This is a genomic window from Streptomyces sp. NPDC102514, from assembly GCF_055584525.1.
Genome location: NZ_JBVJLW010000038.1, coordinates 1 through 40,502, shown reverse-complemented (window position 1 = coordinate 40,502; position 40,502 = coordinate 1). Strand labels below are relative to the sequence as shown.

Annotated in this window: 41 protein-coding genes; 7 read left to right on the top strand and 34 right to left on the bottom strand. The window is 67.2% G+C overall.

All coding sequences use genetic code 11. From position 1 onward, the window contains the following. Positions 1 to 80: 80 nt before the first annotated feature. The 16 genes from ACZ60E_RS44660 to ACZ60E_RS44585 form a co-directional block, all read right to left on the bottom strand. On the bottom strand, positions 81 to 494 hold the full coding sequence (locus tag ACZ60E_RS44660; RefSeq protein WP_469448092.1) for an NUDIX domain-containing protein: 414 nt from the start codon (positions 492 to 494) through the stop codon (positions 81 to 83). A 370-nt stretch (positions 495 to 864) separates the two neighbouring features. Then, positions 865 to 2,805 (bottom strand): ATP-binding cassette domain-containing protein, encoded by a 1,941-nt coding sequence (locus ACZ60E_RS44655; RefSeq protein ID WP_469448091.1) that lies wholly within the window; start codon positions 2,803 to 2,805, stop codon positions 865 to 867. Positions 2,806 to 3,038: 233 nt separating this feature from the next. After that, on the bottom strand, positions 3,039 to 4,151 hold the full coding sequence (locus ACZ60E_RS44650) for a hypothetical protein (RefSeq protein ID WP_469448090.1): 1,113 nt from the start codon (positions 4,149 to 4,151) through the stop codon (positions 3,039 to 3,041). 4 nt (positions 4,152 to 4,155) lie between these two features. After that, positions 4,156 to 6,198: a methyltransferase, FxLD system gene (gene fxlM / locus ACZ60E_RS44645; RefSeq protein ID WP_469448089.1), complete on the bottom strand. Its 2,043-nt coding sequence runs from the start codon at positions 6,196 to 6,198 to the stop codon at positions 4,156 to 4,158. A gap of 36 nt (positions 6,199 to 6,234) precedes the next feature. Then, a complete protein-coding gene (locus tag ACZ60E_RS44640; RefSeq protein ID WP_469448088.1) occupies positions 6,235 to 7,299 on the bottom strand; it encodes a lanthionine synthetase LanC family protein in 1,065 nt (354 codons plus the stop codon). After that, positions 7,296 to 9,290: a lantibiotic dehydratase family protein gene (locus ACZ60E_RS44635; protein ID WP_469448087.1), complete on the bottom strand. Its 1,995-nt coding sequence runs from the start codon at positions 9,288 to 9,290 to the stop codon at positions 7,296 to 7,298. The genes ACZ60E_RS44640 and ACZ60E_RS44635 overlap by 4 nt, the downstream gene beginning before the upstream one ends. Positions 9,291 to 9,415: 125 nt before the next feature. Beyond that, positions 9,416 to 9,940, bottom strand: a complete 525-nt coding sequence (locus ACZ60E_RS44630) for an FxLD family lanthipeptide (protein WP_213089735.1) — start codon at positions 9,938 to 9,940, stop codon at positions 9,416 to 9,418. Positions 9,941 to 9,987: 47 nt separating this feature from the next. Then, positions 9,988 to 10,275, bottom strand: a complete 288-nt coding sequence (locus tag ACZ60E_RS44625) for a hypothetical protein (RefSeq protein WP_469448086.1) — start codon at positions 10,273 to 10,275, stop codon at positions 9,988 to 9,990. A 539-nt stretch (positions 10,276 to 10,814) separates the two neighbouring features. Further along, on the bottom strand, positions 10,815 to 11,135 hold the full coding sequence (locus ACZ60E_RS44620) for a hypothetical protein (protein WP_189774674.1): 321 nt from the start codon (positions 11,133 to 11,135) through the stop codon (positions 10,815 to 10,817). A gap of 257 nt (positions 11,136 to 11,392) precedes the next feature. Further along, on the bottom strand, positions 11,393 to 11,929 hold the full coding sequence (locus ACZ60E_RS44615; RefSeq protein ID WP_469448085.1) for a GntR family transcriptional regulator: 537 nt from the start codon (positions 11,927 to 11,929) through the stop codon (positions 11,393 to 11,395). Positions 11,930 to 11,964: 35 nt separating this feature from the next. Next, positions 11,965 to 12,873, bottom strand: coding sequence for an endonuclease/exonuclease/phosphatase family protein (locus ACZ60E_RS44610; protein ID WP_469448084.1), 909 nt, complete (start codon positions 12,871 to 12,873; stop codon positions 11,965 to 11,967). After that, a complete protein-coding gene (locus ACZ60E_RS44605) occupies positions 12,866 to 14,269 on the bottom strand; it encodes a glutamine synthetase family protein (RefSeq protein WP_469448083.1) in 1,404 nt (467 codons plus the stop codon). Before ACZ60E_RS44605 ends, ACZ60E_RS44610 begins: the two co-directional genes overlap by 8 nt. Beyond that, positions 14,269 to 15,783, bottom strand: a complete 1,515-nt coding sequence (locus ACZ60E_RS44600; RefSeq protein WP_469448082.1) for an amino acid permease — start codon at positions 15,781 to 15,783, stop codon at positions 14,269 to 14,271. Before ACZ60E_RS44600 ends, ACZ60E_RS44605 begins: the two co-directional genes overlap by 1 nt. A 141-nt stretch (positions 15,784 to 15,924) precedes the next feature. Then, the gene (locus ACZ60E_RS44595; protein WP_469448081.1) at positions 15,925 to 16,914 is read right to left on the bottom strand and encodes a hypothetical protein; all 990 of its coding nucleotides are present in this window, start codon (positions 16,912 to 16,914) and stop codon (positions 15,925 to 15,927) included. A 186-nt stretch (positions 16,915 to 17,100) separates the two neighbouring features. Further along, the gene (locus ACZ60E_RS44590) at positions 17,101 to 17,649 is read right to left on the bottom strand and encodes a DUF6624 domain-containing protein (protein ID WP_469448080.1); all 549 of its coding nucleotides are present in this window, start codon (positions 17,647 to 17,649) and stop codon (positions 17,101 to 17,103) included. A gap of 105 nt (positions 17,650 to 17,754) precedes the next feature. Further along, a complete protein-coding gene (locus tag ACZ60E_RS44585; protein WP_469448079.1) occupies positions 17,755 to 18,225 on the bottom strand; it encodes an ATP-binding protein in 471 nt (156 codons plus the stop codon). 381 nt (positions 18,226 to 18,606) lie between these two features. Between ACZ60E_RS44585 and ACZ60E_RS44580 the strand changes: the two genes are divergently transcribed. Genes ACZ60E_RS44580 through ACZ60E_RS44565 form a run of 4 tightly spaced genes read left to right on the top strand, consistent with a single transcriptional unit; the run spans position 18,607 to position 20,587 of the window. Then, a complete protein-coding gene (locus tag ACZ60E_RS44580) occupies positions 18,607 to 19,026 on the top strand; it encodes a hypothetical protein (protein ID WP_189774690.1) in 420 nt (139 codons plus the stop codon). Continuing rightward, positions 18,986 to 19,510 (top strand): DUF6879 family protein, encoded by a 525-nt coding sequence (locus tag ACZ60E_RS44575; protein WP_469448078.1) that lies wholly within the window; start codon positions 18,986 to 18,988, stop codon positions 19,508 to 19,510. Before ACZ60E_RS44580 ends, ACZ60E_RS44575 begins: the two co-directional genes overlap by 41 nt. Positions 19,511 to 19,517: 7 nt before the next feature. Next, the gene (locus tag ACZ60E_RS44570; RefSeq protein ID WP_189774694.1) at positions 19,518 to 20,372 is read left to right on the top strand and encodes a helix-turn-helix domain-containing protein; all 855 of its coding nucleotides are present in this window, start codon (positions 19,518 to 19,520) and stop codon (positions 20,370 to 20,372) included. 11 nt (positions 20,373 to 20,383) lie between these two features. Next, a complete protein-coding gene (locus ACZ60E_RS44565; protein WP_469448077.1) occupies positions 20,384 to 20,587 on the top strand; it encodes a DUF397 domain-containing protein in 204 nt (67 codons plus the stop codon). 42 nt (positions 20,588 to 20,629) lie between these two features. Here the strand turns inward: ACZ60E_RS44565 and ACZ60E_RS44560 are convergent, their stop codons facing one another. From ACZ60E_RS44560 to ACZ60E_RS44540, 5 genes are all read right to left on the bottom strand, one after another. Continuing rightward, positions 20,630 to 21,163, bottom strand: coding sequence for an NUDIX hydrolase (locus tag ACZ60E_RS44560; RefSeq protein WP_469448076.1), 534 nt, complete (start codon positions 21,161 to 21,163; stop codon positions 20,630 to 20,632). A gap of 62 nt (positions 21,164 to 21,225) precedes the next feature. After that, on the bottom strand, positions 21,226 to 22,965 hold the full coding sequence (locus tag ACZ60E_RS44555; RefSeq protein ID WP_469448075.1) for a relaxase/mobilization nuclease domain-containing protein: 1,740 nt from the start codon (positions 22,963 to 22,965) through the stop codon (positions 21,226 to 21,228). After that, the gene (gene mobC / locus ACZ60E_RS44550) at positions 22,962 to 23,306 is read right to left on the bottom strand and encodes a plasmid mobilization relaxosome protein MobC (protein ID WP_469448074.1); all 345 of its coding nucleotides are present in this window, start codon (positions 23,304 to 23,306) and stop codon (positions 22,962 to 22,964) included. The genes ACZ60E_RS44555 and mobC overlap by 4 nt, the downstream gene beginning before the upstream one ends. Positions 23,307 to 24,235: 929 nt before the next feature. Continuing rightward, positions 24,236 to 24,895, bottom strand: coding sequence for an ATP-binding protein (locus tag ACZ60E_RS44545; RefSeq protein ID WP_469448073.1), 660 nt, complete (start codon positions 24,893 to 24,895; stop codon positions 24,236 to 24,238). 47 nt (positions 24,896 to 24,942) lie between these two features. Next, the gene (locus ACZ60E_RS44540; protein WP_469448093.1) at positions 24,943 to 25,842 is read right to left on the bottom strand and encodes a hypothetical protein; all 900 of its coding nucleotides are present in this window, start codon (positions 25,840 to 25,842) and stop codon (positions 24,943 to 24,945) included. A 259-nt stretch (positions 25,843 to 26,101) separates the two neighbouring features. Between ACZ60E_RS44540 and ACZ60E_RS44535 the strand changes: the two genes are divergently transcribed. From ACZ60E_RS44535 to ACZ60E_RS44525, 3 genes are all read left to right on the top strand, one after another. After that, positions 26,102 to 26,383 (top strand): helix-turn-helix domain-containing protein, encoded by a 282-nt coding sequence (locus tag ACZ60E_RS44535; protein WP_469448072.1) that lies wholly within the window; start codon positions 26,102 to 26,104, stop codon positions 26,381 to 26,383. A gap of 473 nt (positions 26,384 to 26,856) precedes the next feature. Next, positions 26,857 to 27,063 carry a helix-turn-helix domain-containing protein gene (locus ACZ60E_RS44530; protein ID WP_469448071.1) on the top strand — a complete coding sequence of 69 codons (207 nt, stop codon included), beginning with the start codon at positions 26,857 to 26,859 and terminating at the stop codon, positions 27,061 to 27,063. Positions 27,064 to 27,129: 66 nt separating this feature from the next. Beyond that, on the top strand, positions 27,130 to 28,218 hold the full coding sequence (locus ACZ60E_RS44525) for a tyrosine-type recombinase/integrase (RefSeq protein ID WP_469448070.1): 1,089 nt from the start codon (positions 27,130 to 27,132) through the stop codon (positions 28,216 to 28,218). A 183-nt stretch (positions 28,219 to 28,401) separates the two neighbouring features. On the opposite strand, the gene ACZ60E_RS44520 is transcribed toward ACZ60E_RS44525, so the two are convergent. The 13 genes from ACZ60E_RS44520 to ACZ60E_RS44460 form a co-directional block, all read right to left on the bottom strand. Then, positions 28,402 to 28,944 carry a sugar nucleotide-binding protein gene (locus ACZ60E_RS44520; protein WP_469448069.1) on the bottom strand — a complete coding sequence of 181 codons (543 nt, stop codon included), beginning with the start codon at positions 28,942 to 28,944 and terminating at the stop codon, positions 28,402 to 28,404. Positions 28,945 to 29,982: 1,038 nt separating this feature from the next. Next, entirely contained in the window at positions 29,983 to 31,515 is a 1,533-nt protein-coding gene (locus ACZ60E_RS44515; RefSeq protein ID WP_469448068.1) for a hypothetical protein, read from the bottom strand. Next, positions 31,512 to 32,696: a caspase family protein gene (locus ACZ60E_RS44510; RefSeq protein WP_189774711.1), complete on the bottom strand. Its 1,185-nt coding sequence runs from the start codon at positions 32,694 to 32,696 to the stop codon at positions 31,512 to 31,514. The genes ACZ60E_RS44515 and ACZ60E_RS44510 overlap by 4 nt, the downstream gene beginning before the upstream one ends. Next, positions 32,693 to 33,937, bottom strand: coding sequence for a lipase family protein (locus ACZ60E_RS44505; protein WP_469448067.1), 1,245 nt, complete (start codon positions 33,935 to 33,937; stop codon positions 32,693 to 32,695). Before ACZ60E_RS44505 ends, ACZ60E_RS44510 begins: the two co-directional genes overlap by 4 nt. 382 nt (positions 33,938 to 34,319) lie before the next feature. Continuing rightward, the gene (locus ACZ60E_RS44500; RefSeq protein WP_469448066.1) at positions 34,320 to 34,706 is read right to left on the bottom strand and encodes a hypothetical protein; all 387 of its coding nucleotides are present in this window, start codon (positions 34,704 to 34,706) and stop codon (positions 34,320 to 34,322) included. Positions 34,707 to 34,977: 271 nt separating this feature from the next. Continuing rightward, entirely contained in the window at positions 34,978 to 35,904 is a 927-nt protein-coding gene (locus ACZ60E_RS44495) for a hypothetical protein (protein ID WP_469448065.1), read from the bottom strand. A gap of 114 nt (positions 35,905 to 36,018) precedes the next feature. After that, positions 36,019 to 36,390, bottom strand: a complete 372-nt coding sequence (locus ACZ60E_RS44490) for a hypothetical protein (RefSeq protein WP_469448064.1) — start codon at positions 36,388 to 36,390, stop codon at positions 36,019 to 36,021. Positions 36,391 to 36,444: 54 nt separating this feature from the next. Further along, positions 36,445 to 36,738, bottom strand: coding sequence for a hypothetical protein (locus ACZ60E_RS44485; RefSeq protein WP_469448063.1), 294 nt, complete (start codon positions 36,736 to 36,738; stop codon positions 36,445 to 36,447). Positions 36,739 to 36,811: 73 nt separating this feature from the next. Next, a complete protein-coding gene (locus tag ACZ60E_RS44480) occupies positions 36,812 to 37,375 on the bottom strand; it encodes a recombinase family protein (RefSeq protein WP_469448062.1) in 564 nt (187 codons plus the stop codon). Between the two features lie 38 nt (positions 37,376 to 37,413). Then, on the bottom strand, positions 37,414 to 38,073 hold the full coding sequence (locus ACZ60E_RS44475; RefSeq protein WP_469448061.1) for a nucleoside/nucleotide kinase family protein: 660 nt from the start codon (positions 38,071 to 38,073) through the stop codon (positions 37,414 to 37,416). After that, positions 38,048 to 38,695 (bottom strand): histidine phosphatase family protein, encoded by a 648-nt coding sequence (locus ACZ60E_RS44470; RefSeq protein ID WP_469448060.1) that lies wholly within the window; start codon positions 38,693 to 38,695, stop codon positions 38,048 to 38,050. The genes ACZ60E_RS44475 and ACZ60E_RS44470 overlap by 26 nt, the downstream gene beginning before the upstream one ends. 55 nt (positions 38,696 to 38,750) lie before the next feature. Further along, positions 38,751 to 39,710, bottom strand: a complete 960-nt coding sequence (locus tag ACZ60E_RS44465) for a hypothetical protein (RefSeq protein ID WP_469448059.1) — start codon at positions 39,708 to 39,710, stop codon at positions 38,751 to 38,753. Further along, positions 39,707 to 40,111: a hypothetical protein gene (locus tag ACZ60E_RS44460; RefSeq protein ID WP_469448058.1), complete on the bottom strand. Its 405-nt coding sequence runs from the start codon at positions 40,109 to 40,111 to the stop codon at positions 39,707 to 39,709. Before ACZ60E_RS44460 ends, ACZ60E_RS44465 begins: the two co-directional genes overlap by 4 nt. Positions 40,112 to 40,502: the final 391 nt, after the last annotated feature.

Below are 40,502 nucleotides of genomic sequence, written 5' to 3'. Positions count from 1 at the left end.
GGCGAGTTGATTGCGGACCTCGCTCGGTATGCGCATACCACACCAACGACGCAGAGACCGTGAAGCAACGTGTTGATTCTTTACGAGCCCTTAGGTTCGCCCTTACCCGGGCGGGCGTCGATGTTGTGGATGTCGATGTCCAGCGGCACAGTCTCGTAGCCGGGCCACGGCGTGACGGCCCGGGGCGGGATGCCGGTCTCCTCGGCCAGCTCCCGCAGCGCCGCCGCTGCCAAGGAGTCGTCGGTGGGCTCGGTGTGGCCGCCGGGGGCGAGTCTCTTCCCGCTGGCCAGGTGCAGCACGTGCAGGACGCGGCCGAGCTGGTCGACGACGATCGCACTGCAGGTGACGTGGCCGGTGAAGGTCGAGCGGCTGGCGATGTCCTCGCCGGTGCGGTCGAGGGCGTCCAGGAGGACGCCGAGTTGTTCGCGCTCGTGAGGGTGGCGAGCGAGGTAGGCATCGACGGTGGCGTGGATGTGGTGGTGCGACAACGACATGGGGACTACCTCTGAGGGGCGTGTAGCGGGAGGAAGCGAGACGGGGGTGGGTTCGGGGCAGCTCAATCGCATCCCCTCCGCAGGGATCTCCTTGATAGCGGCGAGGGTTGCGGCGGGTATGCCCCACCGCTCTCGTGCCGTGTGCACGGCGAGTTGGGCTTGCCGTGCTCCGGGCGGGCCCCAGCCCAGCAGGGCGGCTGTCTGGGCAGGGCGGGATGCAGGCGGGCGAAGGAGTGTCCGATGGCCGATGAGGTCGTTACGGCATTCCTTCCGGTGTTCGTCGGACGGTTGAAGCATGGGGAGCAGGGAGGATCTGCAGCGGGCCGGTCCACTTGCCTGGCATAGCGGTGGCTTGGCGCGGGCGAGGCGGTCAGGGGGTGTCGCCGCTCATCCGGCGCTGTAGTTTCCACAGAGTTCGGAACAGTCCCGGGTGCTGGGTGAGCTGGGCGTAGGTGCCCTCCTGGACGATTCGTCCCTCGTCCAGCACCACGATCCGGTCGGCGACGGCCACATTGGTGAGCCGGTGCGTGATCAGCAGAATGGATCGGTCCTTGGCCAGTTCGCGCAGGCCGGAGAAGATCCGGTGTTCCGCACGGGCGTCGAGGGCGGCCGTGGGTTCATCCATCACCAGCAGTGCTGCCTGCCTGTGGAAGGCGCGGGTGAGAACGAGGCGCTGCCACTGCCCGCCGGAGAGCTGTTGCCCGCCGAACCATTCGCTGGTCAGGAGGGTGTTCAGGCCGGAGCGGAGGCCCGGCAGTATCTCTGCGGCGCCGGATGCCTCGCACGCGGCGAGCAGCGCTGCATCGCTGGTGTCGCCCTGCCCGAGCGTGATGTTGTCGCGCATCGTCAGCGGCAGGTACGTGAACTTCTGCGGCACCAGCGCGACATGCTCCCACGACCTCCATGGATCGAGGTCCGCCGTGGAGACGTGGTCCCAGGCCACCTCACCCTCGGTGGGCAGCAACAGACCGCATAGCAGGCGGGAGAGGGTGGACTTGCCGGAGCCGTTCTCCCCGACCAGCGCCACGATCTCACCGCGTTTCACGTGAAGGGAGACCTCGCTCAAGCTGTCCTTGGGGGCGCCGTCGTAGCGGTAGGTGACGTTGCGGACCTCGAAGCGCTGCGGGGCGGCAGCCACCGTCTCGGTGCCACGGGAGTCGGCCATGGCCTGCCCATGGGCGTTGTCGAGAAAGCCTTGCCAGTCCTGCACGTACCATCCGGTGCGCACCAGGCGGGCCCCGCCGTTGATGATGCCTCGCACTGAGCCGGTGGCGGTCTGGAGGGCGAAGACGGCGCCGCCGCCCGCCGCCAGGCCCATCCGTCCCGACGCCAGGAGCCACAGGAGCGCCGCCCACACCGCGAGCGAGGCAACCCCGCCGGCCACGGCTCCGGCCAGACCCATCCAAGCCCCGGTGTTCGCGGCCTGGCGTTCGGCCGCGTTGACGGAGGCGGCCAGCTTTCGGTACCGGCCGATCAGGAAGGGACCGGCCAAACAGGCCCGCATCTCCTCGCTGGACTCCATGTAGGCCATGTGCCAGCGCAGCTTGCCGAGCATCCGGCGCCGCCCGGAGGTTTCCAGGCCGGCGAGGTAGATCACGCGGGCGGAGCGGACGTAGGCGGCGGCCTGCGGCAGGCACGCGAGGAAGAGAAGGGGAAGGAGCAGCGGATGCAGGACGGTCAGCACGGTGGCGCCGGCCGCGAGTGTCGCGGTGGCTGCGAGGACGTCCTGCGCTTCCTCGACCAGGTCCGGGGTGACCTGGGCGCCGCGGTCGGCGATGTCGTAGGCGTCGTTGTAGCCGGGCTTGTTGTTGGCGGCCAGTTCCGCGCCGAGCGCGGCCTCGACCATCGTCACTTCCGCGGCCCGACCGAGCACTGGGCGCAGTCGGCCGGTGAGCCAGACGACCGCGATCCCCAGCATCGCGCGCAGACCGGTGGCAGCGGCGATCACGGCCAGCTGCGGGGCGGCATCCCACAGCCTCTCGGTGATGTCGCCCGCGGAGATCAGCGCGGTGATCGTGCCCGTGACCGCCAGGAGGCCAAGAGCTGCGAGGACGCCTGTCCCGATCTGACACACCAGCAGCCCGATGGTCGCGCCGCGGTCCACATGCCAGGCCATCTGTACCGAGCGCCGCACGAGCGAGGGCAGGCGGCGCGCCATGGTGCGGGAGGTCAGCTGGGAGCCGGCCTGGAGGCGTGACTCGTCGCGGTAGAGGTATTCCTCCTCTCGAACAGTGGCCTCCTGCGGTTCGTCGTCCGGCGCGGTCCCTTTCGGTGGTCGCGGCGGCTGGTCCTGTGTAACGGCCGAGGTCATCGTTCTCCCGGGGACGGTCACTGTGGCAGAGTCGTGAGGTCTAACGACACGGCTGCGATATCGAACACACGTCATTCGGTCGTGCTGGAAAGCCCGCTATTGCCTGCGTCAGGGAACCCTGCAGGCGCGGGATCCCTGACGGGGCTTGGAGCAGCTCCGGGCGGGGAATGGCCGAAACGCCGACACCGCCGCGCGGCGTGGGCAATCCGGCAGCTTTTCCTGGTCGTCCGCTCCTAACGGGGTTCCGGTTCGGTGTTCAGCAGCCTTTCCAGTTCTGCGGAGGCGTGGATGACCGCGCCCTTCAGCGCCTGGTGGTGGTGGGCGGGCAGGACGCCGGATTCCAGTCCGGCTGCGGCGATCACCGCGTGGAGCGCGTGGGCCGAGCCGGTGTCCAGGGTGGACGCGGCGATGGGATGGTCCAGTACGTCGCGGGCGGCGTAGGCGTCGAGCCGGGCCACCTCGGTGATGGTTTTAGGCAGCGTGTCCGCGCACTGCCCGTCGGGGTCCAGTTCGAGGGCGGTCAGGCCCGCCCGGGTCTGGAACACGGCGGTCGACGGATCGGGAGGGGCGCAGAGCAGTGCGGCTTTGTTCAGGGTGTGTTCGATGTCGGCCCGCGCAACCGGTACGCCGACGGGACGGCAGTGGGCGCGCAGGAGCAGGCCGATGGCGGTCTCCCAGGGTTCCGTGGGCTGGGTGGTGTCGATCAGGTCGAGGGCCTGCTGGCTTCGTCCTTGTTCCATCAGGGCCATGATTTTGATCTGCCGGCCGTCGAGGAGCCGGTTGCCGATGCCGCGGTGCTGGGCCATGGCTACGGCCGCTTCGGTCCACCGGCCGATGCGTGCGAGGGCGCGGGCGCCGTCGACGAGCAGGGTGACCCACAGCTCCTGGCACACCTGCCGGTGATCGGCCTCGGTGCTGGTCAGCGAGGACAGGTCGACGGTGCGGCCGTCTATCTCGGTCTTTCTGCGTTGACGGGCGGCGTGGTTGAGGCGGGTGAGGAGGTCATAGGCCGCCTCGCCTTGGCCGTCGCGTGTCAGTAGCCGGGAGAGGTTGACCAGCGGCATCAGCGACATGACGCCGATCGGCCCGCTCATAGGTCCGGCGTCGGCGAAGACCTGGTGCTGGCGCCAGCACAGGTCGGTGGCCAGGTCGGGCATGCCGACGTCGGAGGCGATGAGTGCGGCGTAGTTGAGGATGCTGCAGGTGCGGGCCACCAGGTCGTGGTGGCTCGCACCTGCGCGTGCGACGGTCAGCCCGGTGAGGTGGTTGATGCGCTCTTCCAAGGGGAGCGCGGGCGCCTTGGTGCGGCGGACCAGGGGGATGCGGCTGGCTATCGCGGGGATCATCGGCTCAGCCCTTGCGCGCCCAGTCGACGGCGAGTCGGCTGTAGGGCTTGTCGACGACGAAGCGCGCCTCGTCGACCGGCAGCCGGTCACGGGAGTCGGCGACGGCCATCCGGAAGCCCGGCTCGGGAGCGTCGTTGCCGCCGCTGGCGTCCCAGGCGCGGATCTCGGTCACGACGCGCTCGGCGAGGTCGCCTCCGGCCTTGCCGTGGCCGATCACTCCGACCTCCCAGTACCGGCCCTTCTCGTCCTCGCCCTCGCGGATGGTCAGGTAGGCCAGCGACCCGCCGTCGAGGGCGGCCATGGAGCCCCATCCGAAGTGCGGAGTGAAACCGGGGCGTTGGCCCGGCAGCCGGGACAGACCGTTGGGCAGTGCGCAGGCCAGGTACAGGTACAGCCACTCCCACGCCGAGCCCTGCCGGAACTTCACCCCGGTGTAGAGCTTGGTGTGCTCCTCGTCGAGAACCGTACGCAGCGCCTCGCGGTCGACGTTCTGCTCGCTGAACGTCTCCAGGCGGACGTTGCCCTCGCCTGCCATGGGGATGAGGGTGTACACGTCGTCGCAGACGCCCTTGCGGAGCGGGACGAAGGTGGCCATCTCGCAGGAGACGGTCTTCCACGTGTCCCCGTCGCGTTCGAACGCGAAGGAGCGGGAGATGCTGCCGCGGATGCGCATCGGCAGGACCAGGCGCCCGCCGGGCGCGAGCTGGTCGAGGATCTTGACCGGGACGTCTCCCGCGCCGACCGTGAACTGGATGCGGTCGTAGGGGGCGTGCTCGGGCAGCCCGGCCGCCCCGTCGGCCATCACCGCGGTGGCGTTCTGCACGCCGGCTTCGGCAAGGTTCTTGTTCGCGCCGGCAATGAGGTCCTCGTCGACGTCGAGGGTCCACACCTGCCCGCCGGGCGAGACGATCTGGCCGAGGAGGGCGGCGTTGTATCCGGTGGCGGCTCCGGCTTCCAGGACCTTGTGACCGGGCTGGGCGCCGATCTGTTCGAGTTGGGTGGCGACGACGGACGGCGCGGAGATGCAGGAGATCATCTCCCCGTGCTCGTCGTGCTTGATCGGGACCGCGTCCTCCTTGTACGCGCTCTCCAGGTCGACGCCGGGCAGGAAGGCGTGCCGGTCAGTGGTGCGGAACGCGTCGATGGTCGCCTGGCTGCGCAGGTGGCCGCTGTCGACGAGGCGCTGGGCGAGGGCTGCGCGCAGTTGGTCGGGGTCGTTCACGGGTGTCACGGTGGTCTCCATTCGAGGGAGGCTAGGGTCCGCCGGGGCGGACTTGCGGGTAGTCACGTCGCCGTCTCCGGTGGAGAAGGCGACGTGACGGCCGAGCCACGCGGTGGCGGCCTGCGCGTCAACGGGTACGCCCGCGCGGTTGAACGCGAAGATGGCGTGATGGGCGAGGACGCCCCGGATTCCGCGTATCAGTCGGCCGTCGGCGGCGAGCCGACGCAGGCGGCGGCCGGCGTCCTCGAACGCGGCGACGCGCTCGCCCCAGCCCACTTCCGGCTGCGGGCGCAGGGCGGCGTCCGCGTTCATCAGCCGCCGCATCGCGGAGATGGCCTTCTCCCGCGCGGCCCCCTGGGGCGGGTTGACGGGGGGCCGCGAAGAGGCCCACTGGGCGTACACGTCTCCGGCTTCGAACGGGTCCAGCCCGGCCTCGCGGATCATGGCGGACAGCAGCATCACGCTGCGCTCGCGGGCGCCGGGGGTACCGGTCTCGGCGAGCGCGGCCGGGCTGTCGGCGCAGAACACGTCGTGCGCGACTTCCATGCCTTCGGGGCCGCCGAAAGCATGGGTCTCCGGCTCGTAGATCCCGCCTGTCCAGCCGGTGATCACACGGTCGGCGACGAGCTGGTCCAGCAGAGTGGTGGCGGGCTGTTCGGTGCGCAGGCGTACGCCGGCGTCCTTGCGTAGGAAGTGGAAACGGCGTCCGGAGAGCGCGGTGGCCAGGGCCCGTGTGGCCGTGTGGTGCGGGTCGGGGAAGGCCACGGAGGCGTGCCACCAGGAGGTGTTCGGTGGGATGGGCAGGTTCTCGTCGTCGAAGGTCATGGGCAGCGAACTCCTTGCGGGGCGGCAGGGTGGGGGTCAGGTGAGCAGGAGGGCACGGGTCCAGCCGGCGTTGCCGGTGTCGTGCAAGGCGAGTTGGGCTCCGGCGCGGCCTTCCAGGAAGCCAGGTTTGGGCAGGTGCTCCCAGTCAGCGGCCAGCTGGCGGTGCAGGTCTTGGACGATCGGCGTGAAGCGGGCGGGCGCGGGGCTGTCGGCGGCGACCGCGCGGGTGAGGGTCAGCAGCCCGGCCCAGCCGTGGCAGAGGGTCGAGTCGGTGATGCGGACGAGCTGCTGTGGGTCGGTCAGAATGGTCTCGACGGTGTCCTCGGCCGCTTGACGCCGGGCGGGGTCGCCGAGGGCGAGCGCGGCGAGCTGTTGCGCGCGGGCGATGCCGGCTTGGCCGTAGCACCAGGACTGCCGGGCCGGTTGCGCCTCGGGTGGTTGGTCGACGCCCAGGTGGGCTGCGGTGAACCAGTAGTGGGTGCCGTGCCGGTCGAGCCAGATCGCGAACGTGCCGATGGCCTCCTCCTGGCCGGGGACGCTGACTCCGTCGCGCAGGGCGAGAGAGAGCACGGCCAGGGGCCCCGCGATCCCGTGGGCTATGCCGTTGTTGCCGTGCCCACCGGTCATCTCCGTCCCATCGGGGCCGGCCGCCGACCACCACCCCGGCAGCATTCGGCCGTCACCGCGGACAGGGCGGGCGAGTGCGACGAGGCAGGAGAGCACGTCGGGCAGCCGGGGCGCGATGGGGCGGGACAGCAGCAGCGCGGCGAGCCCGGTCAGACCGCGGATGAGGTCCCATTCGGCGAGATGGGGCAGCGCGCCGGCGGCCTGACGGCGGTGGACGGCGGCGAGCCGGGCGTCCACGACGCGGTCGACCGCCGCGCGGATGTCGTCACCGGCCCCGTGCGCGCGGGCCAGGACGAACTCCAGGGCGGGTGCGCCGTGGAAGAGGCTGGCGTTGCTGCCGGTGCTCACGCCCCGGGCGGTGGCCTGGGCGAGGTGTCGGCGGGCCGAGGCCAGGTCCCGGCGCTCGATGTCGAGCAAGGCCATCCCCAGGGCACCTTCGGACAGGTCCTGCGTACGGGGCACGGTCGTCGTCATGAGCGCCTGGCCAGAGGAACGACGATGCTGTGGGCCCGGCCGCCGATCCACCCGTCGGCGTCCGGCGGGGGCGCCTCGTGCAGGGTGGCGACACCGACGGGACTGGCATCCAGGTGCGCGCGCAGCAGGTCCAGGTCGACGTCGCGGGTGAGGTCAAGGGCGAGGTGTTGGTCATCCTCCGCCAGGAGCACCTGCTCCGGCACCCGGAACCGGGCCCGCCAGGCGTGGAGTTGATCCGCCCACTCCTGCAGCGGCGCGGTGCGGACAGGCAGTATGCGACTGCGGATCTTCCACCGGGCGGTGGCGAGGATGCTGCGCCGGTAGGTGAGGGCCGGGGTGAAGGGCAGGGCCCAGGCCGCACCCCAGTCGAACCAGGTCACCTGCGGGGACACGGCCCGGCTGATCTCGCCGAGGAAACGGGCCATCGGCGGGGTGTAGTTGTTCCACAGGAAGTTGATCGCGGTGGGTGCCAGCAGCTCCAGCGACTTGCCCGTCGCGGTCTCCACCAGCTGGGGACGGCCGTCGGTGACGGTGACCGACAGGTCGGCGGGGAAGAGAACGTTCGGGTCGGGGCGCCGGAATTCGCCGACGCTGACAACGCGGGGCAGGGCCTGCGGCGCGCGGGTGAGCAGGTCGGCCGGTACCCGACCGGCGTGGAAGGAGAGCTGCGCGAGTTCCGCATTCGGATCGACGGTGGGCAGGCTTGCGTACGCCGCCTCCGTGCCCGGCATCAGATGCCAGAACCGGCCGGTCATCGATCCTGCCGAGCGGGAGACAGTCAGCACGCGCAGCCGAAAGTCCCCACGGTTCAGAGCCGGGATGGAGAAGGCGTGGACCTGTGCAGCAAGTTCGAAGTGGGGTGCCAGGTCGTGTGGTTTGTCGCCGGCCGCGGCTTCCAGTTCCTCGATCACCGCCCCGCTCAGCGCGACAGTGCGGCTGCCTTCGGCGGCAGCGGTGCCAGCCAGCTCCAGCAGCAGTCGATCGCGCCGGGACATCGGCCGGGGCGGTTCGCTCGCCATGAGGAAGCCGGTCGGGAAGCCCACGCCCAGGTCAGGATCCGTGGCCACGTCCACCGGCACCATGGAGTTCTCGCCGTAGAGCTCGGTGAATCGCTCGATCCATCGCTGCCATGTCGGTGTTCCGGCCGGGTGGGTGACCAGGCGGGCCAGGACGGTCGCCGCGGTTTCTACTTCAGTCAGCACCTGCTCGGGCAGCCGCACGTCGGCGTCCAGCCGAAGGTCGCACGCTGTCCGCAGGCCAGCTGCCTGAACGCACGCCGCGGACGGCAAGACATCCCTGGGGTCGGCGACGGTGGCGGGCGCACGTAGCGACGAGCGCAGCAACCGCACCCGCAGCAGTTCACCGAGCAATTGGTCGCGCGCGGTGTCACTCACGGAGGGGAACTCCGCGGCCAGCTCGTCGGACAACTGGCCGTACCCGATCGGCGATCGGGCCAAATCAAGGACGAGACGCAGCGCGGGGCTCAGAGCGATGCGGAACTCGGCATCGCCCTCGGAGGGCACGTGGATGTGCTGGTCGCGCTGCTGGATCAGGGTGTTGACGCAGACCTCCGCGTTGGCCATGCGCGCAGTGTCGCTCTCCCAGTCGCTGAGCATCTTCTCGAGTCCGGCCGGCTCTGGGCGGGCCACGGCTTGGTGCTCGTCGCCGACGCGAACGGATGTGGTCTGGGCGAAGCCGAGCGGGGCAACACCGGCGAACAGACCGTAGGGGGTGGAGCGACGTGCGTAGCGGATCGCATAACGGGCGGTGGACAGCGCCGCCCGGCGCATCCGGCGCACCTTCGGCGTGCGGCCATCGGTGATGGCCTGTACCTGGTCCGCCAGATGAGGGCTCGCTTGCGACACGGTGTGGCAGAAACCGGTGTCGGACCACACCCTGCTCAGCCACGCGCGCCACTCCTCCACGGATGCCGTGCGCATCGGCCAATACGGCATGGCAGGTTCGGCCGTGTGGACCGCAGCGCGCAGCATGGCCTGCCCTGCGGCCTCGTACAGGCTGAGCCGTTGACGTGTCATCAGAATTTTCCTCATCTGCTGGGCGGGACGGGCCGGACGGGGAGAGCCCCGTCCGGCCCGCGCAGCCGGGATGAACCGGCTTACGAGGTGGTGCAGGCACTGGGGCAGGAGCTGCCGCAGTTGTCGCCGGTGCCGCACATCAGGACCGTCTCGTTCGCCGGCGTTCCCTCGATGAAGGTGATGTCGAGCCCGAACGGGTCTTCGTCGGCTTTCACGAGGTCGGCCTGCGCGGGAGCGGTCGGCTTTTCGGTCTGGGTGGCGGTCATGCATGCCTCCTGTAAGGGGCGGATGGTGCGGGGTACCGAGACCCGGTCGGGCCCCGGGGTCTGATGCCAGACGAGCAGGCCGGCGAAGTCGCCTGGCCTATGGCGTCCGGGGTCGGGGTGCGGTGCTGTCAGGCTGCTGCGGGCTGCGCCAGCGGGGGTGTTCTCGGCGGCGTGGTCCAGTACCTGGGTGAAGTGCTCGGCCCGTTCGTCGCCCTCGGCCTCTTGGGCTCGGGTGAGTACCGACAGGCCGCGCATGGTGAGCCAGCGCTGACGGTCCTGGACGAGCGCGGCGGCCTCATCTCGCTCGGCGTCCGTACGTAGAGTCCGCATCTCGTACACGGCTGTTAACTTTGGTGTGCGCTGGTGCGGCGGTGCGGAAGACGCGTTCACTGGTTCGCTCCACTCTCCACCGTGCCGGTCCTGGCACCCAGTAGGCGCCAGGCTTGGGCGAGGACGACGAGTTGGGTGACGTCGGCGGCGCCCGTCTCATCGAGCAGTTCGTCGAGTGCGGACCGGAGATCGGCGGGGGCGATTTTGGCGGCGAGGGCGATGCCGTGGGGAGTGCTGTACTCAGCAACTGCCTTCAGCAGCTGCAACTGCTTCGAGTTGAGCTCAGGCGCTGGCCGCTCCAGGGTGGGCGGAACGACCTGCTCGGCGGCCAATAGGAGATGCACGAGTACCTGCGGCTTGCAGCGAGGCGGGCAATGGACGCTCACCCGGATGTCGCGGACATACTGACGGACCGTGTGGGGCGACAGTCCGGTCCTCGTGGCGATGTCCTGGGCAGTGCGACCGTCCACAAGGTGCTGGGCGACGCGCCGGTGGGTCGGCTTCAACGGTGTGATCGGCGCGCTGGTCGTCGTGGACGGAGTCACGGGTGTCTCTTTCTCGGCTGGGCGGACGGTTTCCGGAAGGGGTGCCGCCGCTCCCCGCGGGGGTCGGCGGCACGGGCCCGTGCGCGGCGGTCAGAACGCCACGGCGGAGACTTCAGGCACGGTCGAATCCCCGCAGCAACTCGACGTCGGTGACCTGGCCGGCGAGTGCGCTGACCTCGAGCTCACCAGCGTGGACGTAGTGGTCCATTACGAAGTGCCGCGCACCCTGGACGAAGCGCTCACCGACTTCGCAGCCACCTCCATCCCGTCGACGGCATTCGGCCCCACGTGCACGGCGTGGGCCAGATCGCGGGCGGCGTCGCCGAGTTGGCCCGACATCATCCCGGCGGCTTCGTCGAGGACGCCCGGGTTGTTGAGGGTGTCGGCGCGCTTTCGATCGCAAGGTGGCGGAAGAGGACAACGAGGTAGCTGAAGCTGAACCCGGTCAGCGCGCAGAAGACGACTGTCAGCAGAGCGGTGCGCCAGGAGCGCAGCCGTTGCTTTGCGGTGGCGGGAAATCCGTTGTCCAGTACGACACCGTGGGCGCGGCAGACTTCCAGGGCCAGCCAGGCGACCGTGCATCCGAACAGGGGGTGCCCCAGGTCCGGCCGGGGGAAGCCAGGAACAGCCGCATACACGGTAGAGGCACCCAGGATCACCGCCGCAGTTCCTGCACGGACTGACGACCGCCCCTACCAGCCATATGAGCCAGGCCGCCGCGATGACGGAGGTGATGAACGCGGTGCCGTTGATCCATTCAAGGTCGCGTGGTCCCCATCGGATGCCGTACATGCGCGACACGTGCACCGCGCCCACGGCCAGCGTGCACAGGCACGCGAGGGTCAGTACCGCGGCCAGGTGCCCGAGCAGACGGCGCGACCGCGTATCGGCCGCCGGGAGCGTTACGGTGGAGACGTCAGGCACAGTCAAGCTCCCGTTCCGCCTCCGGATTGGTGCCGTGGTGTCCTGCCATGGCCTGGTCGCTCTCGCCGGCCTCGGAGGGGAGACCCTTCACGACCAGGGTGCGGCCGCCGGAAGTCGAGAGGATGCCCTCGTCTCGGAGAGCGTGCAGGCTCATATGGATGGTGGCTCTCGATACGCCGAACTCTGTGCCTAGGGTGGTCAGGGTCGGCATGAATACTCCGACGGGGTAGGTGCCGTCACCGATGCGCCTGCGGACGGTTGTCTGGATGTCGGTCCTGCCGGGGCCGTTCCACTGTGGCGGCATGGTGCCGTGTGGTGCGATCCCGCCTCGGCCGCCGTTGCAGGTGTCGACGATGCCGCTGTCGCGGAGCAGCCTGACGGCCATGTTGGCGTAGTACCGCGTGGTGGCGAAGTGCTCGGCTATCGTGCTGAGGCTGCGGACGGTTCCCGCTTCCCAGGTACCGTCGGTGATTTCCTTGCGCAGGAGGTCAGCGATGGCCCGGGGGTCGGAGGCGATGTCGTCAGGCATGGTTATCCCGCTCGTGATCGGAGGGCCTGAGGAGTTCACGGCCCCTCCAGGAGTGATGGTGCGTCGGCCGGGCGGGGCTCTGTGTACAGGTCGGCCACGACGGGGAGATGGTCCGATGCCCTCCGCGCGCGGGGCGTGTCGAGCACGGTGTAGGACCCCATGTGCCAGGAGAGATTCCGCGAGGGCAGGATGTAGTCGGACCGGTGATCACGGCCGTCCTTGCCCCAGTGACCGGCGGTTCTGGCGAACTCCAGCTCCAGTTCGGCGGCGGGGTCCACGTAGCCGGCGGCCAGGAGTGCACTCATCGCGCGCTTGTCGAGGCTTCCGTAGCTGCCGTCCGGATGCTGGATCCGGTTGCCCGAATACTGCGTCGGCGGAAGCCAGTCCCAGGTGTCGGGCTCGGGATCGCCGGGAGCCTCGGAGTTGAGATCGCCGACGAGGAGGGTGTCATCCCGGTCGCCGTACTGCGTGAGCCATCTGGCCTCGGCCAGCCGGTCGGCCGGGTCGAAGGGGTCGAGATGGGTGTGCAGGACGCGCAGCGGCGCGTCCACCCCGTCCACCTGGAGGTCGGCGCGCGAGACCGTGTGGTGGAAGTTCGCCTCGGCGACGTCCGGGTAGAAGCGCAGAAAGCGGATTCCCGGCGGTCGGACCAGCGTGACCAGGTGGCATCCATGGCTGGCTGACAGAGCGAGGCGGGCCTCTATCTTCAGCGCCGCAGCGATCATGTTGATCCATTGGCCGCCGTTCCTCTCCCACCGTTTGGCCTCTTGCAGACACACCACGTGTGGGTCGAGTTCTTGGAGCAGTTCGATCTGGTCGGCCAGGCGCTGATATGAGCCGTCACTGTTACGGCCGCCGTTGAGCGTGTTGTAGCTGACGAGCCGGAGATGCGAGTGCGCCGCACCAGCGAGCGCGCGAGGGCCGGAGGGGATGCTGTCAGGCACGGTCGAACCCCCTCTTCAGCTCCACGTCCGTGACCTGGTCTTTGACCGCCGCGAGTTCGATCTCGCCGGCCCGGGTGTAGTGCTCCACCACGCGAGAGCCGAAAGCCTCCTGCGCGAGCTGGCTGTTCGCGAAGTCAGTGAGCGCTTCGTCCAGGGTCTGCGGTACGGGGAGCGGTTCGGTGGCGTGGTAGGCGTCGCCCGTGCAGGGTTCGGGGAGTTTCGGCTCGGTGCGGATACCGTGGGCGATCGAGGCGAGCGTCGCCGCAAGGGCGAGGTAGGGATTGGCGTCGGCGCCCGGTACGCGGTTTTCCAGGTGCGGGTGTGTCCTGTGGCCGGTCACGCGCACGGTACAGGTGCGGTTGTCGTGCCCCCAGGAGAAGTTCGTGGGGGCGAATGAGTGCGGCCTGAAACGCCGGTAGGAGTTGAGGGTGGGCGCGTACAGCGGCCCCATGTAGGGCAGGTTTTCGATCAGTCCGGCGATGGAGTACTGCAGGCGTGCGGGCAGTTCGCTCGGCCGCAGGGTGTGGAACACCGGCTCGTCGCCGTGCCACAGGGACACGTGCAGGTGCATGCCGCTGCCCACGCCGGTCTGCGGGGCGGCCATGAACGTCGCAACCATGCCGTGCCGCTCCGCGATCTGGCGTACGGCGTGCTGATGAATGGTGTAGGCGTCGCAGGCGCGCATGGGGTCCCCGTACGGATCCTCGTACGGCCACGTCACCTCGATCTGTCCGGCCGCCCCTTCCGTCTTGATCGCCTCGACCGGGGCGCCCGCCGCGCGCAGGGTTTCCTGAAGGTCGTCGAAGAAAGCGCTCAGCGCTGGCGGATGGTCCAGGGCGTAGTCGAGGTTGTGCGGGCAGACGGGCGTCAGACCCTGGTATCCGCGGCGCCGTGCCTGCGCCGCGGTATGCCGGTAGAGCATGAACTCGCTCTCGATGCCCACCTTCGCTTTCAGCCCGAGCGCTGCAAGCCTTTCGATCTGCCGTCTGAGGATCTGCCGGGGCGCGACCTCGACTGGGCTGCCATCACGGTGGACAGCGTCGCCGTGCACCAGAACAGTGCGTGGCAGGTAGGCCAGGCGGCGGATGGTGCCCCGGTCGGGGACGACGCGCAGATCGCCGAACCCGTCGTGCCAGCCCGTGAGGTCGTAGCCAGGCTGCGGGTTCATGTCCAGATCCGTGGCGAGCACGTACTGGCACATCTCCGGCCCGTCCGGGAGCCGGTCCAGGAAGGTCTGGCCGTCGAGGCGTTTGCCCTTGAGGCGGCCCTGCATGTCGGGGATGGCGACCATCACCGTGGTGATCTCGCCGTCCCGCACCAAGTCGTCTAGTTGCGCCGGTGCCAGGAACGGGCGAGGTACGACGTAGAAGGGTTCGTGGCTGGTCTGGTCGGTCATCACACCACGTCCTCGGACAGTGCCATGGTCTCGGCGTCGGTGCCGAGCGGCGGGATCTTGTAGGAGCGTCGGCCCTTGGTGATCCACGTGATCCATGCGATGAGCAGGACTACGGCGAGGGCGATGCCCGCGTAGTTGAAGGACTGCACGGTGATCGGTGAGGCCTGGGGCAGGCAGAAGACGACGGTCAGCACGCTCACGTATCCGACCGAGATCCAGCCGAGCGGTTTGCTCCAGGCGCCGAGGTGCCAGGGGCCCGGTTCGAAGCGGTCACTGGCGCGCAGCCGCAGGTAGACCGGGATCACGTAGGCGGGCGTGATGCCGATGACGTTGATCGCGGTGACGGCGGCGTAGGCGGTCGGCGAGTACAGGCTGGGCAGCGCCAGGAGCAGCGCGATCCCCACCGACAGCCACACCGCGGGGACGGGGGTCTTGGTGCGGCTGCTGACGCGGCGCCAGGTCGCGGAGCCGTAGAGGGCTCCGTCGCGTGAGAACGCGTAGACCATGCGGGAGGCGGCGGCCGTCTCCGCGTTTCCGCAGAACAGCTGGGCGACGATCACGACGAGGAGCAGCCCCTTGGCAACACCGGTGCCCAGGACGTCGATGAAGATCTGCGCGGGCGGCACCCCGGTGCTCGTGCCCAGGGTGCCCGCGTAGTCCTCGATCGCGAACAGCAGCCCGGCCAGCAGAATGAACCCGGCCGCCCAGGACCAGGCGATGGCGCGCACGATGCCCTTGGGCGCGGCTATCTGTGCGCCTTTGGTCTCCTCCGACAGGTGGGAGGAGGCGTCGTAGCCGCAGAACGTGTACGCGGCCAGCAGGCAGCCGAGTGCGGCCACGTACACGGGGTTGTCGAAGCCGGTGCCGTTGTTGAAATGGGTGAAGACGAAGCCGGCGCTCTGGCGTTCGCCCGGGGCGAGGGTGAGCGCGCCGACGATCAGCGCGACGCCGGCGAGCTGCCACCACACCGAGATCGAGTTCAGCACGGTGACCAGGCGCACTCCGAGCGTGTTGAGGGTGCCGTGCAGTAGCAGGATGCCGGCGAATATCAGCATCGTCGTCTCGGGCGTGGGCTCAAGTCCCCACTGCAGGTTGGCGAACGCGCCGACGAACAGCGCGCACCCGTAGTCGATGCCGGCGATCGCGCCGAGCAGGCCCAACAGGTTGAGCCAGCCGGTGACCCATGCCCAGCGCGGGCCGCCGAGGCGGTGGGCCATGTAGTACAGGCCGCCCGAGGTGGGATAGGCGGAGGTGACCTCGGCCAGACACGCCCCGAGGATCAGGGTCACGGCGCCGATACCGACCCAGCCCCACAGCATGACGGCCGGGCCGCCGGTATTGAGGCCGTAGCCGAACAGGGTCATGCCACCGGCCAGGATGCAGATCACGCTGAAGCTGATCGCGAAGTTCCCGAAGCCGCCCATGCCGCGCTTGAGCTCGGGCGTGTAGCCGTGCCCGCGCAGCGCCGCGTCGTCGTCCAGCGGACGGCGGCTAGTTGATCGTCTGTGCGGCATCAGGCACCTCGGGGGAGAAGGGGGGGAGGGGAGAGACGGCGTAATGCGGGTGGTAAGTGCAACGGAAATGTCCTTTGGACGACTTTGAGGAGGAAGGGCGAGCACAAGGGGCCGCGGTCGCGGAGGGTGGGCCTCGGATGGTCATCGGTGGCTCCTGGATTTCAGGGCGGGGCGGCGGAACTTGAGGAATTCCTCCTGCCACTCCTGCGGCTCGTGGGCGACCTGGGCCCACGGCGCGGTGGTCACGTGCGGGCCGATCGCCTCGAACACCGGGCCGGCATGGCCTACGCCGGTGGCCGTCAGAGCGTGCGCCAGATGGTTCAGGTCCAGCAGGGAGCGGGTGTCGGGCTGCCCCGGCGCGGGCTGTGTCGGCTCGAACCACTCCTGCAGTGCCTTGCGGGCGTAGTGGGCCTTGTCCTCGGTGACCCAGTACGCGAGCACACTGGCGGTCTGCCGTGTCGCCCACTGCTTGCGGTACTGATCGACGAACGCGTACAGCGGCAGAACCTTCAGCGGGGACCCCACGGGAGCTCTGGATGCCACCCACTGCGCGAAGGTGATCAGCTCGTCGCCGCGGGCACGGAAGACGGCGAGTATCCGGTGGAAAGCTTCACGGTTGTGCGCATCGCGCTGGTGCACCGCGTCCAGCAGCCGCCAGGGCCCCGGAGGCAGCAGGTCCTCACGCGCGATCCAGTTGAGTGGGTTGTGCGGCCGCCTGGGGTCGTCGTCGACCTGTGCGAGCGTCATAAAGCACAGAGGCGGCACCGGATCGGCCGTCCACTCCGCAGCCGCATTGCACGCGTAACGGGCCTTGAGAATGGCCTGCATCAGCTGTGGCCGGGAGACGCCGTTGCGATGGGCGAGGACCACGCGTTCGCTCAGCACGCGAGCCCGCATCATCCAGGCGTTCCAGTCCTCAGGCTCCTCCGCGGCCCACATCTCGATCGCCTCGGTGTCCACCGCCGCGCGGCCCAGAACCTGACTTCGGCTACACCGCACTGCCCAGGAGTCCGTCCTGGCGAGCAACTCCTTCGTGGACAACCACCGATTCAGCCGCAGATCCTCCAGGGCGACGCGCAGATCGGCATCCCGACCTGCGGGATGCGGGAGTGTCAGGCGCATGTCAGCCAAGGGCATCAGTGGGCCCCCAGTGTGAGAAAGCTGGGAGGGTGACGGCGGCGCACTGGCCTGGCGCGAGTAAGGAATGCATGGGGTGAGTCCTCAGAGCAGGGGGGGGCGTCGGGCCGCAGCCCACGTGATCCGCCAGCCATAGGGGGAGCCGGGACTGCTGACTGCGGCCCGAAGGGGCTTGTTGGGTCAGTCGGCGGCGCTGGCTGCAAGCTCGGTCGGCAGGGACTGCGCCTGGAGCCGGTTCGCCCACTCGGCGTGCGGTTCCAGACCCAGGGCGTAGCGCCGGTCATCGAGCCGTTCCGGCTCTACGACACGGTAGAGCCGGAGGAAGCCGACGTGCGTTGGGACGTAGAGCGTTCCGAAGCGCTGCGGCTGTCCGAGGTTGAAACAGATCCGATCGGCCAGTAGTGCGTAGTGCAATGGGTTGGCGTCGCCTTGGTGCACGGCCTTACCCAGCAGCTCCAGCGCACGGGCCTGCAGTGCACCGTCGGTGCAGTACGTCGCGATCCGCCAGGCGCATAGCGAGGCACGCTGGCCGACGAGCTGGTAGCCAGGCCAGCCGTGCTCGCCCAGGATGCGTTGTAGGAGGTCTGTCTCCGCGGCGAACAGGTCAACAAGGGCTTTGGCCGCCGCTGCGTCCGCTCCGGGCATGCTTGCTTCGAGCCCTTCCGCGCGCCACAGGCAACGCAGGAGATCGATGCCGAAGTTGGGCGGGGCCGGTTTCGTCGTGGTCATGGGGGCATCAACTCGGAAGGTCAGTCGTCGGCGGACATCGGGAATTCCCTCGATGCAGTTCAGGCGCAGATGGCTATCGGGTAGGGCCTGGAGTGGTTTGTGCAATCAGGGGGCGTCGTGGAGGTAGAGGGCGCACCAGGTGATGAAGCCGTCGTTGCTGATGCCCCAGTCGTCGGCGATGGCCTCGACGAGGAAGAGTCCACGGCCGCTCTCGTCCAAGGAACTCGCTGCCTGTGGTTTGGGAACCTCGGGCGAGCCGTCGCGGACCTCAATCCGCAGGTGACCGTTGACAAAGGACAAACGCACTCCGACATCACCGCGGCCGTGTCTGAGCGCGTTGGTGACCAGCTCGGTGACGAGTAACTCAGCGTCCGCGATGAGCGCCGGTCGTTCCCGGCAGCTCAGGCCGGCCCGTACGACACTGCGTATCCGCTGTGGCCAGAGCATGTCCACAAGAGCTACAGCCCCATTTCCAGACCCATGGCCGCGAGCGAAAACCACCTCAAGGCCGGTACGCGGGAGGAAAAGGAAACTGGCGTCGGGAGTATTATCAGTGATGATTGCAGTCGATGTCATGCCGCCTTCTTCACGGATTCTCACTTTACGATCAGCGATCAATAGCCAGGAATGGTTCGGCAGGCGAGCCTTGGTGGTGAATTGAGGGGTGAAAATGCTTCATGTGCGGCTATTGAGTTGTCGGGCACGGGCCTACTTGCGTGCGGCCATCGCGATCTCTCGGGCAGTAGTAGAGCCGCCAGACAACCCAGAGACACTTGCCTCCCGCGTCTGAGGGCTTGCCTTGGACGGTGGGGTTCGCAGATGAAGCTAGAGCGGTTGCGGGCCAGGACCCAAGTAGATTGCGCGAGTTTGCAGCAAGCTCATTGACCGGTCACAACGCATCGCAGACCATCGCTGAGTCGAACAAACCTGAGCAAGGCAGCAGACAGGAGAACAACCATGAAGCTACGGTTCCTTGGTAAGAACTCCACGGTCGGTGACTGCCCGACCCTCTACGCCACGGACCGGGACACCTACCTCGTCCAGGGTTGGAAGATCTTCGCGAACGACCTGTTGATGCAGCTTGAGATCCCGGAGGGGGAGACGGCGGTTGAGGTGCCCACAGAGCTGTTCGAGCACCTCACCGAGGACGACCTGGCGGTCGGGGAGATCAGGCGCGTCGAGGATCCGATCATGATCCTCACGCCGAACGGTACGTTCGTGGTCCAGGGCCGCGAGGTGACCGACCCCGAGACCCTGGCTCAGATGGAGATTCCGGACTACGAGACCGTGGTCGAGGTCCCCAAGGCTGCGATCACCGCCCTACTGGAGGAACCGCGTGGAGCTGATCTCCAGCGCCGAGCGCAACCAGCTCTTTGAAAGCTTTGCGCACGACGCATTCCATCTGGAGCTGAGAGACGACTACTCCGTTCCCGACGAGGACAGTCCGTTCGCGAACTGGCTCCGTGGCGAGACCGTCGACTACTCCTACATGGAACCCTGGACACAGCTCATCCGGCGCGTCACCAGGCAAGGGAAAGCCGTCCGGCGCGTCCGGGTCGTGACCGAGCCGCACACTTCCTACATCCAGTGGGAGCACGCCACCACCATCCTGAACGAGGAGGCTGGCGAAGAGATCCGCTGGCTGCCCCGGCACCGCCTACCAGAGGGCATTACCTTCCCCGTGGAAGGTAGCGACTGGTGGCTGTACGACGACCGCCTGCTCGCCGTGGGCCACTTCGCTTCGGATGGCAGGGTGCTCGGGTCAGAACTGATCGAGGCCCCGGACACCGTGGCCGAGTGCGTACGCCTACGGGACCTGCTGTGGTCGGCAGCCATCCCGCATTCTGAGTACAAGCCCTGACCGACCCGTGAGCACCCAAGTACAAGAAGCACTGCAAGCGCTTGGTGCCCGGCTGCGCGGCTTCCGCAAGGACGCCGGATTTGCCAGCGGCCGGGCCTTCGCGCGTGCCACCTTGTGGCAGGAGTCGAAGGTCTCTCGCATTGAGAATGGCAAGCAGCGCCCCAGCGAGGCCGACATCCGAGTCTGGTGTGAGACCACCGGCCAGGGGGATCAACTCGGCGACCTGGTCGCGATCGTCCGTCATGTCGATGAGCTATGGCTCGAATGGCGTCGGCAACTCCAGACGGGCGTCGAAAAGCGACAGCGTCAAGCTATTCCGGTGTACGCCAAGACTAAGGTCTTCCGCATCTGGCACCCCACGCTCATCTGGGGAACCCTCCAGACCGCGGACTACGCTGCCGAGGTCTTCCAACAGGGCGTCAGCTACTACGAGATTCCCAACGACACCGAAGCGGCCGTGGCGAAGCGGCTCGAACGCCAGCAGTACCTGTACCAGGGCGAACGCATCTTTAACGTCCTCCTCGGCGAACAGGCCCTCTACACCAACTTCGGCGGCCCAGAAGTGATGAGGGGACAGCTCGACCGCCTCCTGGCGGTGATGCGTCTTCCCCGTCTCAGCCTGGGCATCGTCCCTAAATCCGCTCCGACCCTCATTTGGCCAGGCAACGCGTTCTCGATGTTTGACAGCCGACTTGTCCTCGTCGAAACCTACTCGGCGGAGCTCTCCGTCTCTCAGCCCCGAGAAATCGAGCTGTACACCAAGGCGTTCGCCCTCCTGAAGCAGTCAGCGGTCTACGGCACCGCCGTCCGAGATCTCATCTCCACGGCGATCCAGCACTACGACCAGATCCCGAACGACTAGGAGAGCGCACCATGCAGCCGATGGACCTGAACTGGCGAACCAGCTCCTACACAGAAACGCAGAACTGCGTTGAAGTAGCAGACAACGACCTGACTATGGTGATGGTCCGAGATACCAAGGCGCGCGGCCGGGGAATGATCGAAGTCCACCGAGCTACCTGGGTAGCTTTCGTGGAGCACGTCAGGCGGAGAAAACACACAGGCAAGAACCCGTAGCCCTGGCCTCTGAGGCCCGGCTACGGGAAGTCCTCCCACCGGTCAGCGGATCGTTTCATCCATGAGCAGGTACAGCAGACCGACCAAAGACCCGCTGCTCACGACCTCACGACGGTCGATCATCCCCCGCACCTCGCTGAGGGGGACCCACTCGATGCGGTCGGACTCGTTCTCCTCCGTGGGCGGTCCGGAGTAGGTCGCACCGTCGACGCGGAAGACGTGATGCTGCGAGTCGGTGATCCCGTTGGCCGGCTCGGCATAGACCAGAGGCTTGATCGGGCCAGGGCGCCAGCCGGTCTCCTCCAGCACCTCGCGAGCCGCAGCTTCCTCCGGAGTCTCGCCCTCTTCCACCAGCCCCATGGGGAGTTCCCAGGCCCACGAGTTGGTGATGAAGCGATGGCGCCACATCATCAAGACCTCTTGGCGGTCGTTTACCACGGCGGCCACGGCCAGATGCCGAAGCCGAACAACGTGGTACTCCCAGCGACGGCCGTCCGGTTGCTGGACGTCCACCAACCACAGGTTCACCCAGGGGTTGTTGTAGATCTGGCGCTCACCGTAGGTCTTCCACTCCATGCCCGCGGCCCCTCTCGATCGGACTCCAGGGTCTCAGGCCAGCTGAGATGAAAGGCTGCCAGTCAGCGCTGACGACTGGAGTCCTTCACTGCGCTGGTCGCTGCTGGCGCGGTCGGCGTCAGGGCCGGAGTGCGTCGGTTGTCTTGGGCGGACGCGGCGTAGGGACTTTCTGCTAGGGCGGGTAAGCGGGCGCTGCGGCGTAGGCGCCATACGAGGACGTCGCTGATGGAGTCGGCGGTGTCGAGCTCGCGCCGTTGGGCGGCGTCGGCGAGCAGGGCGGCTGGGTCGTGGCCGGCTTTTCGGGTGTCGTCGAGGGTGGCGGCCAGGGCGGGCCAGCCGTCTTCGGTTTGGATACGGTCGGCCAGGTGCGGCAACGCCTGGTGGAGCAGGTCGGCTTGTCGCTGTCGGGCGCGTGGGGCCAGACGCTGGCCTCGTCGACCAAGGATGGTCATGGGCTCGGCGGCGGCTAGCTGGTAGGCGGTGCGGAGGTGTTCGGCGGCTTGGCGGGCTGCGGTGGCCTGCTGGCTGTGGTGCCTTTTGGCGTGCCAGTTCGCTGCGGTGATGGCGAGGAAGAAGGCCATGTCGATGAGCATGGCGGTGCTGGCACCGTCTTCGCCGCGGCTCAGACCGGGGCCGCTGTAGAGAAGGTCGCGGGCGGCCTGTCGCAAAGCCCGGTCGTGCCCGCGTACGGCTCTTACGTGGGAACGGCCAACTCGCTCGAATGTAAGGGCCGCTTCACGGAGGGAGGCGCGGGTGTGGGCGGCGGAGGTCGTGGCGAGCGCGTCCAGGATCTCTCCTGTGGCTGCGATCTGGGCTGCCGCTGTGCCGGCGTCGCCGTGGTCGATGATCAACAGGGCTCGCCATGTGGCGGCGGTGGCCCGGCGCCGCGCGAACGCGGGACCTGTTACCCGTGGAAGGGAGGGCTGGTGCGGGCTGGAGCTGTCTGCCGAGGTGGTGGTGGTTCCTTCGGGGAGGGTCCAGCGGTCGCGGATGCGGGGGAGGGACAGATCGGGTGCGAGGGTGGAACCGGCGTAGAAGACCGGCTCGTCGTCCTTGTTGCGGTCCTCGGGGAGGGCGACCTTGTAGCCGAGCAGGTCACCGGAGGGCGCGAGGCGCTTGCGGATCAGCACACCGGTGGCGGCCAGCCGGTCGAAGAACTCCTCCTCGCCCATCGCGCCGGCCGCCGCACGGCGCACCAACTCGCGCAGTTGATCGCGAGCCGTGCGTTCGCGGCCCTGGCGCTCGGCTTTGTGGTGTTCGGCGCTGGTGGCCCGCTTGGCGGCGGTGCCGTCCCCGGATGCGACTTGGTATAGGCCGAGTTCCTTTTCGATCAGACGGCATTCGGCTTGGGCGCGTTGGCCGGAGCGGTGGTGGTCGGGGCGGCGGCCGTCCTCGCGGATGAGGGTGGCGATGATGTGGATGTGGTCGTCGGCGTGCCGGACGGCGGCCCAGCGGCAGCCGGCGCCGTCGTTGGGGTCGATGCCGGTGGCGGCGACCACGCGGCGGGCGATGTCGGCCCACTGCTCGTCGGACAGGATCGGGTCGTCGGGCGCAGCACGCACCGAGCAGTGCCAGACATGCTTCTCGGGACGCTGGTCCGCGGTCAGTAGGGACAGGGGCTGGTCAAGGAGGTGCTGGAGGTCCTTCTTCGTCACCGAAGGGTCGCGCCCGGGGTCGGGGGCCACGCCGTCGAAGGAAGCGACCAGGTGTGGGTCGATGTGCTCCTCGTGGGTGCCCTTGCCGTACAGGTAATGCACAAGCCCGAGGGTGTTGCTGCCCTGCTGGTGGATCCGGGGGATCAAACTGCTCGGTCCTCCTGCCGGTTTTCGCCCCGGTCTGCCGCTCGCTGGACGGCTTGTGCGGCACGTTGCAGGTCGGCGAGGACGGCATCCAAGTGCGGCGCTTGGCCACCGGAGTTGAGAATCTTGGCGACCTGGTTGACGTTGCTGCCGGCCCAGCCGAACTGACGACGCACCCCGAACAAGGCGATCAGGATGTCGCGGTCAGTTGCGATCGCCGCCGCGGTGCGCGACTGGTCGCGCGCGGCGGCCAGGGCACAGTGGGCCATAAACCCGGCCACACTCATACCGACGTGGTCGGCGCCGGACTGGATGATGGCGAGTTCTTGTGCGTTCAGGCGCACGCTGTGAGCGGGGCGCTGCTTCTTGTCACGCGGACGGGACGTCCCCTTCCTGGCCAGGCGCTTGCGGCTGGCCTTGTCTGGCTGCGGTCCGCCCTCGGCCGCAGCCTTCCCGTCCGGCGCCCCCTGGTGCCGGACGGGCGCCGCCACCCCTGGGGCGGGGTCGGGTTCGGGCGCACCCCCCGCGGGGGAGTGTCCGAACCTCCAACTTGCTGTGCGGTTTGGGGCTGGGGAGGTCGCGTTCTGGTGCGCCTCGGTGGACGTCTGAGGGTGACGCTGATGCATGGAAGTCCCTTGACGAAGTATTTGAGGCGGGGCGCGGTCCGTGGTGGTCGGGGCCTGAGAGAGACCGGTCAAGACCGGGACGGTCCTGCGGGGATGCACCGGATCGGGGACCGTGGAGACCGGCCTTCTTCTTCCGGTCCCGGGGCCCGGTCCCCGTGGTTGGTCCCCGTTTGAGGGGACCGTGGTACCAGTCGGTCCCCGCGTTTCTCGGTCCCGGCAGGCGACGAAGGCGTCGGTCCCCGGTCCCCGCATGGTCGGTCCCCGAGTGCGCCGCGGGGACCGAGGCTGCTCTTGTAAGGCGTTGATCTGTTTGTTGTCCCCGGTCCCCGGTCCCCGGTCCCCGGTCCCCGGTCCCCGGTCCCCGGTCCCCGGGGACCGACTAGTTCGTTGGGGACCGGTCCCCGTACGGTGCCGTGTTCGGCTCCGGGACCGGTCCCCGCTTCGATCGGGGACCGGTCCCCGAAGTGCGCCGTCGGGACGGTGCCCCGAGAGGTGGCGTCGGTCCCCGCTACGGGAGGCAGTCGGTCCCCGGGACGGTCCCCGTTGTGCTGGGGACCGGCCCCGAGGTCTGGCGACGGTCCCCGGACGGAATGGCCTGTGCGTAGATGCCGACCGACCGGCTACAGGGATGGCGTGTATCGGTCGGTCTAGGCGGGGTCCTCGCGTCGGCGGTCGGGGCCTGTGAGGATGACGCGTTCGGTCATTTCGGCGAGGCGGGAGGCGACGCGGTCGCCGAGGGTGGTGCGGAGTTCGGCGGTGGGGAGGTTGGTGGTGATGAGGGTGGGGAGCAGGTGCTCGTAGCGGTGGTTGATGAGCCGGTAGGTCAGCTCCTCGGTCCACTCGCTGGCCTTGGCCGCGCCGAGGTCGTCCAGGAGCAGCAGCGGGCAGCGGGCCAGGGCTTGCAGCTCGCGTTCGCTGTCATGCCCGGTGCGGGAGCTGGGGCGCAGGCGGGCGTGGAGGTCGGCGCTGGTGGTGGCTTCCCAGCGCAGGCGGACACCTCGGTGCAGGAGGGTACGGACGGCGCCATATGCCTGGTGGGTCTTGCCCGTGCCGGTGGGGCCAACGATCAGCAGGGAGCCACCCTCGGAGATACCGGGAGCGCCGGCTGGTCCTGCGCGTCCTGCTCGGGCTATTTGAGTGGCCCAGGCGGTGATCTGGGGGTGGTCGGCGAGGGCGCCGCGGTAGCGGGCGGGGATGCGTCTGTCGGCCAGCTCCAGGGCGCTGACCGGTTCCTCCGGTGGCGGTGCCGCCGTGGCTGCCGGGTCGAGGCCGCGGGCGGTGAGGATGGCTTCGAGGCGGGCCGTCATGGAGCCGACGGGCTGCGGCGGGCGCCTGCGGGTGCCGGTGGTGGTGTTCAGAGCTGGCCTCCGTAAGCCGCTGCGGTATCGGCCGGGTTGGTCCAGGCCCGGCTCGGAGCGGTGCCGCGGGTGGGCGTGTTCATCACGTCGTTGACAAGGCTGGGCAGCGCGCTGGGGTGCACTCCCTTGGCCCGTTGCCGGACCAGCGCGGCGCGGATGTGGTCGGCCTTGATGCCCTCGGCCAGCAGGTTGCGCACTTCGCGTCCCAGATGTCCCAGGAAGCTGCCCGGCGGGCGTTCGGCACACGCGGCGACGTACTCGCCGATCAGGTCCTGCACCGAGACGCTCGCAGGCGCGGGGGCGCTTGCGCCCCCCGAAGGGGAAGATCCTAGATCCAAGTTCCTAGGTCCTAGATCCGGACCGTGAGGGCTCACGGAGCCCTCCGTGAGCCCTCCGTGAGTTGGTGATGAGGACTCACGGAGCGGCGTCTGACCAGCGAATTCTTCAGCGGGCGGGGTCGTCGCCCCGGCTCCGTGAGGGGTCACGGAGTGCTCCGTGAGATCTCCGTGAGTCCTCAGTGCGGGCTCACGGACAGGGCCGGGGTGGCCGTGGTCGTGGTGCGGGCAGTCGGGGTGGCGCACGCCGCTGGGCCGGTTGATCTTCTGGTGGCGGGCGAAGGTGACGAGGTGCAGGTAGCGTTTGCCGTCGCCGCCCTCGTAGCGGCAGATCAGCCCGGCTTCCTGGAGCTGGCTGAGGTCGTCATCGACGTCCATGGGGCCGTGGTCCGGGCGCAGCGACCACAGCAGGCCGGCGATGACCGCGGCCTGGTCACGGAACCGGCCGCGGTCATCGGCCTGCGTGAGCAGCCCGAAGAACGTCCGCTCCGCAGACAGGGACACCATCGCCAACGACTCGGAGGCGAACGCTTCGGGCTTGATGGTGCGGATACGGGCGATGTCGATCGACCACCTTCGTCGCGATTCGAGGCATTGTCCGGCCGGAACGCCGGGGCGCGTGGACAACACAGCCACACCCACCGCGCACAAGTCCAGAGTTGACTCACAAACTCTGTAGTAATCGTGCGGGGCTGGAAAACCATAAACCCGAAACGCCGGTCAAGGAAAAGGGGTGCCGGTAACCGGCACCTCGCGTCCATCGCTCACGGCAGACACCACACCGCTTCCCCCGTTCGGGAAAGCAAGCTACAACACACCCATGCCGCCACGCCCCCTCGAAATCGGCCCCGCCGGACAAGCCGCCGCACACGCCATAGAACGCCTGCGCACCACGCGCGGCTACTCGCAGCGCTACCTCGCCGCCCGCGTCACCGCCCTCGGCCGGCCCCTGACCTTCACCCAACTCTCCCGCATCGAAAGACGAGTTCGCCGTTGCGACGTCGACGACCTCGTAGCCATCGCCGCCGCCCTCGGCGTGGCTCCACAAGCCCTCCTCGGCGATGCCGGTACGCGCCCCCGACCGGACGGCGGGGCAATGTAACCGACGATCGCCGGTTGGCCAAACCGGCGATTCTCCGAACCATTGAACGACCCGGGGCGCCTACGTGTCCCAATGTTGTGTGTGAGGAGTCGAGCAGTTTGGCGCAGTCCGCAATAGGCGATTTTTTGTTGCTCTTCGAGGGGCGAATTCGTGCCCTTCTGGAATGGATTGAAGAGGAGTTCTCGGGACCGGTGTTTCCCTTCTTCGCCTTCATGGCGGGCACAGTGGACTCGCCTGAGCAGTAATAACCGTTCCGCGCTCTGGCCCAAGATCCGTGCGCGGGTACACCGCCGTACACATTCCGGCCTTCTGTGGTCCGCACCTCGCTGCGGCCAGCACGTGACACATTTCCTGGGCGATGTGGTCCCACTGCCCTGACCGGGCCGGTTGACCTTCGTCCTGCACCACCCCGGCAGCCCGGCGGAACCGAATCGCCGGCTCTTTCCGCCCCTCTTGTCTCCAAGGAGTCGCCCATGCCTGCCCGTTTGCTGTCCATTCCTGCCGTGGCCGCCGCTCTGGACGTCGACCGCCGCACCGTCTACCGCTTCATCGCCGCTGGGGACCTTCCCGTCGTCGATCTGCGCACCGGGACGCAACGCTCCCGCGTCCGTGTCCCCGCTGCAGGGCTGGAGGAGTTCATCGCCAGCAGGATGGTCGTCTCCCCGCGCGCCCGCCGGTGATCTCTCGCAGTCGCTCCGGCCCTCATCGTTCTTGCGTGAAGGAGCAGTACCACGTACCTGCGTAAATTGAAGTCCGGTCGGTGGCAGGCGACCGTACGCAACCGGACCGGTGACCGGTTCAGTGAGTCCTTCCCCCTCAAGGCCCAGGCGCGGGCCTGGGGCATCGAGTTGGAGACCCAGTTCGCCCGCGGAGCGATACGTGACCCGCGGGCCGGCGAAATCGCGTTCCGGGAGTGGCACGACCGATGGTGGAACGCCCGCATCGTCGAACCCCACACCCTGCGCGGCGACGCATCCAGCATCAAGAACCACGTCATGCCCTACTGGGCGGACTGGGAGATGCGGGCCATCACCCGCATGGACGTCCAGACTTGGATCCGCTCCCTGGTCGACAAGGGCGCGGGCCCTGCTGCGATCAAGCGGGCTTACAACCTGACGTCGTCGATCATGCGTGCGGCGGTCGACGACGATGTGATCGCGGTGAGCCCGTGCCGCAGCATCGATCTGCCGCCGATCGCTGTCAAACCGCCGCAGTGGTTCACGCCCGACCAGGCGCAGAGCATCCTCGACGCACTCGCCCCCGCCTGGCGCACGATGTGCCTGCTCGGCTTCTACACCGGACTGCGCTGGGGAGAACTCTCCGGCCTGCACCGCCACCGTATCGACGTGCGCCGCTCGCGCCTGTTCGTGGTGGAGGTCAACACCAAGAGCGGTATCAAGGAGTACCCCAAGAGTTCGAAGAGCCGCCGGGAGGTGCCGCTCCCGCCCCACGTTCTGGAAGCGTTCGAGCGCCACATCCACCGGCTCGACCGCGACGCGGTGGTGTTCACCACCGTCACCAAGGGCCGCTCCGGACGCCTGCTCGCCGACAGCAACTGGCGCCGGCAGACCTGGTGGCCCGCCGTCGAGGCCGCCTACCACTTCGGCGACGACGGCGAGCTGCAGCTCGTCCCGCACTACCCACCGCACTCCATGCGCCACACCTGCGCCTCATGGCTCGTCCAGAAAGGAGTCTCGCTCTACGAGGTCCAACACCTCCTCGGCCACGAGAGCTTCCAGACCACCCAGCGCTACGCCCACCTCCAGCCGGACGCCCACAAGGCCGTCCTCGGAGCCTGGAAACGCATGGAAAACCCGCTCACCATCACTACGTGAACGTTCCTCCGCCCCTGTCCGCGTCAGACGGGGGCGGAGGCGTCTTACGGCAGGTGACGCCCGAACGGACTGAGGCCAGCCAGCGGGTGTCACCTTGTGTCGAGGAACGCCCTGGCGCCGCGGAGCCTGATACCCAGCCGGCGTTGCGTGGCTGTCGAGGCGTACGTCCAGTGCCCCCAGTAGCTAGGTGTCCGCCTGGCGGCCCGCGGGCAGCAAGGAGGGTGCGATGCCGTCGCGGCGGGCGCTGAGCACGCTCAGGGAGTAGCGGCTGAGGGCGTCGGTGCCGGCGAGGTGGAAGACGCCTGTTTCGGTCGAGGCCGCGAGCTTCCACAGACCGGCCGCGAGATCGGCAACGTGGACAGGGCAGCGGATGCCGTCCGTGAACAGAACTCCCTCCCGCTCGTTGGCAGCCAGTTCGTGCACCGCCTGTTCGCGGTGGTATGTTCCGTCGCCGATGATCAGGGAGGTGTGGTCGGCAATGCCGTCCGGGCACAGCAGTCGTACAGAGGTCTCATCGGCGGCTTTCGCGGCTCCGTACGGGGTGATCGGGGCCGGGTCACAGGTCTCGTCGTAACGGGTCTTGCCAGTGCCGGAGAACACGGCATCGGAGGAGACGTGCACCAGGCGGATTCCAAGCTTCGCGGTGGCCATGCGGATGGAGCCGTCCGCAGAAATCGCGCAGTCCGCACCGTCGCTTGTCACGTTGATCACCACGCGAGGTGCCACCGGAGCCAGGAGCGCTTCCACCTGTGCGGGATCACGACGTCGAGCTGATGTCAGGCGCCGACCTGCGCAGCACTGGAGCGGGAGCGGAACGTAGCATCTGCGTCCCAGAGTTCCGGGCCGACAGCGACGAGTTCGGCAGCGCTAGCCACATCGCGCAGGAACTCCTCGACCGCCGAGAACAGACCCTCGGCACCGCAGCACGGGTCGTGTACCGGAAGCGACCCGCACGTGACCGCTAGAGCCATGCTGTCGGGGCCGAGTAGCAACCTCACGGTTGCAGCGGACACTCTCTTGGGTGTTGTGAACTCACAGAAGAGCTCCGGTGACGCCGCGGTAAAGCGACGTAGCCGCTCGTCGTACTCCCTGTCCCATCCGCCGGTGCGGAACCGCGCTCCTCACCAAGGTCGAGGGTGGTGAACCGGGACAGGACGGGCTACAGCAGCCGAGCTCCGGCCAGTTGGCGCACGGTCACCGCGAAGTCGAAGGCGTCCAATGCTTCGACGACAGCGGTGGGGAAATTCCGTGTGAAGAAGTGTAGTTGCTCTGTCAGCTCCCGCTCAGACTCGGTGTCCGCGTCCGACCGAAGACCTTCCAGTCCTCACGCGGCTGCGGCCCCGGTAGATCACCCCTCTTCCGCCTGCTGGAGCAGGCAGTCCATCCGGCGCAGCAAGTGAAGGGCAGAACCACCTTGCCGTATTCGCTTGCCTTGAAGTCCCCCCCGCAGCAGATCTGACATGGACCAGATATGGTCCGCCAGCGCGCGGTTCCCGTCCCTGGACACTCACCCTCCCCCGCACCGCCCATACACGGTTCTCGTCCGGCGCTGTGCTGATCAGCATGGTAGCCACAGCTTCGTCTCACTACCCCGCCGTGATCCGCCTGTTGTGGCATTTGGTCTATGCCGGCCCTGCCAGGCGAGGTTGGTGGGCCCGCCCAGCGAGTCGCGGACACCGACCTTGCCGATGGCGTGCTGCTGATCATGCTGATCATGCTGGGCGGGTGGTCGAGCGTGTGCGGGGGCGGACGCGGGCCGGGCCCCTACGGCGACGATTGGTGGCCCTCTCGCAGTAGCACGGCTAGAATTTGTTCGGCCTCGGCAGCGTTCGCCATGTGCAGCTCCCGGCGCGCGCCGCCCAGACTGAGTTCGAGGCGCTGCACCAAACCCTGTCTCTGGAGACTGGACAGAACGGCCGCCACTCGACCCGCTCGCAGCCCCGGCAGCGCCACCGCGACTGCATCGCGGCCAGGCACGAAGGACACTCCGTCCGTTGCCCCCTCGTCGAGGAGCCTGCGGGCCAGCCGCCAGAGCACCATCGGGTCCTCGTCCTCGATGATGAGCCACTCGTGGAGCCCCTCTGGCGCACTGATCATCAGGCCGGGCTCGCGGGGCAGCGCCCTCTGGGCGGCGAGTCCGTAATCCCTGCCCTGCGACGGCGCGCCGCTCAGCACACGCCACTCGATCCGCAAGGCGCTCGCGTCCGCTTCCACGTGGAAGGGCAGCGAGTTGCCGGGCCGCGCCCCTTTCGGTGCCCGGGGTTCCGGCCTTTCCGGATGAGCGGCGGTGAATGAGGAGAGTGACGACGGCAGCGATGCGCGCAGGTAGGGGGCCAGGAGGCGGCGCAGCGCCTCACCTGACTCCGGTGCCTGCGATTCCAGCAACGGGCGGGCCAGCTCCGCGGCGAGTAGGTCCAAGCCCTCGGACAGAAGTGGAGCTCCTCGTGCATCGGCGAGTTGGGCCAGGGCCCAGGCGAGGTGCCGTGAGTCACTGCGGCGCCGAGCAAGCCACGCGTCCACGGCCAAGACGTCGATCCGAGCGGGGCCGGTCTCATAGCGGTCCCAGTTCATCTCCTTCCACTGGTCGACACGGTCCAAGTCGCCGCGTCTGCATGCCAGATAAGCGACCGCCAGATCGAAGAGTGGAGTGCCTCGTACGCCAGGATCGTCCCACCAAACCCGCTCCACGATGGCGGCCCAGCCCCATTCCCCGAGCCGTAGCGCCTCCAGCAGGGTGAAACCTGAGTCCGCGACGGGGCGGACCTCCACCGGACCCTGCGGCCGATGCTCGGTCGGCCGCAGGGTGAAAAGGGATGCTTCCGGCACCAGTGTGCATACCGGACGCCTTCGGCCGCCACCGATCTGTAGGATGCTGGGGCCACCTTGCGGGGTGGCCACCGTCGCGGCCTGCCTCGTGGCCATGTCCGACGGGTCCCGTACGGTCCAGTCGCTGTCTGGCGCCCAACCCCATAGTCGGACCCAGCCACTTGCGGCCCGACCAGACTTCTTGGCACTCGGGTTCTCCTCGTTCGCGCGCCGCGCGGAAAGCACGGCGCGCCGGGTGTGGCCACCGGTCACCGCGATGGACTGAACCGAAAGATAGGGGGACCAGCCGTGGACCAGGCACCGTTCCTCGTACGGGATCTCCACTGGGGTCGACATTCCAGCGCGCAGCGGGACCCGCGCCAGCCGGCGGTTGCCACGATCAAGGACCTCGGCCGCGCCGACGACCGCGCCCGGAGTGGCACTAGGCACCGGGGGAGCCACGATGTCGACGTGTGCCGTAGTGACGCTCACAACTCCTGCACCTCCACCGTCCGCGCACGGCAGGGCGCCTGCATCCAGACTTCGTCGCTGCGGCCCCGGAAGCGACCGTCGGCGAACGACACCTCGACCCACACCGGGCCGACGGGTCCGTGCCCGATCCAGGGTTCAGGCATCGGCGGGCGGGACGCGTACAGCTTTTGGTGTTCCTGATCCATGAGCGCCCACTCGGCGTCAGACAAGGACTCCCCGGGCGATGTGTCGAAGTGAAAGGGGACCGCAGGAGCCTCGTCGAACGAGAAGAGAACGCCGCCCGTGCTCGTGCTTAGCGAGGAGAAGTCACAGTGCTGCTGCGGCATGATGATGCCGTCCTGCCGCAGCCCCGGCCAGGCCATGAGCTCACGCACGAATTTCCCGACGGTCTCCGTGGTCACTGCCCAGGCTTCGCCCGCGGAGTCTGAGTCGGGTGTCCTTAGGGCACGCAGGACCGCCTCGGTGAAGCGGGTGACTCCTCCCAGCGGGCCGTGTGCCTTGGTGCCCGGGAGAGTGGAGTGGACGACGACTCTGTCGCGGGTGCGCGGTCGGCGCGGCGGTGTCAACAGATGCGTGGCGCGGACGTCCCCCTCCTCGTACAGCTGTTCCGGAGCGAAGCGGCAGGCATCGACGAAGAAACACTGGACCCGGGCGCTGTTCTTCTCCATCCCCTCCACCAGAACGCGGAGGTCCACTGCGGTGCGGAAGTAGTCCCGCACGTTCTCACCAGTGTCCTGAAGCAGGAGGATCTGAGAGCTTCTTCCGACCTGGACCCCGTGGCCGCAGAAGAAGAACAGCGCCACGTTGTCGGGGTGGCTGTTGCACCTCTCGTACCAGGCATTGAATGCCTCTTCCACCCCCGCGAGGGTGGCCGGTCCGAGCGGCACCTCGGCGCCGTCATCACCCTTGAGGACCATCTCTTCGCGGGCTGAGACGACTGCTTCAAGGCTGCCGAGCGACATTCCATCCGGCAGGTCTCGAAAACCTTCCAGCAACCCCTCGCACAGCGCACGTGCGGACGCCGGGGGAGAGGCCAGCTGAGTGAACTCCTTGGACAGCCGGTCGCCCTTGCGGCCCTTCACGTACCGTGTTCCGCCCGGGAACCAGTCATAGGCGCCGACGCCGACTACCAGCGCGTGAGCGGCAGGCCCCTCGACGCCGCTCTCCCAGACCGTGGTCATGTCGGCTGCCCCACCCTGCGCGCCAGTCGCGCGTGGAAGTCGCAGGACGTGAGATAGGCCCCGTGCGCCCACCAGGCGCCGGTACGGAAGACCAGGTCCTCCGCGCCGGCAAAGACCGGAGCGGCCGCGAAGGCCAGCGGGTCGGACCGGTCCAGGACGTTGATCCAGCGGTTCACGTTCGGCAGCGCGGTGACCTTGGGGCAGCGTGGGTTCGGCACCTTGTCGTCACTTGACGCGAAGAGCTTGAGCTCCTCGAAAAGGCCGATCTGAGTGCCTACAGTCACCAGCAGATCCACCCGCACATCGGGCCGGAAGTGGGACAGCACGTCATGGACGATGTTCCCGCCCATGCTGTGAGCGAGCACCACCAACGGCTCACCGCGCAGCGTGGCGTCCCGCGCTGCCTCGTCAAGGGAGTCAGCGATCCGCTTCACGATCTGGCCGGGCATCTCCAGGGTGCCGCGCTCGGCGAAATAGCCCATGACGTCACCCATCAGCAAGGCCATCGGACGGGCGGCCCAGCGGCGGACACCAGCGACCAAGGGCCGTGTGCGGACAGAGACTTCGAAGGCGCGCAGCTGGTGCACCGCGCGGACGGCGCGGGTGGGCAGACCCCTCTCGACTCCGAAGCTCTCCCAGGACTGAGGGCCCGCCTCGGCCGGGCCGCGGCCCGTGCGTCGCTCCCAGTCGGCGACCTCGTCGTGGAGGCGGTGGAGGAAGTCGTCGTCTTCCTCGAGCTCCTCGAGCCAGACGAAGAACTCCGCGCCGTCACCCCGGGTGCCCTCGTCAGTCTTCTCGGCCCAGTACGCGGTAGCTCGCGAGCAGAAGGCCACCAGCTCCGCAAGGGCGCCCGGCTCGGACTCCTCGGCGTTGTTGCCGGCCAGTGCAAGCAGATCGATCGCCCGCTGCAACGAGATGCGGGCGGTCGCCGTCAGGACCTGCTCGGTGTCCCGCTGTTCCGTTCCGGCGACGGCGTCTGCCAGAGCTTCAGCGACGACCTCCTCCAGCGGATCCTCGCCTTCGCCACCCAACGACTCCACCTCGGCTGGGGCCAGCGAGGCCAACCCCCAAGCCGGTTCCGCGACAAGCTCGCCCCACCACGGGTTGGACAGTAGAGCGCCGGGGGAGTGGCCGGTCGCGGGCAGGAGGTATTGGCGCAATAGCTCGTCGCGCAGTGCGGCGGAGCGCACCACGGCGTCGGCCTTCCGGTTCCCGATACCGTGAACATGTACCAATGCCACTGCGCCTCCTGACTTGCACTCACCGATAGTTCATTGTGCGACACCGGGGGGTTCCAGAGTGAGTTGTCCAGAAAACGGTCGACCACCCTGGCGCTAGGGAAGGTCGTTGCGCATCGAACCAGGAGGGGAGTTATGGTGAGCGAAATCGTGGTGGCGCAGCCGACTATCGATTACGAGGACAGACGCAGCGTTCTCGGTGGCGACGTCGAGGTCCTGGCTGGGGCGGTTCACGAGGTGGTGGGTCCGCATGGCCTACCCGACGGTTAGAACCAGGGCGGAGCCGAGGGCGATCACGTACGCCAGAAGCCGCTTGTGCAGTTCTGGCATGTCCGTCGCGCGGCTGCCTGTGTGCGAAAGGCGAGCTGGGGGGGAAGGCGTCTTCTCAGACGCTGCGCACAGTGCGACCGACGAGGGTATGCAGTACCGGCCACATATGGAAGAGCAGGTCCCGGTTGAGATACCGGGGCAGGTCATCACGCAGGCCCTCGTGCAGGACGGTGCGGTACAGACTCATGCGCTGGCGAGGCTCGCTCATGTCATACGAGGTCATCCCCGACCAGGCCATGTGCAGAGGCGGCTCTACGACCCCTTGGATCGGGCCGTGCAACTTCTCCAGCGCCTCCGGCGGACGCCGCCGAACCTTCTCCTGGTACAGCGCGAGGTCCTCGGTCTCCGCCCCTGAGAGGTCCTTCGGTGCGCTGGGGGAAAGTTGTGAGCTGGAGGGCGAACCTTCATTCTGGTGCCGGAGTAGTGGCGCGGGTTTCCTCATCGCCAACCTGGAATCAGCGCCGAAGCCTCTTCTTCTCAGACTGTTCCAGGTAACGAAACTAGCGATCTGCCTGCCAACCTTGGGCTGGAATGATCTTGAAGACGTGAGGACCCGGGATCACGGCTACGCTGAGTCGCGCCGAGGCACGACCGGTCGCGCAGTGCCCTCGGACTGGTTGGAGGACTCTGGTCTGGTGCAGGAGCGGGACGATCCGCCGGAGGTTGACGAGGCGGAGCCTTCGTCGACCTTGCGGGCCGTCCCGGATGACGCCTCAGCCGTGCATTGGGTTGCCCTGCCTTGTGGCCTGCTGGCCGAGGGGCGTGATGGCGGGCTGTGTTGACGGTGCCAGGCTGGGGAGGTCGGAGAGCACCACTCGGTTCGGCCCGTAGTAGCTTTTCAACGTTTCGGGTCGCGCCATGCGCAGCCACAGCGGGGCGCCAATGAGGATGCGGCTGACCCCGTCGATCTCTGGCTCGGTTCGCAGGTCCCATCGTCCCGGTGTGAGTGTTACGTCCTTGTAGATCGTGGCGACGAAATCGGACGCCTCGAAGCCGATCACTGTAAACGCGCGGGTCTCGGGCCGTCCTCTATGGTCGGCGGGGTCCGCGTAGATGCCTTGTGTCGTCGCGACCTTGAGGGTGTCCACTGCGAGCGCCTCAATGTCGTCAGGGAACCGGTTCCTCGTGCGTGCGCTGAGGGGCGCACCACGTAGAGCGATGAGTTCTTCGATCGCTGGTGCCGCTGACGAGGCCCAGCCGCCGACGGGGTCGTCTTCCGGGACGGTGAATCCACGCAGGTTCTTCAGGCCGCCGAACAGGCAGAGGTCGACCCGGCGGCCCGCGCGGGTGGTCGTCTGCGCGTGGATCATGGCGGTTCGCTGGCCGAAGGTGTGTTCGGGGTCGGCACCCCAGCGCTGGAACTCCGATACCACCACCCGGCTATTCCCCTGTACCAGCTGCAGGGGGCCAGGGGCGTCGAAGTCGGTGGCAATGTGGGCACGGAGCCTTTTCTTGATCGTCTCAGCGACTTCGAAGGGGGTCTGCTCCCGATCCCGGCCTGCGACATCGACGCCGCTGCCGCCCAGGCCGAGCTTCACCGCGGTCTTGATGCGTGGGGTCAGCCGGACCCCGTTGTCTTCTACGACCTCACGGACCAGCCGGTCGGACCAGTAGATGTACCTGCCTACGGGCTTGGGCAACGCTGACCTCCGCAGAACTCGGGCCCGGCTACCGAAGGGGGGCCACCACTATGGGAAGACGATCAGGTGCGGTGCGGGGGTTCCCGCAGAGCGGAGGCTGCCGCGCGGCCCGGGTCAGTAGTCCTCATCCGGAGCGTCGGCGAAGATCGGGTAAAGCTGCACCCCTAGCGCTATGCGCGCCTGCCTGAAGTCCTCGTCTGCGGGGCCCTTCAGCAGGTATCTGTTGCAGAGCAACGGCACGGGCCAGCCGGCCGCGCGCATCTCCTCGTATTCGAGTACACCGGCCGTGGCCGCCCATGTCCTCAGACCATGCAGCGCGGTGTCCGACTCGGCGGCGGTCACGTTCGCTGCGTACACCAGCCATCCGTCAGCGGCGTTTTCCTCCCCGATGGCACACTCTGGGCTCCCCTTGGACGGTCCGAGCGGCTCGTCCGTCCCGACGACCAGGATGCGGGTGCGGTCCAAGCGGGCGAGGAACAGCACCACGCGGGACACGTCCACTTGAGCTTGCACTTCGTCGGCCGCTGCAACCTCCTGGTCTCACTGGTCCGCCATCGACACCTCGTCGAGGTTCACGGTTCCACTCTGGCCGCCTTGCGGCATGCGGTCCGCTGGCATGCGTGCACTCACCCCGTCGGCTTTGAGCTGTCGAAAGACGGACCGTTCGACCTGTCGCGCGGCCTCGCGGGAGGGGAGCAGCACCGCGCAGTGCAGGTGCCAGCCCTGGCCCCGGTGCTGAGCGATCCGCGCGGAGTTCAGACCGGCGATCCCGACCTTCCCAATCTGGGTGGCGCTGTGCGTCACCACGTAGACATGGGTGGGCGTCGCGATCATGCGTTGATCTCCGTCCGTGCCGACGCGCGAAGTTCGGCGAGGTCGGCAATGTGGTTGTAGAGCGTGCCGGAGCTCACGCAGAGGAGCTTGGCGATCGGGGTGATGGAGCGTTGGGCACGAGGTCGCGGGCGGCGCGGATGATTTCCTCGGTGGCGACGGTGGGACGCCCGCCGACCCGGCCGCGGGCGGAGGCCAGGCCCTCGTGGGAGCCTTGGACGATGAGCTCGCGGATGAACTCGGCGAGGCCGGCAAAGACATGGAAGACGAGTCGGCCGCCGGGGGTGGTGGTGTCGAGGTTCTCGTGGAGGGAAGCGAAGCCAATGCCGCTGTCGCGGAGTTCGGCAACCATGATGATGAGATCCTGCAGGCCGCGGCCGTATCGGTTGAGCGAGGGGACGGCAAGTGTGTCGCTGGCTTCGAGTAAGGCGTGACATGCCTTGAACTCCGGGCGAAGGGCGTTCTTGCCGGACTTTTTGTCCGCGAAGATCTTCCGGCATCCGGCGCAGGGCCCCGGCGTTCTCGCGATTCGTCTGGTTTGAGACTTCTGCCCAGTTCGGTGCAGCCCATGTTCGCGCGTGTCGCACCGACGACTGCACCGGACGGCCGGGGTGATGAATCGGGCAATTCTCGGGAACAACGGCCCCCTGGCAATGGGCCCTTATCGATCTCGCCATGTCAAGAGAGGCCCAGACCATGACTTTGAAGTGCTTGCACGACATGTGACGTTGATTCGGCGAGGTTCAAACCAACGGTATCGACGAAAACGACGTTGGCCGCCGTCTCGGCATAGCGCAGGACATTCGCCTCGTACATGGTGAAATACTTACTATTCACATCCTTCCCGAGCTTTTCCTTTCGCGACTGCTCACCCCTGCTCGAGATGCGTTTCCAGCATGTGTCGAAGTCGGCGGCGCAGACGACCGTGAGCGCACTGCTGTGATAGTCCATGAGACCTTGCAGCAGCCTTTCGCATGGATCTCTCGGCACTCCGAGGTAGTCGAACCATGAGATCAGGCTTGCCACACCACGATCGCAAATTGTAATGTCGTTATTGAGGCGCGATCGGCTGATGATGCTCTCTCTTTCGATTTCCAGCGCAATCCTTAACAACACCTCCACGTTCCCATGGTGCCGAAGATCTTCACGCTCCAGCACTCTGGAGATGTCGACCAGTTCGGGTTCATTCTTGCGGCCAACGACACGAACACTCTTATCGGTCAGCATTTCGCGTACACCGTTGATCAAGGAAGACTTCCCGGCGCCATCGTAGCCTTCGAAGGTGACAAAACCTCTGAGTGAACGCTCTCCCTCAGGCATTTCCACCTGTTCCTTCACGGGTCGGAGGATCCGGCTTCTTTCGACCGATTCGATCCCTGATACCCGCCAGGACAGTCACAGGATCCACCGTCTTTCGGATAAACGCACCTTCCGCAACGTCGTAGACGCCATCCGAATACGTGTCGGTTTCCCAGTTTAGTGAACTGATGTGGGCGATTATGTTGATCGTGCTGTAATGCCCTACTATCGCCAAAATCGGGTCACCATCACCAAACACCCGAAGGATTCCCCTTTTGACTCGCGATGTCTGCGCCTCCATGCTCTCCTCGTCAAAATTTGGCCGCAGGAATCGGTCTCGATAGGAAAGGCTTACGTACTCTGGGTTATGCTCACGAATGAAGTCCTCAGTCTTTTCCTCGAAGAGGCCCGAATGGTACGCGCGAAACTCCTCAATGATGCGAAAAGCCTTCTGGGGAAATATGAAGGACGCGGTCTCCAGGCACCTCAGGAGTGGCGAAGAGTAAACTTTCGGTTGCTCAAGGGATTCCAAAGCAGCCCGTGTTTCCGCGAGTTGCTCTTCGAATCCCTCGGCCAGGGGAGCATCGTATAGCCTGCCCCAAATGCCAACTCTCGAACGAGTGCTGGTTCCGTGCCGTATAAGGACTAGCTCCATAGACATCAAGGTTTCTTTGCTCGCAGCCGCACTTCCGCGTGCGGAGAGAATGAGAGGCTTGCTATCGGTGGCTGATGGTGATGTCGGCACGCATTCGTGCACCCAGACGAGGAGAGATCAGAACTTTTGCCGATTCCGAGGGTGACACGTATTTTGCGGCTACCTGGAGACAGAACAGCGAAAACAACCCGGCCGGAATGAGGGGCGACGAAGTGCCGGCCGCTGCCGCTCCTGCTGCGCCCACAGCGAGAAACCCCTGTACGACACCCGGGACTTTCTCCACTATGCCGCTGACGTCCGAGACCTTCGAAATGAAATGCGGGCGAAAACCCAGCATTCCGACCTCCTTCCCGACATGCTTCATGATCTCATCAGAATACCTGCGGAGAGAATTGACGAGTTCATCGCGCAGTATTTCGTCGGTGGGTGCCCTCCTCCAGTGAGAGAGGGCTTCGAAGTATCGCTCACAGGCAGGCGATCGTCGAATAGTGAGCAAAATATCGCCGCTCACCAGCCGTAGATGAGCAGGTCTAGGAAGACGAATGGACACATCGATCAGTTCGTCCAGGTGGCCGACGCCCCCGTCCACATCCCCCTCTCCTGACAACAGGTTGTTTCGCCACAAATCCATGGCGGCGACGAACGGCTCCCATCGTGGGCTGTTGCCAGCTGTGAGAATAATGTTCGCCAGACTTCGATTGTAGAGTTCGCACGCGCAGGTGTAATAGAGCCGCAAGTCGCGTTCGGCGGTCGCGCCAACCTGGGACTTCACTCGGGTCAGGAGTTCACTGATGTTTTCGATCCGCCCTGAGCCACTGCCCAGAAGCCGCTCACCGGAGACCTGGATCAGCTGACTGAGGAGAATTCCCTCCGAGCCGAGCAGGGTACTCGACCGCTCCAACGCAATCGCGAGTTCTTGGCCTATCCACTCGCGACTGCGGTTCCAGAAACTGAGGAAGTCGTCCGGATCCAGTCCCGTCCCCAGAATGGGTGCTTGTTCTGCGCCAAGATAGTTCCTCAACGCAGCACGAACAACGCCGAGTTGTCCACCGAGGACCAATGACTCGCCGTGAAGGGTGTCCTGTCAACTCTTTCCGCGATGCGTTGCGCCTCGGCACTGAAGCCGCGGCGATCGGAGCCTTCCATAAAAGCGAGCAGCTCGGACAGACTGCTTCGTTCCCGGCGGAAATATGGCGTGACGAATCCGTTCCGAAGGCCGATTTCTATCCACGAGTCCCGAGAAGAGTACTCGGCAAGGTGATCACCAAGCCAGTGGCCCTGCAAAAAATAGTGGTCCGGGATCGCGAGCTCCGGCTGCAGCAACAGATTGTAGTAAAGACTCCGATCGAAGGAGCTACGCGATATCGCAAATTGATAGAACCCGTGGCCAGCAGCGAATAACGCCGCGTCAGGACGAGACATGACCGGCAGTCTAGCCCAGCACGTCAGTGACTGGGGGATGGTCGTCTCCGATTCTTCAACGATCTTGATTGCCCGAGCGCCGGTCACCCGCAGGCCCGACCTCAGTCATCGGAGTCGGCGTATGCCAGTTGAATTTTCCCGAGGAAGAAATACCTTCGGATAGCTGCCGTCGCGTGACACCCGTGACTACAGGGGACGATGGGGTCAGGGAGTTTGCAATGTCGCAGGTTGGTGGAGCTCGGGGCTTCGGCGTAGTCACATGACGTCCGATTCATGATCACCGTGGCTCCCTTTAACCTCGAAGTTTCGTGACGGTCCGCCGACGGAGTCGATGGACCGTTTTCGTGCCGTGGGTGAAGGCTGTGCAGGCCCAGGGCCCGAGTGTCGCCTC

Coding starts and splice junctions, on each gene's coding strand:
- ACZ60E_RS44660 (WP_469448092.1), bottom strand. CDS start 494: ATGTCGTTGTCGCACCACCACATCCACGCCACCGTCGATGCCTACCTC.
- ACZ60E_RS44655 (WP_469448091.1), bottom strand. CDS start 2,805: ATGACCTCGGCCGTTACACAGGACCAGCCGCCGCGACCACCGAAAGGG.
- ACZ60E_RS44650 (WP_469448090.1), bottom strand. CDS start 4,151: ATGATCCCCGCGATAGCCAGCCGCATCCCCCTGGTCCGCCGCACCAAG.
- fxlM (WP_469448089.1), bottom strand. CDS start 6,198: ATGACCTTCGACGACGAGAACCTGCCCATCCCACCGAACACCTCCTGG.
- ACZ60E_RS44640 (WP_469448088.1), bottom strand. CDS start 7,299: ATGACGACGACCGTGCCCCGTACGCAGGACCTGTCCGAAGGTGCCCTG.
- ACZ60E_RS44635 (WP_469448087.1), bottom strand. CDS start 9,290: ATGCTGCGCGCTGCGGTCCACACGGCCGAACCTGCCATGCCGTATTGG.
- ACZ60E_RS44615 (WP_469448085.1), bottom strand. CDS start 11,929: ATGCCTGACGACATCGCCTCCGACCCCCGGGCCATCGCTGACCTCCTG.
- ACZ60E_RS44605 (WP_469448083.1), bottom strand. CDS start 14,269: ATGACCGACCAGACCAGCCACGAACCCTTCTACGTCGTACCTCGCCCG.
- ACZ60E_RS44600 (WP_469448082.1), bottom strand. CDS start 15,783: ATGCCGCACAGACGATCAACTAGCCGCCGTCCGCTGGACGACGACGCG.
- ACZ60E_RS44590 (WP_469448080.1), bottom strand. CDS start 17,649: ATGACCACGACGAAACCGGCCCCGCCCAACTTCGGCATCGATCTCCTG.
- ACZ60E_RS44585 (WP_469448079.1), bottom strand. CDS start 18,225: ATGACATCGACTGCAATCATCACTGATAATACTCCCGACGCCAGTTTC.
- ACZ60E_RS44580 (WP_189774690.1), top strand. CDS start 18,607: ATGAAGCTACGGTTCCTTGGTAAGAACTCCACGGTCGGTGACTGCCCG.
- ACZ60E_RS44565 (WP_469448077.1), top strand. CDS start 20,384: ATGCAGCCGATGGACCTGAACTGGCGAACCAGCTCCTACACAGAAACG.
- ACZ60E_RS44560 (WP_469448076.1), bottom strand. CDS start 21,163: ATGGAGTGGAAGACCTACGGTGAGCGCCAGATCTACAACAACCCCTGG.
- ACZ60E_RS44545 (WP_469448073.1), bottom strand. CDS start 24,895: ATGACGGCCCGCCTCGAAGCCATCCTCACCGCCCGCGGCCTCGACCCG.
- ACZ60E_RS44535 (WP_469448072.1), top strand. CDS start 26,102: ATGCCGCCACGCCCCCTCGAAATCGGCCCCGCCGGACAAGCCGCCGCA.
- ACZ60E_RS44530 (WP_469448071.1), top strand. CDS start 26,857: ATGCCTGCCCGTTTGCTGTCCATTCCTGCCGTGGCCGCCGCTCTGGAC.
- ACZ60E_RS44510 (WP_189774711.1), bottom strand. CDS start 32,696: ATGACCACGGTCTGGGAGAGCGGCGTCGAGGGGCCTGCCGCTCACGCG.
- ACZ60E_RS44500 (WP_469448066.1), bottom strand. CDS start 34,706: ATGAGGAAACCCGCGCCACTACTCCGGCACCAGAATGAAGGTTCGCCC.
- ACZ60E_RS44485 (WP_469448063.1), bottom strand. CDS start 36,738: ATGATCGCGACGCCCACCCATGTCTACGTGGTGACGCACAGCGCCACC.
- ACZ60E_RS44470 (WP_469448060.1), bottom strand. CDS start 38,695: ATGTCTATGGAGCTAGTCCTTATACGGCACGGAACCAGCACTCGTTCG.
- ACZ60E_RS44460 (WP_469448058.1), bottom strand. CDS start 40,111: ATGTCTCGTCCTGACGCGGCGTTATTCGCTGCTGGCCACGGGTTCTAT.